This window comes from Actinopolyspora mzabensis (assembly GCF_900101095.1).
Lineage (GTDB): Bacteria > Actinomycetota > Actinomycetes > Mycobacteriales > Pseudonocardiaceae > Actinopolyspora > Actinopolyspora mzabensis.
Genome location: NZ_FNFM01000004.1, coordinates 230,445 through 288,115, shown reverse-complemented (window position 1 = coordinate 288,115; position 57,671 = coordinate 230,445). Strand labels below are relative to the sequence as shown.

The 57,671-nt window shown below is 66.3% G+C and carries 45 protein-coding genes (2 of these 45 cut by a window edge); 20 read left to right on the top strand and 25 right to left on the bottom strand.

From position 1 onward, the window contains the following. Nucleotides 1-214 carry the 5' portion of an IclR family transcriptional regulator gene (locus BLR41_RS08455; protein WP_092627434.1) on the bottom strand. Its footprint begins 587 nt before the window's first position, so only the first 214 of its 801 coding nucleotides appear in the window; the start codon lies at nucleotides 212-214; its stop codon lies off the left edge, out of view. A gap of 317 nt (nucleotides 215-531) precedes the next feature. Between BLR41_RS08455 and BLR41_RS08450 the strand changes: the two genes are divergently transcribed. From BLR41_RS08450 to BLR41_RS08440, 3 genes are all read left to right on the top strand, one after another. After that, on the top strand, nucleotides 532-1,653 hold the full coding sequence (locus BLR41_RS08450) for a 5-methyltetrahydropteroyltriglutamate--homocysteine S-methyltransferase (protein WP_092627433.1): 1,122 nt from the start codon (nucleotides 532-534) through the stop codon (nucleotides 1,651-1,653). A gap of 341 nt (nucleotides 1,654-1,994) precedes the next feature. Then, complete coding sequence (locus BLR41_RS08445; RefSeq protein WP_092627432.1) at nucleotides 1,995-3,194, top strand: hypothetical protein; 1,200 nt, start codon at nucleotides 1,995-1,997, stop codon at nucleotides 3,192-3,194. 130 nt (nucleotides 3,195-3,324) lie between these two features. Next, the gene (locus BLR41_RS08440; RefSeq protein WP_092627431.1) at nucleotides 3,325-4,161 is read left to right on the top strand and encodes a universal stress protein; all 837 of its coding nucleotides are present in this window, start codon (nucleotides 3,325-3,327) and stop codon (nucleotides 4,159-4,161) included. Between the two features lie 108 nt (nucleotides 4,162-4,269). Here the strand turns inward: BLR41_RS08440 and BLR41_RS08435 are convergent, their stop codons facing one another. From BLR41_RS08435 to BLR41_RS08415, 5 genes are all read right to left on the bottom strand, one after another. Beyond that, nucleotides 4,270-5,007 carry an IclR family transcriptional regulator gene (locus BLR41_RS08435; protein ID WP_176797896.1) on the bottom strand — a complete coding sequence of 246 codons (738 nt, stop codon included), beginning with the start codon at nucleotides 5,005-5,007 and terminating at the stop codon, nucleotides 4,270-4,272. Between the two features lie 388 nt (nucleotides 5,008-5,395). Continuing rightward, the gene (locus tag BLR41_RS08430) at nucleotides 5,396-6,031 is read right to left on the bottom strand and encodes a sarcosine oxidase subunit gamma (RefSeq protein ID WP_092627429.1); all 636 of its coding nucleotides are present in this window, start codon (nucleotides 6,029-6,031) and stop codon (nucleotides 5,396-5,398) included. Continuing rightward, a complete protein-coding gene (locus BLR41_RS08425) occupies nucleotides 6,009-8,915 on the bottom strand; it encodes a 2Fe-2S iron-sulfur cluster-binding protein (protein ID WP_092627428.1) in 2,907 nt (968 codons plus the stop codon). Before BLR41_RS08425 ends, BLR41_RS08430 begins: the two co-directional genes overlap by 23 nt. A 4-nt stretch (nucleotides 8,916-8,919) precedes the next feature. Then, nucleotides 8,920-9,189 (bottom strand): sarcosine oxidase subunit delta, encoded by a 270-nt coding sequence (locus BLR41_RS08420; RefSeq protein ID WP_092627427.1) that lies wholly within the window; start codon nucleotides 9,187-9,189, stop codon nucleotides 8,920-8,922. Nucleotides 9,190-9,348: 159 nt separating this feature from the next. Further along, nucleotides 9,349-10,569 carry a sarcosine oxidase subunit beta family protein gene (locus tag BLR41_RS08415; RefSeq protein WP_092627586.1) on the bottom strand — a complete coding sequence of 407 codons (1,221 nt, stop codon included), beginning with the start codon at nucleotides 10,567-10,569 and terminating at the stop codon, nucleotides 9,349-9,351. A gap of 174 nt (nucleotides 10,570-10,743) precedes the next feature. On the opposite strand from BLR41_RS08415, the gene BLR41_RS08410 reads away from it, so the two are divergent. The 5 genes from BLR41_RS08410 to BLR41_RS08390 all read left to right on the top strand — a co-directional run bounded on the left by BLR41_RS08410 (nucleotide 10,744) and on the right by BLR41_RS08390 (nucleotide 17,959). Beyond that, nucleotides 10,744-11,427 (top strand): GntR family transcriptional regulator, encoded by a 684-nt coding sequence (locus BLR41_RS08410; protein ID WP_092627426.1) that lies wholly within the window; start codon nucleotides 10,744-10,746, stop codon nucleotides 11,425-11,427. 193 nt (nucleotides 11,428-11,620) lie between these two features. Then, a complete protein-coding gene (locus BLR41_RS08405) occupies nucleotides 11,621-14,113 on the top strand; it encodes a GcvT family protein (RefSeq protein WP_092627425.1) in 2,493 nt (830 codons plus the stop codon). 98 nt (nucleotides 14,114-14,211) lie between these two features. Next, a complete protein-coding gene (locus BLR41_RS08400; RefSeq protein WP_092627424.1) occupies nucleotides 14,212-15,423 on the top strand; it encodes a glycine cleavage T C-terminal barrel domain-containing protein in 1,212 nt (403 codons plus the stop codon). Beyond that, complete coding sequence (locus BLR41_RS08395) at nucleotides 15,420-16,265, top strand: methylenetetrahydrofolate reductase (protein WP_092627423.1); 846 nt, start codon at nucleotides 15,420-15,422, stop codon at nucleotides 16,263-16,265. Before BLR41_RS08400 ends, BLR41_RS08395 begins: the two co-directional genes overlap by 4 nt. After that, on the top strand, nucleotides 16,262-17,959 hold the full coding sequence (locus BLR41_RS08390) for a formate--tetrahydrofolate ligase (protein ID WP_092627422.1): 1,698 nt from the start codon (nucleotides 16,262-16,264) through the stop codon (nucleotides 17,957-17,959). Before BLR41_RS08395 ends, BLR41_RS08390 begins: the two co-directional genes overlap by 4 nt. A gap of 81 nt (nucleotides 17,960-18,040) precedes the next feature. Here BLR41_RS08390 and BLR41_RS08385 read toward each other — a convergent pair whose 3' ends face one another. The 3 genes from BLR41_RS08385 to BLR41_RS08375 form a co-directional block, all read right to left on the bottom strand. After that, nucleotides 18,041-18,388 carry an ArsR/SmtB family transcription factor gene (locus BLR41_RS08385; protein ID WP_092627421.1) on the bottom strand — a complete coding sequence of 116 codons (348 nt, stop codon included), beginning with the start codon at nucleotides 18,386-18,388 and terminating at the stop codon, nucleotides 18,041-18,043. 218 nt (nucleotides 18,389-18,606) lie between these two features. Continuing rightward, the gene (locus BLR41_RS08380; protein WP_092627420.1) at nucleotides 18,607-19,026 is read right to left on the bottom strand and encodes an organic hydroperoxide resistance protein; all 420 of its coding nucleotides are present in this window, start codon (nucleotides 19,024-19,026) and stop codon (nucleotides 18,607-18,609) included. 168 nt (nucleotides 19,027-19,194) lie between these two features. After that, the gene (locus BLR41_RS08375; protein ID WP_092627585.1) at nucleotides 19,195-21,714 is read right to left on the bottom strand and encodes a DEAD/DEAH box helicase; all 2,520 of its coding nucleotides are present in this window, start codon (nucleotides 21,712-21,714) and stop codon (nucleotides 19,195-19,197) included. A 647-nt stretch (nucleotides 21,715-22,361) separates the two neighbouring features. Between BLR41_RS08375 and BLR41_RS08365 the strand changes: the two genes are divergently transcribed. The 5 genes from BLR41_RS08365 (at nucleotide 22,362) to BLR41_RS08345 (ending at nucleotide 26,373) form a co-directional block, all read left to right on the top strand. Then, nucleotides 22,362-23,123: a DeoR/GlpR family DNA-binding transcription regulator gene (locus BLR41_RS08365; protein WP_092627419.1), complete on the top strand. Its 762-nt coding sequence runs from the start codon at nucleotides 22,362-22,364 to the stop codon at nucleotides 23,121-23,123. Continuing rightward, nucleotides 23,120-24,088 (top strand): 1-phosphofructokinase, encoded by a 969-nt coding sequence (gene pfkB, locus BLR41_RS08360; protein ID WP_092627418.1) that lies wholly within the window; start codon nucleotides 23,120-23,122, stop codon nucleotides 24,086-24,088. Before BLR41_RS08365 ends, pfkB begins: the two co-directional genes overlap by 4 nt. Then, nucleotides 24,078-24,530 (top strand): PTS sugar transporter subunit IIA, encoded by a 453-nt coding sequence (locus BLR41_RS08355; RefSeq protein ID WP_092627417.1) that lies wholly within the window; start codon nucleotides 24,078-24,080, stop codon nucleotides 24,528-24,530. Before pfkB ends, BLR41_RS08355 begins: the two co-directional genes overlap by 11 nt. Then, nucleotides 24,527-25,990, top strand: a complete 1,464-nt coding sequence (locus tag BLR41_RS08350; protein WP_092627416.1) for a PTS fructose transporter subunit IIC — start codon at nucleotides 24,527-24,529, stop codon at nucleotides 25,988-25,990. The genes BLR41_RS08355 and BLR41_RS08350 overlap by 4 nt, the downstream gene beginning before the upstream one ends. Before the next feature lie 92 nt (nucleotides 25,991-26,082). Next, the gene (locus BLR41_RS08345) at nucleotides 26,083-26,373 is read left to right on the top strand and encodes an HPr family phosphocarrier protein (RefSeq protein ID WP_092627415.1); all 291 of its coding nucleotides are present in this window, start codon (nucleotides 26,083-26,085) and stop codon (nucleotides 26,371-26,373) included. Nucleotides 26,374-26,816: 443 nt separating this feature from the next. On the opposite strand, the gene BLR41_RS08340 is transcribed toward BLR41_RS08345, so the two are convergent. After that, the gene (locus BLR41_RS08340) at nucleotides 26,817-27,698 is read right to left on the bottom strand and encodes an SDR family oxidoreductase (RefSeq protein ID WP_092627414.1); all 882 of its coding nucleotides are present in this window, start codon (nucleotides 27,696-27,698) and stop codon (nucleotides 26,817-26,819) included. Nucleotides 27,699-27,746: 48 nt separating this feature from the next. Further along, entirely contained in the window at nucleotides 27,747-28,766 is a 1,020-nt protein-coding gene (locus tag BLR41_RS08335) for an EamA family transporter (RefSeq protein ID WP_092627584.1), read from the bottom strand. Between the two features lie 88 nt (nucleotides 28,767-28,854). Between BLR41_RS08335 and BLR41_RS08330 the strand changes: the two genes are divergently transcribed. Further along, complete coding sequence (locus BLR41_RS08330) at nucleotides 28,855-29,367, top strand: MarR family winged helix-turn-helix transcriptional regulator (protein ID WP_092627413.1); 513 nt, start codon at nucleotides 28,855-28,857, stop codon at nucleotides 29,365-29,367. 15 nt (nucleotides 29,368-29,382) lie between these two features. Here the strand turns inward: BLR41_RS08330 and BLR41_RS08325 are convergent, their stop codons facing one another. The 7 genes from BLR41_RS08325 to BLR41_RS08295 all read right to left on the bottom strand — a co-directional run bounded on the left by BLR41_RS08325 (nucleotide 29,383) and on the right by BLR41_RS08295 (nucleotide 39,234). Further along, complete coding sequence (locus tag BLR41_RS08325) at nucleotides 29,383-30,315, bottom strand: pseudouridine-5'-phosphate glycosidase (protein ID WP_092627412.1); 933 nt, start codon at nucleotides 30,313-30,315, stop codon at nucleotides 29,383-29,385. An 8-nt stretch (nucleotides 30,316-30,323) separates the two neighbouring features. Continuing rightward, nucleotides 30,324-30,557, bottom strand: coding sequence for a tautomerase family protein (locus BLR41_RS08320; RefSeq protein WP_092627411.1), 234 nt, complete (start codon nucleotides 30,555-30,557; stop codon nucleotides 30,324-30,326). Between the two features lie 96 nt (nucleotides 30,558-30,653). Continuing rightward, entirely contained in the window at nucleotides 30,654-34,490 is a 3,837-nt protein-coding gene (locus BLR41_RS08315; protein WP_092627410.1) for an amino acid adenylation domain-containing protein, read from the bottom strand. A gap of 52 nt (nucleotides 34,491-34,542) precedes the next feature. Next, nucleotides 34,543-35,226 (bottom strand): uracil phosphoribosyltransferase, encoded by a 684-nt coding sequence (gene upp / locus BLR41_RS08310; RefSeq protein ID WP_092627583.1) that lies wholly within the window; start codon nucleotides 35,224-35,226, stop codon nucleotides 34,543-34,545. A 67-nt stretch (nucleotides 35,227-35,293) separates the two neighbouring features. Beyond that, entirely contained in the window at nucleotides 35,294-35,968 is a 675-nt protein-coding gene (locus BLR41_RS08305; protein WP_092627582.1) for a phosphoribosylanthranilate isomerase, read from the bottom strand. A 1,374-nt stretch (nucleotides 35,969-37,342) separates the two neighbouring features. Next, nucleotides 37,343-37,750 carry an acyl carrier protein gene (locus tag BLR41_RS08300; RefSeq protein WP_092627409.1) on the bottom strand — a complete coding sequence of 136 codons (408 nt, stop codon included), beginning with the start codon at nucleotides 37,748-37,750 and terminating at the stop codon, nucleotides 37,343-37,345. Between the two features lie 755 nt (nucleotides 37,751-38,505). Beyond that, complete coding sequence (locus BLR41_RS08295) at nucleotides 38,506-39,234, bottom strand: response regulator transcription factor (protein WP_245694019.1); 729 nt, start codon at nucleotides 39,232-39,234, stop codon at nucleotides 38,506-38,508. A 518-nt stretch (nucleotides 39,235-39,752) separates the two neighbouring features. Here BLR41_RS08295 and BLR41_RS08290 point away from each other — a divergent pair. From BLR41_RS08290 to rox, 6 genes are all read left to right on the top strand, one after another. Beyond that, entirely contained in the window at nucleotides 39,753-40,433 is a 681-nt protein-coding gene (locus BLR41_RS08290) for a lytic polysaccharide monooxygenase auxiliary activity family 9 protein (protein WP_092627408.1), read from the top strand. 219 nt (nucleotides 40,434-40,652) lie between these two features. Continuing rightward, entirely contained in the window at nucleotides 40,653-41,858 is a 1,206-nt protein-coding gene (locus tag BLR41_RS08285) for a glycosyltransferase (RefSeq protein WP_092627407.1), read from the top strand. A gap of 96 nt (nucleotides 41,859-41,954) precedes the next feature. Further along, nucleotides 41,955-43,877 (top strand): methylmalonyl-CoA mutase family protein, encoded by a 1,923-nt coding sequence (locus tag BLR41_RS08280; protein ID WP_092627406.1) that lies wholly within the window; start codon nucleotides 41,955-41,957, stop codon nucleotides 43,875-43,877. Then, nucleotides 43,874-46,105 carry a methylmalonyl-CoA mutase gene (gene scpA, locus BLR41_RS08275; RefSeq protein WP_092627405.1) on the top strand — a complete coding sequence of 744 codons (2,232 nt, stop codon included), beginning with the start codon at nucleotides 43,874-43,876 and terminating at the stop codon, nucleotides 46,103-46,105. The genes BLR41_RS08280 and scpA overlap by 4 nt, the downstream gene beginning before the upstream one ends. 9 nt (nucleotides 46,106-46,114) lie before the next feature. After that, nucleotides 46,115-47,101, top strand: coding sequence for a methylmalonyl Co-A mutase-associated GTPase MeaB (gene meaB, locus BLR41_RS08270; protein WP_092627404.1), 987 nt, complete (start codon nucleotides 46,115-46,117; stop codon nucleotides 47,099-47,101). A 111-nt stretch (nucleotides 47,102-47,212) separates the two neighbouring features. After that, the gene (gene rox / locus BLR41_RS08265) at nucleotides 47,213-48,640 is read left to right on the top strand and encodes a rifampin monooxygenase (RefSeq protein WP_092627403.1); all 1,428 of its coding nucleotides are present in this window, start codon (nucleotides 47,213-47,215) and stop codon (nucleotides 48,638-48,640) included. Nucleotides 48,641-48,769: 129 nt separating this feature from the next. Here the strand turns inward: rox and BLR41_RS08260 are convergent, their stop codons facing one another. The 7 genes from BLR41_RS08260 to BLR41_RS08230 all read right to left on the bottom strand — a co-directional run. Further along, nucleotides 48,770-50,317: a glycosyltransferase family 39 protein gene (locus BLR41_RS08260; RefSeq protein WP_218120007.1), complete on the bottom strand. Its 1,548-nt coding sequence runs from the start codon at nucleotides 50,315-50,317 to the stop codon at nucleotides 48,770-48,772. 86 nt (nucleotides 50,318-50,403) lie between these two features. Next, a complete protein-coding gene (locus BLR41_RS08255) occupies nucleotides 50,404-52,590 on the bottom strand; it encodes a putative bifunctional diguanylate cyclase/phosphodiesterase (RefSeq protein WP_245694001.1) in 2,187 nt (728 codons plus the stop codon). Between the two features lie 135 nt (nucleotides 52,591-52,725). Continuing rightward, a complete protein-coding gene (locus BLR41_RS08250) occupies nucleotides 52,726-53,535 on the bottom strand; it encodes an SAM-dependent methyltransferase (protein WP_092627402.1) in 810 nt (269 codons plus the stop codon). 223 nt (nucleotides 53,536-53,758) lie between these two features. Further along, complete coding sequence (locus BLR41_RS08245) at nucleotides 53,759-54,463, bottom strand: M50 family metallopeptidase (protein ID WP_092627401.1); 705 nt, start codon at nucleotides 54,461-54,463, stop codon at nucleotides 53,759-53,761. A 42-nt stretch (nucleotides 54,464-54,505) separates the two neighbouring features. After that, entirely contained in the window at nucleotides 54,506-55,327 is an 822-nt protein-coding gene (locus tag BLR41_RS08240; protein WP_218120006.1) for an EI24 domain-containing protein, read from the bottom strand. Between the two features lie 144 nt (nucleotides 55,328-55,471). Further along, the gene (locus BLR41_RS08235) at nucleotides 55,472-56,773 is read right to left on the bottom strand and encodes a pyruvate dehydrogenase complex dihydrolipoamide acetyltransferase (protein ID WP_176797883.1); all 1,302 of its coding nucleotides are present in this window, start codon (nucleotides 56,771-56,773) and stop codon (nucleotides 55,472-55,474) included. Between the two features lie 124 nt (nucleotides 56,774-56,897). After that, a protein-coding gene (locus tag BLR41_RS08230; RefSeq protein ID WP_092627400.1) for an alpha-ketoacid dehydrogenase subunit beta crosses the window boundary here: on the bottom strand, nucleotides 56,898-57,671 show its 3' portion. Its footprint extends 219 nt past the window's final position; 774 of the gene's 993 nt are visible here — the last part of the coding sequence; its start codon lies off the right edge, out of view — the gene reads right to left on this strand; it ends in the stop codon at nucleotides 56,898-56,900.

Here is a 57,671-nt window from a genome sequence, read left to right as displayed (position 1 = left end):
GGTAGCGACGATCGGAACCGCGTTCCAGAACTCCCCGCTCGGTGAGCTCACCGACCAACCGGTGCACCGTGGTCATGGCCAGTCCGGATCGGTGTGCGATCTCGCTGAGCGTCAATTCCGCGCTGCCTGATCTGAAGGCCGACAGCAGCATGAACAGCTTCCCGGTGACGGAACGGTCGTCGCGCCCGGCGGCCCCCTCCCTGGTCGGTGCCATACCACGCTCCCTGCAGTCGGCTCCCTGCACTCGGTTCGAGTGCGACGAGACCGTCGCCCTCACGGACCCTTGGGGACCGCTGGCCGCGAGTCACCCCACCGGGCCTCTCACCTGCTCGCCACGTTCTCCGGAACCGGACATCCGTCCGAGGATGATCCGGATCACTCCTACACGAAACCGGATTTTCCGTTCAACGGAAACGAAATCACGAGCGTCCAGGGTCCCATCACGTCCGGCCGACGCGGAACCGCTGCGCAACGAGCTCCCCCTGTTTCGAAACCAACAAGTTCCACAAAGGGTGCCCTACTGTCGCGGTCATGGCACAACGTTCTTTCCCGCCCTACCGGGCCGACCACGTGGGCAGCCTGCTGCGCCCCTCGTACCTGCACTCGGCACGCGAGAAGTTCGCGGCGGGCGAGCTGTCCGCCGAGGCGCTGCGCGAAACCGAGGACCGCGCGGTACGTGAGGTGGTGGCCATGCAGGAGGACATCGGGCTTTCCACCGCGACCGACGGTGAGTTCCGCCGCTCCACGTGGCACATGGACTTCATCTACAAGCTGGACGGCATCAACGCCAGTGACTCCACGATGTCCGTGCGGTTCCACAACGAAGCGGGTGACATCGAGTTCGCCCCCTCGGCAACCCGGATCGACGGGAGGATCCGACTCGGGGAACCGATCTTCGGCGAGGACTTCGCCTACCTGGCCGCTCAGGTCAGCACGGCCACCCCCAAGCTGACGATGCCCTCGCCGAGCATGGTCCACTACCGGGGCGGCCCCGCGGCGATCAGTCCGGAGGTGTACCCGGACATCGAGCAGTTCTGGAACGACCTCTCGGCCGCCTACGCCGACCAGATCCGGGCCATGGCCGCCAGGGGCTGCAAGTACCTCCAGCTCGACGACACCAGTCTGGCCTACCTCAACGATCCGGCCCAACGCGCCCAACTGGCCGAGCGCGGCGACGACGCCGAGCACCAGCACCTGCGCAACATCAAGCAGATGAACGCGGCCCTCGCCGCTCGTCCGGCCGACATGGCGGTGACCACGCACATGTGCCGGGGCAACTTCCGCTCCTCGTGGGTGGCCGAGGGCGGCTACGAGTTCGTCGCGGAGGCGGTGTTCAACGAGCTCGACGTGGACGGATTCTTCCTGGAGTTCGACGACGAACGTTCGGGAGGGTTCGCCCCACTGCGCTTCGTCCCCGACGACAAGATGGTCGTGCTCGGGCTGGTCACCACCAAACGCGGCGAGCTGGAGTCCAAGGACGCGCTGAAACGGCGTATCGAAGAAGCCACCAAATACATCGACATCGACCAGCTCTGCCTGTCACCGCAGTGCGGATTCGCCTCCACGCAGGAGGGCAACGCGCTGGACCACGAACAGCAGGCGGCCAAGCTGCGACTGATCGTCGAAACCGCGCGTGAGGTGTGGGGCGACTGATCCGGAGACCGCTCGGAGCGGCGCCCCCGGCACGCGGCGGAGTCTCGTCGTCATTGCACCGCCGAGTCCCGGGGGCGCCTGCCGCAGCACACGACGAGGACGATCCCCCACCACGCGTATGCTCCATTCGAGCGAACTCGATCAACGGCGGTACCCCGATGCCAGGTCCAACCGGTAGGCACGGGACTTGACCGCGCGATCCGGTCACCCGGTCGGCACCGACCGCCGCCGTCACTGCCCGAGCGGTGAACCCCACGGCAGCGGCACGACGCCGGTCACCGGCGGCGCCGGAGCTCGCGCGGCCGTATCGGCGCAATCGACCTCGTCGAGGGGGCTCGGTCATGACCGGTGAGGAAAAGGCACTGCTCGGCGCGCTCGGTGTGGTGGCCGCGATCGTCCCGTTGGTGCTGGGGCTGACTGCGGGATGGCCGGCGTGGCTGTGGCTGCCGTTGGCGTTGGCGTTGGCTGCGGCCCCACAGCCGCTGGGCAGGCGGATCAGCAGGCGGCGCGAGGAACAACGTATCCGTGAGGAGATGCGGCAGCAGCAGGAACAGCGACAGCAACAACCACCCGAACAGGCTCCCTCCACTCACCCTTCGCACCAGGTCGAGGGGCTGTGGGTGCCCACCCAACATCCGGAGTACCGGCTGCTGTTGTCGGCCACGGTGCACTGGATAGCGGCTCCCGGCGCAGCGGGCCCTTCTCCGGAGCGACAGCAGGCCATCGCGGTGGACGCGGTCTACCGACGTGCCTGCGCGGTGACCGCGGAGACCGGAGCGCTGGATCACGGGATCACCACTCATCGACTGCGGGACGCACTGGGGGTGATGCGGCAGGACCCGGCGGGGCACCTGCAGGCTTGGGCGCAGGACGTATCGCTGACGATGCGGGAGACCGACGAACAGCGGCTGCGCGCACTCGGCGATGTGGCCAAGGACGAGGAGATACGACAGCGCAGGCGCGACGGGGAACGCGGTTATCGCGAGTACCTGACCAACGACGCGCTCAAGGACACCGCCAACGCGGTGGTGTGGTGGCTCGCGCAGGAGGATGTGTCCAGGCAACGGCTGGAGGAGGCGGTGGGGTTGGTCGACACACTCTCCCAACTGTCGGCGCTGGCCCACAGTCCGGAGGAAGCCACGCGGCACGGTGCGGCCTCGGCCCAGTGGGTCCCCGCCACCGGTTTCTTCACCTCGGACACCGCTGTGAGCGGCACCACGTTCGCACGCCGGACTTTCGCCTCGGGCGGGGAGACCGCGCCGCCGGAAATCTCGGGAATGGACGAAGCACAGGACCGCACGAGCATTCGGGTGCTGTTCGCCAGACACATGATCGAGGCGAGCCATCCCGAGGACGACGAACAGCGGCCACTCTTCGCGCGTCGACTGGCTGATGTGCTCGACGAGCACGAGATGTCGCGGGAGGCAACCGAGATCCGAGCGGAGTACGAGAGCGACGGCGAGCCGGAGAACTCCGAACAGAACACCACGGTGATTCCCGGGGACGAACTGGACCAACACCGGTACGGACTGGATCAGTAGCGGGGCCGTCGGGCCGCTGTTCCGGTGACGTTCGACCCTAGTCGCCCTCGGCCGGGCTACAACAGGGTTACCTGTGAGAGTTCCTCTCCCCTCGCGGGAGAGACAGGTTCTTTCCGAGCGGAGCGAAAAGATGTTGCCACCGGATCAACAACACATCGTGGTAGGCGTCGACGGGTCGATATCCGCACTGCAGGCGGCACTGTGGGCATCCGAGGAAAGTGTCCGCACCGATTCCGCGCTGTGCCTGGTGGTGGTCCACGAGGACGAAGCGCTCCAGTACTACGCGGCCCGGACGGTCGAGGAAGTGTCCGCGCGCTGCCGGACGCTGCGGCCGGAACTGTGCGTGGTGACCAGTGTGGTGCTGGGTGATCCGGTGGAGTGTCTGATCCGTGAGTCCCGCAACGCTCACGAACTGGTGCTCGGCGGGCTCGGTGGAAAACCACTCGGCTCGGTCAGCGCCGCCGTCGCCGGACGCGCCCACTGCCCCGTGGTGCTGACCAACGGCACGAGCGGCTCGTGGAACGGCCCCGTGGTGGTGGGGCTCCACGAGGACGGGGACGATGCTCCCCTGCTGCAGTACGCCTTCGAGGCGGCAGCGCTACGCGAGGATCCTCGGCTCGAAATCGTAAGATCCTGGCACGAGTCCGACTACGGGGAGACGGTACGAACACCGCTGTCACCCCACCACGGGGAACGGCTGCGACAGGCATTGGAGCACTGGCTGTCCGAACGGTCGGACGGTTGGGCCGAGAAGTATCCGGAAGTGCGAGTCAGCCGGAGCGTACGGGGCGGCCAGCCGGTTCCGGTACTCACGAGAACCAGTGAGAACGCCGCGCTGCTGATCGTTGGCCGCGGAACCGACGGAAACCTCGCCCGAAACGGGTCCGGCTCCACGCTCATCGGAGTGACTCGGCACGCGAATCGCCCCGTGGCGGTAGTGCCACTAGGATCGCCATCCGGCACGTAGACCGGTTGACCACCGGGGCGGCATCTGTCGGACCACAGCGGTTCCGGGAGAAGCGTCGAGGACGAGGCGCGTCCGCTCCGCGGAACGAGTCGGCCCGGTGCGGAATGCTCAGGTTTCGAGATACCCCAGCTGGGCCGAGAGCTCCTTGGAGGCCACCGTCATCGCGTCGACGAGTTCACGCATCCTTCTGCGGGAGAACCGGTAGGATGGTCCGGAAGCGCTCAGCGCTGCGATGACCCCACCGTTGTGGTTGTACACGGCGACCGCCGCCGCGTTCAGTCCCAGTTCGAGCTCCTCGTAGCTGGTCGCGTAACCGTCGCGTTCGATGGCCTGGAACTCCTTGCGGAGCTCTTCGGAATCGGTGATGGTTCGCGCCGTGTAGCGTTGCAGTTCCTCACCGAGCAGATCCTCCCGATCCTCGGTGGGGGCGTGCGCGAACAGCACCTTGCCGCTCGAAGTGGCATGCAGCGGTGTTCGCTGTCCCACCCAGTTGTGCGCGGTGACGGAAGCTGTGCCGCGCGCCTGGCTGATATTGATCGCCACGTCATGATCCCGGATGGCGATGTTGACGGTCTCGCCGAGTTCGGCGGCGAGCGAGTCACAGTACGGTGCGCCGAGGCGCGGCAGGTCCATCCGTTCGGTGGCTGCGCCCGCGAGGCGGACCACCCCGAATCCGATGACGTATTTGCCCCTGTCCTTGAGCTGTTCCACCAGGCCACGTGTTTCCAACACACTGACCAGCCTCGACGCGGTGGACTTGTGCACGCCCAGTTCTCCGGCGATCTCGGTTATGCCGACCTCGCCGTTGCGTGCCACGAGTTCCAGGATCGTCACGGCACGGTCCACCGACTGAACCAAGGCCCCCGATCCTCTGCCTCGTGCGTCCGCTGATTCACTCACGACTCAACCGTATCCGTCCGGGGACAATTGCCGGAACCAACCGTCCTCGTCGGTCCACCGCCCGACTTTCCCGGCAGTCGCCCAACAAACCGTGCGCGGTTCCGTTATACGCAACATAGCGCTCGCCTCGTGGCGAACCCGGCGGCACCGGCGAGTTCACCGGCTGCGACACCACCGTGCGGCCGAGCCCGGCTCCACCGCGGAATCGGGCCCACCTCACGCTTACAGTATCGCAGACGGTAACAGCCGGGAACCCGTGAGGTATCCGGACGACTACCGAGAGCCATCGAAATCGACGAGACCAGCGGGATGTGAACACTCCCGGTCACCGCCGTCAACCGTCGAGAAACTCGGCCATGGCATCCAACAGCAGGTCCGCGAGGTACTCGGCGAAGGAACAGCGCACCATGATGCGGTAGCCGGGTTCGTGGTCCAGCTGCCACAGCACCACCACTACCCGCCCCAGCAGGGTCTGTGCGCAGTCACCGGGACCGAACGCACGTGGATGAAGATCGAGCGAGCACAGCTTCTCCAGCACCTCACGGGCCATCGGACCGGAAAGACGCAGCGTGGTGCGATTGGCCGAGACATCCACCACGGAGCCGGAACCGCCCTGTTGGGCGGTCCGGACGGTGCGCAGCAGACTCTCGGCGCGCCCGTCCGGTGCCACGATCAACGACTCGTCGGGGCCCAACCACAGCACGGCGTCGTGCTCGTCCCCGCTGACCCTGTTGGCCGCGGGCAGTGGCAGCCCCAACGCATCCGCCACCGAGGCGGCGGACGAACTGCCCGGGGAGGTCCGGAGATCGAGCTGCGTGAGGAACGGCTCCTCACGCAACCGGACTCCACGAGCACCGGATGCGCTACGACGTTCGAACTCCGCGGCACGGTGTTCCAGTGGACCGTGCCGCAGCGCCGTGGCGACCTCGGCCGCGGCGGTGTCGGTTTCAACCTTGTGCGGGACCGTCACGTCGGACTCCTTCCGGGTCGTAGAACACGGGACTGGTGATCTCCACCTCGACGTCACGACCGTCGACCGGCACGCACACCACGTCTCCGAAGCGTTGCTGTCCCCGGCTGATCAGACCGAGCGCGAAGGTTCGCTCGAGAGCGGCACTGTGATAGCTCGAGGTGACGTGTCCGAGCATCGGCACGGGAGGCTGCCTCGACACGTCGGGCTCCACCAGGTGGGAACCCTCCGGCAACAGGGTCGTGGTGTCGGTGGGCAACAGTCCGACCAGCTGTTTGCGATCCTCACGCACCAGGTCGGGACGACTCAGCGAACGCTTGCCGATGAAGTCCTTCTGCTTGGAGACTGCCCAGTCCATTCCCAGGTCCACCGGAGTGACCGTTCCGTCGGTGTCCTGCCCGACGATCACGAACCCCTTCTCGGCGCGCAGTACGTGCATCGTCTCGGTGCCGTAGGGGGTGATGCCCAGATCGGAGCCGGCTGTCATGGTGGCTTCCCAGAGCGCCTCTCCGTACCAACGGGGGACGTTGACCTCGAAGGCGAGCTCTCCCGAGAACGAGACCCGGGATATCCTGGCGGGAATCCCACCGGTGAGCGACGTCTCGTGGAACCGCATGAACCCGAAGGAGTCGGCCGAGACGTCGAGGTCCGGGGCGAGCCGCCCCACCACCGTGCGGGAGTCCGGGCCGACCACCGCGACGGCCGCCCACTGCTCGGTGACCGAGGTGCAGTAGACGTCCAGGTCGGGCCACTCGGTCTGCAACCACTCCTCGAGCCAGTCCAGCACCTTCGCCGCGCCACCTGTGGTGGTGCTCATCAGGTACCGGTCCTCGGCCAACCGCATCGAGACACCGTCGTCGAGCACCATCCCGTCCGCACCGCACATCATCCCGTACCTGGCCTTGCCGACCGCCAGCTTCGCGAATCCGTTGGTGTATATCCGGTCGAGGAACACCGGCGCGTCCGGCCCCACGATCTCGATGCGCCCGAGCGTGCTGACGTCCTGGACGGCGACTCCGGTGCGGGCCGCCGCGCACTCACGCAGCACGGCCGCGTGCATGTCCTCGGCACCGCGCGGGTAGTACCTGGCACGTTTCCACTGGCCCACGTCCTCGAAGACCGCGCCCGCCTCGACGTGCAGGTGGTGCATCGGTGTGGTGCGCACCGGATCGTAGAGCTCGCCCCGGGTGCGTCCGGCGAACAGCGCGAGCGGCACCGGCGTGTAGGGCGGGCGGAAAGTGGTGGTTCCCACCTCACCGGGGGAGTTCGCCGCCAGAATCTCCGCCAGAACCCCGACCGCGTTGACACCCGAACCCTTCCCCTGGTCCAGCCCGGTCGAGATGGTGGTGTAACGCTTGACGTGCTGCACCGAACGCATCCCGGTCTCGGTGGCGCGGTACATGTCGGCCACCGTGGCGTCGCGCTGCAGGTCCACGAAGTGTTCGGTGCAACGCTCCGGAGGGCGCGACTCGTCGGGAACCAGCCATACCGGCCGTGGCCTGCTGCCCTGTCGATCGCCGTCCACCTGCGGCACCGGCGGCGGGGCGGTGCGGAACCCGCTGAGTGTGGCGGCCTCTGCCCCCGCCGCGAATCCCTGCGCGAGGCATCCCGCGAGATCGTAGGTGCCTCGTGCCGAGCCCACCACTTTCGCGGAACGCCCACCGGTCGTCCGCGGTACGAACCCGGCCACCACGGGATCCCAACGCACCGCTCCCCCGCACTGGGCGAACAGCTGAACCGCCGGATTCCAGCCACCGCTGACCGCCAACAGGTCGCAGGAGAACTCGCTGCTCCAGCCCGTGAGTGAACCGTCGTCGTCGAGCCCGCGCACCCGCACACCGGATATGCGGTGCTGCCCAGTGGTGGCGACCACCGCTGCCGATGTCACCACGTGGGCACCGGCGGCACGGACCTGTTCGACCAACCGTGCGGACGGTTCGGGCCGGGTGTCCACGATGGCCGGAACACGGGCTCCCGCGCCGAGCAGGTCGAGCGCGGTGCTGTACGCGCTGTCCGAAGTGGTGAAGACGACGGCCTCTCGACCCGGCAGCACGGCATAGCGGTTGAGATAGGACCTGACCGCCGAGGCCAGCATCACGCCGGGGCGGTCGTTGTCGGCGAACACCACGGGACGTTCGTGTGCTCCGGTGGCTAGCACCACCTGCTTCGCCCTGACGTGCCAGAGGCGCTGCCGGCTCGTCGAGGGAGGCGGAACGGCCATGTGGTCCGTACGACTCTCGGCTACGAGCAGGTAATTGTGGTCGTAGTACCCGAGGGCCGCGGAGCGGGTCAGCACCCGGACCTGTTCGTTCTCCGCGAGTTCACGCGCGGCGCGCCCGATCCATTCGGTGGCCGGATGTCCGGCGATGTCGGCCCGGCCGTCCAGCAGCATGCCGCCGAGCTCGCGGTGCTGGTCGACGAGGATCACCCGAGCACCACCTCGCGCGGCAGCCAGACTCGCCGCTATCCCGGAGGGACCGGCTCCCACTACGACGACGTCGGTGTGCACGAACTTCTTGTCGTAACCCGCGGTGTCCCGCTGTTGGCTCAACCATCCGACGCCGGAAAGCGTCTCGGCACGCAGCCCTTCCCGGAGTTCGATCTCGGTGGTGGGCAGCATGGGTTCCGGACATGCGCCGTCGAGCAGCTGGACCAGCGCGTTGGGTTCGGTGCAGTCGGCACTGAGCACCCCCCGCGGGCGTCCCAGCTGGATAGAGGGAGCCACCTCGATGTCGCCTTGTGCCAGCATGGCCGAGGCCAACGTGTCTCCGGGCCTGCCGTGGACCGGACGTCCATCCACGGTGGCATTCAACGTGCGGGTGCGGTCGATGCGCCCCGCGCGGACCGAGGCGTTCACACGGTTGGGGTTCGACGGACTCGTCATGGTGTTACCGACCTTCGCGACGTCGTGGAATGTCCGGCCTCATCTCGTTGGTCGCGGTGTCGCGAACGAGCGAGAACCAGCGGCGACAGCCCGCCGTGTGCACCCAGCGCTCGTCGAACGAGCCCGCGGGGTTCGCGCGGACGAACAGGTACTCGCCCCACGCGGCGTCGTCGAGCTGGTGGGGATCGGCCGGGTAGTCGACATCGGCCTGTCCGCCGTAGCGGAACTCGGCCTCGTCGCGGTCACCGCACCACGGGCATCGGACGAGTAGCATCTACGACCTCCTGTGCGTCTCGTCGAGCAACGGAGCGGGAATCCACGGCAGAACTCGCTCGGGTGGCCGGCTCTCGTGTGGCCGGGTACCGGCGCGTGGGTCGGTGCCTCGCCTGGTTGGACCTGCTGGTGAGCAGCGCATTCGAAGTGCACCCCCGCTTCAGTGGGCAACGGCCGCCGCGCCGTGTTCGTCGATGAGGGCTCCGCTGGTGAACCGCTCCATGCCGTAGGGCTCGTTGAGCGGATGTGGCTCGCCGGTGGCGATGGTGTGGGCGAACACCCATCCCGCCCCAGGGGTCGCCTTGAAGCCGCCCGTACCCCAGCCACAGTTGACGAAGAGGTTCTCGTAGGGCGTGGGGCCGATGATCGGCGAGGCGTCCGGTGTCACGTCCACGGTGCCCGCCCAGGTACGCAGCAGATGCGCTCTGGCGAACACGGGGAACAGTTCCACGGCCGCCGCCAGCTGGTTCTCGATCACGTGCACCGAGCCTCGCTGCGCGTACCCGTTGTGGGTGTCCACGCCCGCGCCGAGCACGAGCTCGCCCTTGTGGGCCTGGCTGGTGTAGACGTGCACGTGGTTGGACATGACCACGCAGGGATGCACGGGTTCGAGGATCTCGGTGGCCATGGCCTGCAGCGGGTGACTCTGCAACGGCAGGCGGACACCGAGGGTGTCGGTGAGCAGCGTTGTCCTTCCCGCCGCGGCGAGTCCCACCCGCCCGGCTCCGATGTCACCGCTGTCGGTTCGTACCCCGGTCACTCGGTCCCCGTCGGTGACGAAGCCGGTGACCTCACGGTTCTGGATGAAGTCCACTCCCATCTCGTCGCACTTTCGTGCCAGCCCCCACGCGACGAGGTCGTGCTTGGCAATCCCCGCCCTGCGCTGGTAAGTGGCGCCGAGCACCGGATAGCGCAGATTCGACGTGTTGAGGATGGGGCAGACCTCGGAGATCTCGTCGGGGGTGAGCCACTCGGCGTCCACCCCGTTGAGCTCATTGGCGAACGCTCTCCTACGAGCGTCTCGGACCTCCTGCTCGGTGTGGGCGAGATTGAGCACGCCGCGCTGGCTGAAGTGGAACTCGTAGTCGAGCTCCTCGTGGAGCTCTTCCCAGAGCCGCAACGCGTGGTCGTAGAGGGCGGCACTCGCGTCGAGCAGGTAGTTCGAACGGATGATCGTGGTGTTTCGGGCCATGTTGCCGCCCGCGAGCCACCCGCGCTCGACAACGGCGATGTCGGTGAGGCCGTGGTTGCGCGCCAGGTAGTAGGCGGTGGCCAGTCCGTGCCCACCGGCTCCGACGATCACCACGTCGTAGTTGCGTTTCGGCTCCGGATTGCGCCAGAGCCGCTCCGGAGGAGCTGGGGTGTTGCCGTCAGCGACCAACGGTGGCTCCTTGCTGGCAGTTTGCTGGTTACCGGCGTAGGTCGGTGGCTCGGATCGGCTGCCGGGGGACTCGCGGCCGAACCGCGCGAAGAGCGCTGGGCGACCGATGACGATCATCGTTACATATGAGTGAACAACAACTGAAATGTCAGTCTGTGAGGTAGGCTACGAGTCGTGTCGGAAGCGGTCAATTCCCCATCGGGTGACAGTTCGCCACAACGGCTCCCCCAGGAGCGCCCCTCACAGGCCGAACGTGCCTACCTGACGCTGCGGGAAGAGATCCTGTCGCTGCGACTTGCCCCCGGATCCCCCGTGCGGGAAGAAGCACTGACCCGCGAACTGAACCTCGGACGCACCCCTTTCCGCGAAGCCGTGAAACGCCTCGCCGCCGAGTCCCTGGTGGCGATCTACCCCCGCAGGGGGACCTTCGTCACCGAGGTCAACATCACCGACCACGCCCTGATCGCCGACGTGCGTCGCAGGCTGGAGGGGCACGCGGCCAGAAGGGCGGCCGAACGGGCCACCGAGGCGGAGCGGAGTGAACTCGCGGCACTGGTGGAACTGGTCGAGCACGTCCCCGAGGAGCCGGAGACGGTCATGAGCGTGGATGCCCGGGTGCACCGCACGCTGTATCGCTGCACACACAACGGCTACCTGGAAAACACTCTCGGGCAGTACTACAACCTCGCACTGCGCATCTGGGGACTCTTCTTCGATCGATTGAGTGACGTCACGAGCCATGTCACCGAACACACCGAGTTACTGAAAGCCATCATCGACGCCGATGCGGACCGGGCCGACCGCGTCGCGGTCGACCATGTCGATCACTTCGAGAACTCGATTCGGCAAGTGCTGTAGCTACTTCCTCGCCCCGTGCGAGCGAAATCGCGGATTCCCCAGCGCAACGCCGCGATCTTGAGCCGGCAACTCACTCATTTGTCGCCCGAATGTGTGTCTTGACGCACGTAGAGCATCGGGCGCACTGTTGCGAGTGACGCAGATAGTTGTTCTAGACGCAACACCGGTTCCCGATATTCGGCAGGGGGCGGCAATGGCTTCGGTGCTCGATTCGAGTGCACGCATCGTGATAATCGGCGCTGGAATCGTCGGTTGCAGTACCGCCTACCACCTCGCCCGACGCGGGGTGACGGACGTACTCGTGGTCGAGCAGGGGCCACTCTTCGCCACCGGTGGCTCGTCCTCGCACGCGCCGGGACTCGTCTTCCAGACCAGCGGTTCGCAGACGATGACCCAGCTCGCGCGCTACACGGTGGAGCGGTTCACCGCAGCGAGCGTGGACGGCCGTCCCTGCTTCCACCAGGTGGGAGGAATCGAGGTCGCCACCTCGCAAGCACGGTGGGACGAGCTGCACCGCAAACACGGGCTCGCCACCGCCTGGGGCGTGGAAGGCACGCTGCTCACGCCGGAAGAGGTTCACGAGCGGATTCCGCAGGTGGATCCGAGCCGGATCCACGGCGGGTTCCACGTGCCCACCGACGGAATCGCCAAGCCGGTGCGCGCCGCCGAGTCCATGGCTCGGGAGGCACAGCGCCTCGGCGTCCGGTTCGCCGCGCACACCGCGGTTACCGGCTTCGACACGGCCGACGGCCGAGTGAACGCGGTGCACACCGACCGGGGAACGGTCACGGCCGAGCGGGTGCTGTGCTGCGCGGGCATCTGGGGGCCGCGGATCGGCGAGCTGGCGGGCGTGTCCATCCCGGTACAGCCGGTCGCCCATCAGTACGCGGTCACCGAGCCGGTCGAAGGACTGGTCTCCGGTGACGAGGAGGTCGAACAACCCATTCTGCGCCAGCAGGACAGCTCGCTGTACTTCCGACAGATCCACGACCGCTACGGAATCGGTTCCTACCAGCACCGGGTGATCCCCGTGTCCTGCGACGAGCTGACCCCGACCAAGGCCGCGGGAGACGGCGTCGAGGCACCTCCGGAGGGCGGTGGCTGGAAGGGCATGTCCTCGGTTCACCCGTTCACACCCGAGGACTTCGCCAAGCCGTTCGCGGAAGCGCGCGACTTGATCCCCGCGTTGCGGCGTAGCGAGGTTGCCGAGGGCATGAACGGGATCTTCCTGTTCACCGCCGACGGTGCTCCGGTGCTGGGGCCGACCCGCGAGGTGGACAACTTCTGGGTGGCCGAGGCGGTGTGGATCACGCACTCCGCCGGTGTGGGACTGGCGGTGGCCGAGTGGATGACCGAGGGCGAGCCCAGCATCGACCTGCGCTCGGCGGACGTGCGGCGGTTCGAGAACTTCGCGCACAGCGACAGCTACGTCTCCGAGCGCAGCGCGCAGACCTTCCGCGAGGTCTACGACATCATCCATCCCCAGCAGCCCCCCGAACACCCCAGGCCACTGCGCACCAGTCCGTTCTATCCGCGCCAGCAGGAACTCGGGGCGGTTTTCCTGGAGGCCAGCGGATGGGAACGGCCGCACTGGTTCGAGGCCAACGAGCCTCTCGTGGCCGAACGCGAGCCGGCCACTCCCGGCCGGTGGGCCAGTCGTTACTGGTCCCCGGTAATCGCGGCCGAGCACCAGGTCACCCGGGAACGGGTCGCCATGTACGACATGACCTCGCTGTGTCGCGCGGAGGTCAGCGGCCCCGGCGCGCTGGAGCTGCTACAGCGGTTGACGACCAATCAACTGGACCGTGCTCCCGGCTACGTGACCTACACGCTGATGCTCGATCACAGGGGTGGTATCCGCTCGGACGTCACCGTGGCGCGGCTTTCGGAGGACAGCTTCCAGGTCGGCTGCAACGGACAGCGGGACATCGCGTGGATGCGCGACCACGCGGACGAGTCGACAACGGTACGTGACATCACCGGTGGCACGTGCTGCATCGGCCTGTGGGGGCCGTACGCACGTGCGGTGCTGCAGTCGCTGACCGATACCGACGTCTCGCACGAGCAGTTCCGGTTCTTCCGGGCCAAACGGTTGTTCGTGCGGGAGGTTCCGGTGACGGCGCTGCGACTGTCCTACGTCGGTGAACTCGGGTGGGAGCTCTACACCACGGCCGACTTCGGGCTACGGCTCTGGGACCTGCTGGCCGGCGCGGGCGCCGAGTACGGCGTCATCGCGGGCGGCAGGGGTGCTTTCAGCAACATGAGGCTGGAGAAGGGATACCGGGCCTGGGGCGGTGACATGTGGAGCGTGCACACCCCCGACGAGGCGGGACTGGCCTTCGCCGTGAAGCCGGAGAAGGGTCGGTTCATCGGTCGTGACGCGCTGCTTCGCCGCCGCGAGTCCCCGATACGACGAAAGTTGTGCTGCCTGTCGATCGACGACGGCACGGTAGTGATGGGTTCCGAGCCGGTCTTCGTCGGTTCCCGGGACCGACAAGCCCACGGTTTCACCACGAGTACGGGCTACGGCCACAGCCTCGGCCTCAGCCTCGCCTACGCGTGGTTGCCCTCGGAACTGTCCGAAGCGGGCACCTCCGTCGAGGTGGCCTACTTCGGAGAACGGCATCCCGCCACGGTGATGTCCGATCCGGTGTTCGACCCCGAGATGAAACGAATGCGCTGCTGAGAGCGCATCGATCTCCATCCCCCCGACAACCGGGCCGTCGACCGCAGCGCGGTGGACGGCCCGGCGAAATCGCCCCATCAACCCCATAGGAGTCCCCCATGAGCATCAACCCGACACCCGCGATCCTGCAGTACCCCCGTCTCCGCAAGTCCCCCTTCTTCTACGCTTCGCGCAGGCACGGGGTGGGGATGTACAGCGTGTACAACCACACCTATCACGCCAGGCACTACGGTGACCCGGTAGCCGAGTACTGGCACCTGCTCAACGGTGTGACGCTGTGGGACGTCGGTGTCGAGCGTCAGGTGGAGATCACCGGCCCGGACGCCTTCGAGTTCACCAACATGCTGGTCCCCCGTGATCTGAACAAGTGCCGGGTCGGGCAGTGCAAGTACGTGTTCATCACCGCGGAGGACGGCGGCATCATCAACGATCCCGTGCTGCTGCGCCTCGGGGAGAACCACTTCTGGCTGTCGTTGGCCGACAGCGACGTGCTGCTGTGGGCCAAGGGGCTCGCCTACAGCCTGGGGATGAACGTTCAGATCCGCGAACCCGACGTGGGTCCGGTCCAGGTGCAGGGACCGAAGTCCCGCGACGTCATGGTGGACCTGTTCGGGGAGTCCATCCAGGAGATCCCGTACTACTACGCCGTCGACAGGCAGCTGGACGGCATGGACGTGATCGTCTCGCGTACCGGCTACACCGCCGAGCTCGGCTACGAGATCTACCTGCACAACGCCAGCCAGGACGGTGTGCGCCTCTGGGAGAAGATCTGGGAGGCCGGTCGACCCTACGACATGCGGGTGATCGGTCCCTGCCACATCCGGCGGATCGAGGCGGGCATCCTTTCCTGGGGCTGCGACATCACCTACGACACGAATCCGTTCGAGGTCGGTTACGGGTTCGAGGCGACCTGGATGGTCGATCTCAACCAGGAGGCGGACTTCATCGGGAAATCCGCGCTGACCCGGATCTACAACGAGGGGATCACCCGCAAGCTGGTGGGTGTGGCCATGGGTGGCCCCGAAGTGGGCAGCTTCAACGACGGTTCGATGATCGACACCTTCCCGGTGCGGGATCCCAACGGACTGCGTATCGGAGACGTCACCTCCGCCTGCCACTCGCCGAGGCTGGACCGCAACATCGGTTACGCGATGGTGCCGATCAGCTACCACGAGGTGGGAACGCCCCTGGTGGTGGAGACCCAGCACGGCCCGCAGGAGGCCGAGGTGGTGGAAAAGCCGTTCCTCGACCCGAAGAAGCAGATCCCCAAGCAGTTCGAACGGCAGGAAGAAGCGGCGGTGTCGAAATGACCACGAACGCGCAACAACAGCTACAGCGTTACCTCCGCAACGCCCGTTACGAGGTTCTGCCGCTGCGGGGGGTCGTCGAGCAGGTGCGGGAACTGCCCGCCGGAACCACGGTCACCGTGACGTCCTCCCCCGCCAAGGGGACCGAAGCCACTCTGGACACCGCGGCACGGCTGCACCACGAGGGCATGCACGTGATCCCCCACCTGGCGGCACGCCTGGTCCGGGACTCGGCTCATCTGAGCGATCTGCTCGCCCGGGTGAGCGACCTCGGTCTCACCGAGGTGTTCGTGATCGCCGGGGACGCCGAACGTCCGGCGGGCAGGTTCACCGACGCCCTGTCGTTACTGCGGGGCATGGAGGAGATCGGCACCAGGCCGCATCGGCTCGGGATAACCGGGTATCCGGAGCAGCACGCCTTCATCCCGGATCGTATGACCATCCAGGCCACCGACGAGAAGGCACGTTACGCCGACTACATCGTCTCGCAGATCTGCTACGACCCGAACACGATCGCCTCCTGGGTCAAGAGCATGCGAGCCAGGGGCGTCGAACTGCCGGTCTACATCGGCGCGCCGGGATCGATCGACCCGAGCAAGCTGCTGCGGATCTCGATGAAGATCGGGCTGGGCCAGTCCATGCGTTTCCTGCGGAAACAGCACGGCGTGGTGACCAAACTGCTGACCCGTTACACCCCGGAGAACGTGTTCGACGAGTTGTCGCCCTATCTCGTGGATCCGGCCTACAACATCGCGGGTTGGCACCTGTTCACCTTCAACGAGATCGGCAAGACCCGGCAATGGGCCATCGAGATGGCCGACCGGCTGCAGGAGGTGCCCGCATGAACATGCCGTCCGATCTGGACATATCGCGGTCCTCGCCACGCAAACCGCTGGAGGAGGTCGCCGCGGATCTGGGACTGGCTCCCCACCTGCTGGAGCCCTACGGCAGGGACGTCGCCAAGGTATCCCTGAGCGCCCTCGACGAGCTCGGTGAACAGAGTCGGGCCAAGTACGTTCTGGTGTCGGCCATCACACCGACTCCGCTCGGCGAGGGCAAGACCACCACCACGGTCGGGCTCGGCCAGGCACTGCACCACTTGGGAAAGCGATCGGCGATCGCGATCCGACAACCATCCATGGGGCCCACGTTCGGCATCAAGGGCGGCGCGGCGGGTGGTGGATACAGCCAGGTGGTGCCCATGGAGGCGCTGAACCTGCACCTGACCGGCGACATGCACGCCGTCACGGCCGCCAACAACATGCTGGCGGCGATGGTGGACAACCACCTCCACAAGGGCAACGAGCTCGGGCTGGATCCCCACCGGGTCACCTGGCGGCGAGTGGTCGACATCAACGACCGGGAGTTGCGCAACGTGGTGACCGGCCTGGGCGGCAGTGCCGACGGCACTCCGCACCAGACGGGTTTCGACATCACCGCGGCCAGCGAGGTGATGGCGGTGCTGGCACTGTCCAACTCGCTGCAGGACATGCGTGAACGGTTGGGGCGCGTCGTCGTGGGCTACACCCATCAGGGGCAGCCGGTCACGGCAGAGCAACTGGGTGCCGCCGGTGCGATGACGGTGATCATGCGGGAGGCGATCAAGCCCAACCTGATGCAGACCGTCGAGAACACCCCGGTGCTGGTGCACGCGGGTCCGTTCGGCAACATCGCGCACGGCAACTCCTCGATCGTGGCCGACCGCATCGCCAGCAGGTGCGCCGACTACGTGGTCACCGAGGCCGGTTTCGGTGCCGACATGGGAGCCGAACGGTTCTTCAACATCAAGTGCCGGGCATCCGGGTTGCGTCCGGACGCGGCGGTGCTGGTGGCCACCGTTCGGGCACTGAAGGCGCACTCCGGGCGGTTCCGCGTGGTGGCGGGCAAGGATCTTCCGAAGGAGATGCTCGACGAGAATCCGGAGGACGTGCTGGCGGGGGCCGACAACCTCCGCAAGCAGATCGACAACCTGCGCATGCACGGTGTTTCACCCGTGGTGGCCGTGAACGCGTTCCCCACCGACCACCCCAGTGAGCATCAGGCGATCCGTGAGGTGGCCGAGAACGCGGGGGCCCGCGTGGCCATCAGCACCCATTTCACCGACGGGGGCAAAGGGGCGGTGGAACTGGCCGAGGCCGTCAGTGAGGCCGCCGAGGAACCCAGCCGGTTCGAACTGCTCTACCCCGACTCCGCGGAGCTGCGCACCAAGATCGAGACAGTCGCAACCAGGGTCTACGGTGCCGACGGGGTTTCGTACACCCCCGCGGCGGAACGGGCGTTGCGCAGTTACACGGCCAACGGGTTCGATTCGCTGCCGGTGTGCATCGCCAAGACGCACCTGTCGCTGAGTTCCGATCCGAGTCTGTTGGGGGCTCCAACGGGATGGACGCTGCCGGTGCGTGAGATCCGGGCCTCGGTGGGTGCCGGATTCGTCTACCCCATCTGTGGTGACATCCGCACCATGCCGGGACTGAGTTCCCGACCCGCCGCGGAACGGATCGACATCGACGACCACGGCGAGGTCGTCGGACTGAGTTGAACGGGATCCACCGGTCCCCCGTCGAGTCGTCGCCGTTCCGGCGGCGACTCGACTCTCAGCCGCTCGAGTTTCGAGGGAATCCTAGCGTTCCAGCGAGGCGGGGTGCAGGTGTTCGACCCGATTGACCGCTTCGTCGAAGAACTGCGCGACGTGCGAGTCGTAGAGCGAGTACACCACCGCCCTGCCCGCACGGTCACCCTTGACCAACCAGAGGGACCGCAACACCCGCAGCTGGTGCGACACCGCGGACTGCCCCATTCCCACCGCTTCCGCCAGTTGATTCACCGACCGCGCTCCCTGCCGCAACTCGCTCAGAATCAGCAGGCGGGACGGGGTGGCCAGCGCCTGCAACGTCTCGGCGACAGTGGCGGCCGAGTTCTGATTCAGTCTTGCGATCGGAGTGGGAACGTCGCGGAGTCCGTGACCCATGCGGGCAGTCTATCGGGGGCTCGGGTGCACGATCGGCCAACGTGGTGGAATTCCCGAGCGCCGCACCCGGCGTCCCGATATCGCGGAATCCCCGGTCACGGCGGGTACACCTCGTCCGGTCCGTCCTGATACGTCACGGGCACGGGGAACCGGGACGAACGGGCGAAATCAAAACAGCGATCTCACTCACACCGCGACCGGTTCGCGCACCGAGGTGATCACTCGACTTCGAGCTCGATTTCGACGTTGCCGCGCACCGCGTTGGAGTACGGGCAGACCCCGTCGGCCGCTTCGGCGAGTTCGAGCGCCCGCTGCCGATCGAGCCCGGGAAGCCCGACACGCAGCGAGAGGCTCAGCCCGTATCCACCGTTGCCGTCCGGTCCCATTCCGACTCGCGCGGTGACGGTGGAGTCGTCCGCACTCACTCCGGCACGCCGGGCCACCACCCGCAGCGCACTGTGGAAGCAGGCCGCGTATCCGGCCGCGAAGAGCTGTTCCGGGTTGGTTGCCTCTCCACCCGGACCGCCGAGTTCCTTGGGCACGGACAGCTCGAGGTCGAGCACACCGTCCGAGGAGCGGGTACGCCCGTCCCGTCCTTCGCCGCTGGCCGTGGCCTCTGCCGTGTACAACGCCGTCATCGTCACTCTCCCAGTCACCGATCGGTTGGCGCGGATAAGGCCGCATGCCGCGACCACCCCCAAAAAATAGCGTAAAACTAAATTGCGCACAACCTAATTGGGTATGTCGCCCGCCCCGAACCTGGACGTGGAACGGGAGGACCGGGGTGCGGCCACCCCGGAACTCGATCAGTACTGGTCGAACCGGCCCACGTCCGTGACCCGGACCACCGCGACGCCCGCCTCGTCGGAGGCGGGCAGATCGATCTCGGCGCTGATCCCCCAGTCGTTGTTGCCCTCCGGATCACTGAAGACCTGGCGAACCAACCACCGCTGGGACTCCTCGGTGACCATGAACAGGCTCGGACCACGAGCGTCGGCGTCGGTACCGAGCTCGCCGTGTTCGGCGAAGTACTCGTCCAGCGCGGCCTGCCAGTCCTCGGCCGTCCAGCCTTCCTCCCCGTCGAGTTCGCCGAGTTCGTCGAACCGCTCCCGCGCCGCCAGCTCCACACGCCGGAACATGGCGTTGCGGACCTGCACCCGAAAGGCGCGTTTGTTGTCGGTGAGCTTGGCGGGCCCCTGATCGACGGGCTCGGCACCGGAGTCGTCCTCACCCGGATTGCGCAGTCGTTCCCACTCGTCGAGCAGGCTGGAGTCCACCTGCCGCACCAGCTCGCCGAGCCACTCGATGATGTCGCCGAGCTCCTCGCTCTTGGCATCGTCTGGCACGGTGTGCCGCAGCGCCTTGTAGACGTCCGCGAGGTAGCGCAGCACCAGCCCTTCCGAACGCGCCAACCCGTAGTGGTTGACGAACTCCACGAAGTTCATCGCCCGCTCGTACATGTCCCTGGCCACGGACTTGGGCGAGAGCTCGTGCTCGGAAACCCAGGGATGCCCCTGCCGATAGGTCTCGTAAGCGGCCTCGAGCATCTCGGCCAGCGGCTGCGGATGGGTGATGTCCTCGATCATCTCCATACGCTGCTCGTACTCGATGCCCTCGGCCTTCATCCGCGCGATGGCCTCACCGCGTTCCTTGGCCTGCTGCGCCCCCAGCACCTGACGTGGATCGTCCAGAGTGGCCTCGATGATCGACAGCACGTCGACCGCGTAGCTGGGTGAGGCCGGCTCGAGGAGTTCGATGGCGGCCAACGCGAACGGCGAGAGCGGCTGGTTGAGCGCGAAGTCGAACTGCAGATCCATGGTGACCCGGACCAGCCTGCCCTGCTCGTCCGGCTCGTCCAACTGCTCGACCACCCCTGCGGCCACGAGTGCACGGTAGATGGAGATGGCCCGCAACATGTGCTTGCGCTGGGCAGGACGGTCCTCGTGGTTGTCGGTGAGCAGCTCGCGCATCGCCGCGTAGGTGTCGCCGGGACGGCTGATCACGTTGAGCAGCATGGCGTGGGTGACGTTGAAGCTCGACGTCAACGGTTCCGGCTCGGCCTCGACCAGTTTGTCGAAGGTCTTCTGCCCCCAGGAGACGAATCCCTCGGGTGCCTTCTTCTTGACGACCTTGCGGCGTTTCTTGGGATCGTCGCCGGCCTTGGCCAGAGCGCGTTCGTTCTCGATGACGTGTTCGGGAGCCTGCACCACCACATAACCGTCGGTGTCGTAGCCCGCGCGGCCCGCCCTGCCCGCGACCTGGTGGAACTCCCTGGCCTTGAGGTGGCGGGTGCGGCTGCCGTCGAACTTGGTCAACCCGGTCAGCAGCACGGTTCGGATCGGGACGTTGATCCCCACTCCGAGCGTGTCGGTACCGCAGATGACCTTGAGCAGCCCCGCCTGTGCGAGTTGTTCGACCAGACGGCGGTAACGCGGCAACATACCCGCGTGGTGCACGCCGATGCCGTGCCGAATCAACCTGGACAGCGTCTTGCCGAATCCGGCGGTGAACCGGAAGTCGCCGAGTTTTTCGGCTATGGCGTCGCGTTCGGCACGGCTGGCCACGTTCATGCTGACCAACGCCTGCGCCTGCTCCACGGCGGAAGCCTGGTTGAAGTAGACCACGTAGATCGGGGCCTGCCTGCCGTTGAGGAGCTCCTCGATGGTCTCGTGCAACGGGGTCATCGCGTACCGGAAGGTCAGTGGCACCGGACGCTCGGCGGAACTGACGACGGCGGTCTCACGACCGGTCCGACGCGTGAGGTCCTTCTTGAAACCGGTGACGTCACCGAGGGTCGCCGACATCAGCACGAACTGTGCCTGTGGCAGCTCCAGCATCGGCACCTGCCACGCCCAACCACGCTGGGGTTCGGCGTAGAAGTGGAACTCGTCCATGACCACCTGGCCGACCTCGGCGCGTTCACCGTCGCGCAGCGCGATGTTGGCCAGGATCTCGGCGGTGCAGCAGATGATCGGTGCGTCCGGGTTGACACTGCTGTCACCGGTCAGCATCCCGACGTTGTCGGCACCGAACTGGTCCACCAGCGAGAAGAACTTCTCCGATACCAGCGCCTTGATCGGGGCGGTGTAGAAACTGCGCTGCTTGTTCGCCAGGGCCGTGAAGTGCGCACCGACCGCGATCAGGCTCTTCCCCGAACCCGTCGGGGTGCTGACGATCACGTTGGATCCGGAAACGACCTCCAGCAACGCCTCTTCCTGGGCGGGATAGAGCTCGAACCCCTGTTCGGTGGTCCAGCTGGTGAACCCGTCGAGCAGGGTTTCCGGATCGGTGTCGGGAGTCGGGGGAAGCTGGTCGGTAAGCATCATCTCGGATTCCATCTTCCCGGTTCAGCTCCCGGGGACACATGTGGGGTCGAACACCGTGCCCGGAAGTCGTTCGCTCCCCTCCTCGGTGTTACTGCTCCGCACGGGAAAAAGTTCACTGTTAGCTGTACTAATGCATCGGTGCTGCCATGTGAAACCAGCGAGGAAGCGCTGCCACGCCCGGGTCGGACGTGGGCCGATCCGGGTCGCTGCCGTGTCCCGACGGCATTGCCGACGGGAACCCACCAACCAGGCCTGCCGGCCGAACACCTCGGGCCGAGCCGCTCCAAGGTTTCCAACCACCCGATCTGCCTACGGGGGCGCGGACTGGTGGTGGCCACCATCTCCTACAACGTGGCCGAGGCCGTGGGGCCGGCCACCAGCCGGGCAGAAGATCCCGGCACACGCACCGAGCCTCGGGAGCGGATCGACCTACTTCCCGCTTCGGTCGGTTCCAGGGATGCCACCGGCCGAGCGCGGTACAACGCCTTTCGGGGGCGCTCCCGATCCAAGACTTCGCTTTTGCCTCTCCTGCGCAGTACCTCCGGAAAGCTGCGGCCAATCGATCCAGAAAAGGATGTGACCTTGACAACACAACAACAACGGGCAAAATCAGTCAGCAACAAAAATCAGAACGGAGGACAACGGGCATGTACGGGGCGGAGCGTCGGCAGGTGCTGTTGCAGCGGGCACGCCACGACGGTCGTATCGACGTCGCGGAGGCCTCCGCGGAGCTCGAGGTAGCACCGGAGACCATTCGGCGCGATCTCGGCACCTTGGAGCGCCAGGGACTGCTGCGCCGCGTCTACGGTGGGGCGATCCCGCAGGAACGGCTCGACTTCGAACCCGGTGTCTCCCAGCGCGACCAGACAGCCGCCGCGGAGAAGGACCGCGTGGCCCGTGCCGCGCTGGAGGTGGTGCCGGCGAGGGGAACGCTGCTGTTGGACGCGGGAACCACGACGAGCCGAGTCGCGGGCCTGCTACCCACCGAGCACGAACTGACGGTGGTCACCAACTCCCTTCCGGTGGCCAACCAGTTGGCCAACCGGGGCAACCTCGACGTGCACCTGCTCGGCGGTCGAGTGCGAGGCACGACGCTGGCCGCGGTCGAGTCCTGGGCACTGAGCGTGCTGGACGGTCTGACCGTCGATGTCGGTCTGCTAGGCACGAACGGTTTCTCGGCCGAACGGGGCTGTACCACCCCGGACAGCGCGGAAAGCGCGGTGAAATCGGCGATGGTGCGGTCCTGCCGTGAACGAGTCCTGCTGGCCGACAACACCAAGTACGGCCGCGACCATTTCAGCCGTTTCGCCGAGATATCCGATCTCGACGTGCTGATCACCAACAGTGGTTTGCACGAGGCGGCGGTCTCCGAGCTGCGTGAGTGCGGAACGGAGGTGGTACTGACATGATCGTCACCGTCACCCCGAACCCCAGTCTGGATCGCAGCGTGCTGCTCGATCGTCTCGCTCGGGGGGAGGTGCACCGCGCCGGTGGAGTACACGTGGACCCCGGCGGCAAAGGAGTCAACGTCGCCCGCGTGTTGACCGCGGCCGAGCACAGCGCGGTGGCAGTACTGCCGACCGGAGGGGTCGAGGGAAGCAGTCTCGCCGAGCTGCTCGCACCGGAGGCCGTCTCCGTCGTCGAGGTGCCCGTGGAGGCGGCCACCCGCAGCAACCTCACCCTGGTGGAGGCCGACGGGACCACTACCAAGATCAACGAACCCGGAAACGCGTTGACCACCGGCGAGCTGGAAGCGTTGCGCACCCGGTTGGGTGAGGTGGCCACGCGAGCGCGATGGGTGGTGGCGAGCGGGAGCCTGCCGCACGGTTGCCCCGACGACTACTACGCCGGTCTGGTACGCACCGCCCGCGCGGCCGGCGCGAAGGTCGCGGTGGACTCCTCGGGTGCCGCGTTGGCCGAGGCGTGCGTGGCAGGTCCCGATCTGCTCGCACCCAACTTGGCGGAGCTGACCGAACTCACCGGCCACCGGCCCGAGAACCTCGCCGAAGTGGCCGCCACCGCACGAGCGGTTCGCTCCGAGGGAACCGGCTCCGTGCTGGTCACCCTCGGTGAGCACGGCGCGCTGCTCGTCGGGGACGAATCGGCCTGGTTCGGCACGAGCAACGCCCGAAGGGTGCGCAGCACGGTCGGCGCGGGCGATGCCGCGCTGGCCGGGTATCTACTCGCGGGCGGAGACGGACCGGAAGCCCTGCGCTCCGCCGTGGCTTACGGCTCGGCAGCCGTGGAACTGCCGGGGAGCCGAATGCCCACGCCGAAAGACCTGCGGATCGAACAGGTGCGGATCACCGAAATCGACGAATCGGGTCGGCTCGACCCCCATGTCGCCGTAACGGAGTCGAAGAATGAGCAGTGAACTGATCACCACCGAACTGGTCGATTTGGACCTGCCCGACGCGGATCGGCGCGCCGCGGTCCGCTCGTTGGCCAACCGGCTGGTCGACGCCGAACGTGTCACCGACATCGAACGTTTCCTCGAGGATGTCGAGACCCGCGAACAACAGATGGCCACCGGCATGCGGGGCGGCATCGGCATCCCGCACTGCCGCTCGGCCGCCGTGACCGCTCCGAGCCTGGCGTTCGGGCGCAGCACATCGGGGATCGATTTCGGCGCCGAGGACGGTCCGGCGAATCTGATCTTTCTGATAGCCGCGCCGGAAGGCGGGGATTCGGACCACCTGGCGGTGCTGGCCTCGCTGGCACGTCGACTGATGCGGGAAGAATTCAAACGAACCCTGCTCGACGCGGACGAGCCGGCCGTGGTCGCTTCCTACGTGCGTGAGGAGGTCAAACCTTGAAGTTCGTCGCCGTGACCGCGTGCCCCACCGGCATAGCGCACACCTACATGGCTGCCGAGGCGCTGGAACAGGCCGCCCGTAACCGGGGTGACGAGCTCAGCGTCGAGACGCAGGGAGCGGCCGGCTCCGATCCGTTGTCCGAACAGGACATAAATGCGGCCGACGCCGTGATCCTCGCTGCCGACGTCGGGGTAACCGACCGAGACAGGTTCGCGGGCAAGCCCGTAGTCGAGGCGAGTGTGAAGCAGGCCGTCGACAGCGCCGCTTCCCTGCTGGAACGCGCGGCGACGGCCGAGCCGATGCGGGTCGGCTCAGGCTCGGAAGGCCCGAGCTCGGAACCGGCCACCAAGGTCACCGCGAACGCCTCGGCGGCCGTACGGCTTCGCCAGTGGTTGATGACCGGGGTCAGTTACGTGATCCCGTTCGTCGCCGCCGGTGGACTGTTGATCGCGCTGAGCTTCGCGTTGGGCGGTTACCAGATCACCGAAGCACCGGATGTCACCGAGCGGTTCGATCCGGCGAGTCTGACCAGTTGGGCCGCGTTGGCGAACCAGATCGGCACGGCTGCTTTCGAGTTCCTCGTCCCGGTGCTCGCCGGTTTCATCGCGTTCGCGATGGCCGAACGCCCCGCACTGGTTCCCGGTTTCGTGGGCGGCGCAGCGGCCGTCGCGGTCGGAGCGGGGTTCCTCGGCGGCCTGATCGCGGGGCTGCTGGCGGGTGGAGTCGTCCTCGGGCTGCGCCGGGTCAGAGTCCCCTCGGCCGTCGCGGGCATCATGCCGGTGGTCGTGATCCCCCTGTTCGGCTCGATGGTGGTCGGCACCCTGATGTTCGTGGTGCTGGGCAAACCCATCGCTGCCGCGATGACCGCTCTCACGGCGTGGCTCAACGGGCTCAGCGGCGCGAACGCGATGCTGCTGGGCGCGGTGCTCGGCGGAATGATCGCTTTCGACCTCGGGGGCCCCGTCAACAAGGTCGCCTACACCTTCGCTGTCGGAGGGCTGACCACCGGCAGCGAGACGGCGCTGGAGATCATGGCCGCCGTGATGGCCGCGGGAATGGTGCCACCGTTGGCGATGGCGCTGGCCGCGACCGTTCACGCCAGGTCGTTCTCCCCCGGCGAGCGGGAGAGCTCACGTCCCGCCTGGCTACTGGGAGCCTCGTTCATCACCGAAGGGGCGATTCCGTTCGCCGCTTCGGACCCGTTCCGGGTTATCCCGTCGATGATCCTCGGCTCGGCGAGCGCGGGTGCGCTGTCCATGCTGTTCGGGGCGACGCTGCGTGCCCCGCACGGTGGACTGTTCGTGCTGCCGCTGGTCGGAAGTCCGTTGCTGTACTTGCTCGCGATCTTGACGGGGGTGCTGGTGGCCGCAGCCGTCGTGCTCGCCACCAAGTCGTTCGTCGGCCGCGGGCCCGCCGCGGCGGAACAGATCTCGGAGACCGAAAGGGCCGTTGCCGCCTGAAGCCGGCGGTGAAACGGACCCGGCGGGAGCGTCGGTTCAGCGCTGGTCGGAGCGACCGGACGACCAAATATCATAGGGAGAGGAGCACAGGAATGCACCAGCGTCGCGTGACGATCGTCTCGAAGGTCGGCTTACACGCCCGTCCCGCGGGACTGCTGGCGACGAACGCGGCCGCACAACCGCTGCCGGTGACCATCGCCAAGGTCACCGACGGCACTCCGGGCAGACCGGTGGATGCCGCGAGCGTGCTGGAACTCATGACGCTCGGGGCCGAGCACGGCGACGAGGTCGAACTGGCGGCCGAGGGCGACGGTGCCGAAACGGTGCTCGACGAACTGGTGGAACTGCTGACCCGCGACCTCGACGGGGAGCCCACCACCTGACAGAACTGCGTCGACTCGGTCCTTCCCGCACGCGCTCGGCGGGGCCTCCCGCGAGCTCTCGCCCGGGGAAGCCCCGACATCGCACACTCTCCCGAGAGGAGACCGAATCGCCGGTTGACCACCCACGTCTTCCCCGACCATCCGCGTCTGCGCTCGAAACGGGCTCGTCACCCACGACAGCCGCATCCCGGCACCGGCGGGAAGGTAGCGGGGTCCAATACATCAGCCAAGCGGTCTGTAGGACGGAAGGTTACCCACCGCCGCGGAACGAGCTGGTATACCGCTATCCCGATGAACCGGACACGGTGCGACCGAACCGGGCCGGACGCTGGACACGCCTCCCACTACTTCGGGCGGTCGACGCCGTCACCGGGCCCTGGCGTGTTCGTGCTCGTGCTCGCAAGAGTTCAACGGCCAGGTGACAGGTGCCGCGTCCGGCACGGTTATCGGTGTGCGGGGGCGAAGCTGTCGGCGTGGTCGTGTGCGAAGTCGGCGAGGCCTCGGGGCTCGTGGCCCACGACGTTCCGGAAATCGCTAGTCGTGAAGTCGCCCCAGCCGGTCGCGTAGGCCTGCCCGTACTCGATGAGCATCTCGGTCATCCATTCCGGCACGCCGATGTCGAGCAGAGTCTTGCGCTCGATTTCGTCGGCCGTCGGCACGTAGCGGATCTCCCGTCCGAGCGTTCGACCGAGCTGTTCGGCCACCTCCGTGAAGGAGAGCGACCGCGGTCCGGTCGGGGTGTAGGTCTTGCCGTGATGGCGCTCCGGTTCCGTGGTGAGCACCCGCGCGGCGAACTCGGCGATGTCGCGCACGTCGATCATCCCCAGCCGTCCCTGTCCCATGTTGAGCGAGAACGTTCCCTCGGCCGCGATATCACCCGCCTCGTTGAGCAGATTCTGCATGAACCAGTGGGGGCGCAGGATCGTCCAGTACATGCCGGACCGTTCGGTCTCGCGATCGGACAGTGCGTGCAACCGTCCACTGCGGGTCGGTGCGTCATGGGCCGCACCGACCGCCGACAGGCGAACCACCCGTTCCACGCCCGCTCGACGTGCGGCCCAGACGGCGTTCATGTTGTTCTCGGGCGCCCGGGGACTGTTCGGAGTCAGCAGCCACAGGTCCTGCACGCCCTCGAAGGCCGAGGGCAGCGACCGGGCGTCGTCGAGGTCGCCGACAACGGCCCGTACGCCCCGTGCCTCGAACCGCTCGGCCTTCGCCTTGTCACGGACCAACGCCCGTGGTTCGAGATCGGAATCCCGCAGGGCCTGCAACAGGGCACTGGACACAGTTCCGGTGGCTCCGGTGATCAACAGGGTTCGACTCAACGTTTTCTTCCTTTCCCGAGAATGATTTCGTGTCGTTTTGGGCCGCCACTACCGGTGGGCTGTCGCCGCAGGTGCGGGTCGGGAACCTTCGGACTCCTCCACCACGGCGGCTTGCGGTGCCGGTTCTCCCGACGGGGACGGCGATTTCGATCGGTTCGACTTGCCGAAGGCGGGCGGACTGAGCTGTGCTGCCGCGATCGAGAGCAGGGCGAGCACGAAACCGATGGTCTGGACGGCGGTCAGGGTTTCGTTCAGGACCAACCACCCCAGGATCGTGGCCACGGCCGGGGAGAGCAGCCCGAGGAATGACACGGCCGCGACGGGCAGCCGAGCCACCCCCTGAAACCACAGCATGTAGGCCAGCAGGGTGCCGACACCGCCGAGCCAGAGGTATCCGGCGACCGCGGAAAGATCGAGTGGTGGGGGCATCCCCTCGAAAGCCAGAGCCAGCGGCGCGAGCAGGAGACCACCCGCGGTCAACTGCCAGCCGGTGAACGTCAACAGGCTCACTCCCTCGGGACGGCCCCACCGCTTGGTCAGCACAACCCCGGCCGACATCGCCCCGGCACCGGCGAGTCCTGCCACGAGCCCGATCGGATCGAAGCCGAGCTCGCCCTGAAGCACCATCATGGCCACCCCGACCACTCCGGCCACTCCCCAGCCCAGCCGCCAACGCGTCGGCCGCTCCCCGAGCAACCCGAACGCCAACCCCGCCACCAACAACGGCTGCACCGCGCTGAGGGTGGCCGCGACACCCCCGGGCAATCGGTAAGCGGCGACGAACAACAGCGCGAAGAAGGCTCCGATGTTGAGAGTGCCCAACAAAGCCGCACGCCACCACCAGCTTCCCCGCGGCAGTGTCCGGGTCATCGCGAGCACGATCAGCCCAGCGGGCAGCGCCCGGATCGCACCGGAAAGTATCGGGCGGTCCGGCGGTAGGAACTCGGTGGTCACCAGGTAAGTGGTGCCCCACGTCGCCGGTGCCAGCGCGGCGAGACCGGTCAGACTCCAGGTTCGTGCCGGGGATCCGCCCGCGGCGGAACTTCCGGCTGCAGAGATCCAGGTCATCATTTCACCTCAACGTTAAACTAATCAACGTTCAATAGAGTAACTCGTCTGATAGTATGGGTCAAATACTTCAACATTAAGGAGATCAGTGAGGGACAGCGTGGACCGACTGCTGGAACAGTGGAGTACCGAACGACCGGACATCGATCCCGCACCGATGGGCGTGGTGGGACGCGTCAAGCGAGCTTCCCAACTGCTCGAACGCACCCTGCGCGAGAACTACGCCGCCCACGACCTGCAATCCTGGGAATTCGACATCCTGGCCACACTCCGCCGCTCCGGCTCCCCGTATCAACTGACCGCGAGCGCCCTCGTCGAAGCCTCCATGGTCACCTCCGGAGCCATCACCAACCGCATCGACCGGCTGGCGGCCAAGGAACTGGTGACCCGCGAAACGGACCCCGGTAACCGGCGCAGCGTGCTGATCACACTCACCGAACACGGTTACCGAGTTGTGGACGCGGCAGTGGGCGACCACGTCGAGCACGAGACACGAGCGCTAGCCGGACTCGATCCGCACGAGCAGGGAGACCTCACCGAACTGCTGCGCAAACTCCTCATCAGCCTCGGCGACACCGCCCCGAACGAGACGGGCCACTGAGGTCGCACCGACGGATCATCGGACAACCTCGCCGGCATGAACCGCGGCCAGCCGCCCCGCCACCTCGGCGCAGGAAACGAGCACTGCCGTGTTCGCCCGTGCCGAGCGTCCCTCGGTCGCCGCATCAACGGCCCGCATCAGGTACTTCGTGATCGCTTGGCCACTCACCCCGTCCTTCTCGGCCGCTACCGTGGCCTCCCGAATCGTCCGGTCGACCTCACCGCTGTCGATGGCTTCCCGTTCCGGGACGGGAGTGGTGATCAGGAACGAGGAACGGTTCCCGAGTGCCCAGTGGTTCTCGACGGCTCTGGCCAAGAGCCGCTCGTCGTCCATCCGGTGTGGACTGGCAAATCCCGAAGTGACGCAGTAGAAGGCTGGAAAGTCGTCCGAGCGGTAGGAAACCACCGGCACACAGTGCGTCTCCAAGTGCTCCATCGTCAGACCGAGATCCAGGATCATCTTCGCCCCGGCGCAGACCACGGCGACCCGGGAGCGGGTGAACTGGATCAGATCCGAAGAGATGTCCATCGTCTCCTGGGCTCCCCGATGCACCCCGCCGATGCCTGCCGAGGAGAAGAACGGTATGCCCGCCAAGTCCGCGGCCACCACCGAGGAGGCAACGGTGGTGGCCCCGCTGTACCCCTGGGCCAGCACCACCGACATGTCCCGACTGCTCACTTTCGGGATTCCCGGCGTGACGGCGAAACGCTCGATGTCCGACTCGGTCATACCGACCCGGATGGCACCGTCCTCGATACAGATCGTCGCGGGGGTGGCTCCCCCGGACCGGACGGCCTGCTCCACCTTCCGAGCGGTAGCCGCGTTGTCCGGGTAGGGCAAGCCGTGTGTGATGACGTTCGACTCCAGCGCCACGACCGGATCGCCGGAGGCGAGGGCGTCGGAGACTTCTTCGCTGACAATCAGCGGAACACTGTTGTACGCGTGCACGGTTCACCTCACTGTTTCCGGTAGTTCGGCGCTTTGATCAACAGTTCCGCGCGTTCCGTGACTTCGGGGACGACGACCTTCTCGTGCCACTCGGGCTTTTCCACCGGCTCCAGCGCGATCGATACGGCGTCTCCGTGGGTGTCGAAGTTCTCCAGGACCAGTGCGGTGATCTCCGCGGCCAACCGCTGCTGCTCTTGGTGCGTGAAGTTCCGTGGGAAGTGCTTGATGGTGACGTGTGGCATGGAAAACTCCTTCGTCTGCTCTCCGGGAAAGGCGGACCGGCAGCGGAAGGGCCGGTCCGCCCGCGGGTATCTCGGTGCCCCGTCGAGGTGCGGGGTTCAGCTCCGTTCCGTGCCGACGCTGGAACGGATCGCCGAGACGAGCTCGTGAACACCCCGCTCCTGCAGCACGCCGTAGTGATCGCTCTCCAGTTCGACCACGGTGGGTGGAGCGGCGGAGTACCCGGAACTGCCCTCGATGAACGAGTAGTCGTCCCCCGAGGCCTTGAACAGGGTCACCGGCGCGTCGAGCCGTCGCTCGTTCAGCTCGCGGAAGCTGTACTCGAACTCATACGTCTCTCCCACGATCCGGGTGATCCTCCTGATCAATTGCTTGTCCAGCGCCGGATACAACTCGTGGACGAACGTTACGAAGCTCTCCTCGTCGTGAGTCGCCTCGAGACACCTATCGAGCTCGAAGCCACTGATGGCTCCCGCGAAGACGGAGAAAAGGATCGTCACGTACGCCGGATTGTCGTAGGACGCGGTACGCCCGTGACGCTCTCCGTCGATCTCACGGACCTTCGGATTCCCGGGGCAGATCAGCAGCAGGTTCTCCACCCGCTCGCCGGAGCTCTCCAGCTGCCAGGCTGCCTCGAACGCCACCCTGGCACCGAAGGAGTATCCCCACAGGTTGTACGGACCCTCCGGCTGCGCGCGCCGGATCTCGGCCACATCGGCGGCGGCCATCTCACGGATGGTGTGGTACGGCTCCTCCCCGGCGTTGATGCCGTGGGCCTGCATCCCGTAGAACGGGCCCGCCACTCCCGCCTCACGAGCGAGGACGCGGAGGTTCATCGGATAACCACCCAGACCCGGCCAGCAGAACACGGGATCGTCATCGCCCCCGTGGTGCAGCGGCACCAGACGCGAGGACTCCTGTGGGGAATCGTCGTCGATCCTGGCCGCCAGGTCGGCGAGCTTCGGGTACTCGAACACGATCTGGAACGGCAGTCGCGTTCCGAATTCCCGATTGATCTTGTTGACGAGTGTGACGGCGATCAGCGAGTTACCTCGGCAGACGAAGAAATCGTCCGCCATCGACACGTCCTCGTACTTCAGTACCTTGCCCCACTCCGTGGCCAACCATCGTTCGGTGGACGTCTCGGGGGCCACGTAGCCGTCGGGAGTTTCCGCGGGCTTCAAGTCGTCGGAAGCCGCCAGCGTCTTGCAGTCGACCTTGCCGTTCGCGGTCAACGGCATCTCGTCGAGCAGCACGATCCGGTTCGGAATCATGTAGTCGGGCAGGAAATGAGCCAGATCGTCCTTGATGATCTCCGCGGGCCCCCTCATGTGGACCATGTCCTCGTACATGCCCTCGCTGCGGATCTGTTCCGGACTGACCCGCCCACCCAGGAAGAAGTACGAGGGCCCGGGGGCGATGTCGCAGGAGGTGAGGATATCGTCCATGCGCTGCGCGGATGGCAACGGAAAGCCGGTCTTCGAGCTGTATCCCGAGGACATGAACCCCAGTGACAGGTCGTTGCGCTGCAAGTGGTGCAGTTTGCTCCCCAGGCTGATGTACTCCAGCCACTCTTCGGCGGCACGGCTGACTGCCGTGATCGCGAAGCTCGCCCGCTCGTAGACCTGCTGATTGATCGCTATCACGTGCTTGCCCAGCACGAGCTCATGGGAGATGAGTTCCAGTTCACCGTTCCGGTACCGGTACTGGCCCGCCTGCAGGTCGGCCATACGTCCGGGATGGGCCTGCACGTAGATCTCGGTGGCCTCCGGCTGGGGCACACCGTCGTTCGGGCGAATCTCGAAGGTGCCCAGATAGTGGTCCTCCGCTGCAGCGCCCAGTTCTTCCCTGACCGCTTCCCGGTACTCCAGCGGGCGAATGGACAGCCCGTACTCGGGCAGCACTTCCTCGAACACTCCGAGCATGTGGCCGGTCTCGAACTCCAGCACTTCCCGGATGTTGTTCTTGTACACCGGCTCGACGGCCTGCTGCTTGCCCAGGAAGTGAACCTTCAGCCGCACTTCGCGGGAGTCCGTGACCCGACCGAACCGCACCAGCCGGTGCTCGGCCGGGTGGTAGTAGTACACACCTGGTTCCAGACCCGAGATCCCGGAGATCTCCAGATACATCCGTGTCGCGTAGAGCGCCCCCGGAGAGGCGTAGGCGTACTTCGGCAGCAGTCGTTCGTCACTGTGGAACTGACCGAACCAACGCAGCAGCTCCCCCAGCTCGGCGAACGACAACTCATCCAGGTTCCTGGAAAAGTCACTGATCGACCGCGGCCGCAACAGCTCGTGGATGTCTGCCGCGCTGACCTCGCCGCCCTCGTAGAAGCGGTAGGTCTTGCGAGCGAAGACCTCCTGCTGCTGCCTCGTCGTGGGTTGCTCGTTGAGCAGGTCCACAGCGGGCAGCCCGGCCAGCTCGTCCGGTTCGGGAAGCCCCGGGTTGGACAGTTGCGCCTTGACCTGGAGCTTGTTGGCCTTGGACTGATGGTGGGAACCGTGGTTGCCCTGATCCATCAGAGCCGCTTCCTTGGCGTTCAGCTGAACGCAGCCCACCAGGTCCTGAAAGCCTGTCCTGGGGTCCTCGGTACAGATGGCTGCGGCTCGTCGAACCCAGGTGTGCTCCTCGATCCCCAGTGCGATCTCGTCAAGCTCCACGCGGTAGCCGCGTAGCTTGACCTGGTTGTCGGCCCGCCCGGAGAACTGGATCGTGCCGTCGGAGTTCCAGTACGCCAGATCACCGGTTCTGTACAGCCGCTCCATCGGCACGAACGGGGACGGGACGAAAAGCTGTTCGGTCATCTCCGGCTGATGCAGATAACCGCGTGCCAGCTGCTTCCCGCCGATGTAGAGCTCACCGGTCTCACCAATGGGGACCGGGGCCATTTCCGCGTCCAGGATGAAGCACTGGGTGTTGTCGACCGGCGTGCCGATCGGGACCGTCCCCCCGCCCTCTCCGACCGTGGCGGGGTCGACCGAGTAAGCGGTCGCGTTGATCGTGCACTCGGTTGGTCCGTAGAGATTCACCAGGGAAACCGAGGGCAAGTCGTCGACGAGCTGGCGCGCCAGCTGCTTCGACAGCGCCTCACCGCCGGAGAAAACCCAGCGCAGCGAGACGCATTTGCGGAACTCCTCGGTCTCCAGCAGTGCTTGGAGGAGGGTGGGGACGCACTGCAGCGTGGTGATGTCGTGTTCGATGATCGTCTCGTTGAGCAGTTCGGGATCCCGGTAGCTACCGGGCGGCCCCATGACGACCCGAGCACCGCAGGCCGGAGCCAGAATCTCCCACTGCGCCGCGTCGAAACTCATCGGCGTCTTCTGCAGCACCGTGGTGTGCTTGCCCAGGTAACCACGGGAGAACATCCACCGCAGCTGAGAAGCAAGACTACGATGCTCGATCATCACGCCCTTCGGCCTGCCGGTACTGCCGGAGGTGTAGATGACATACGCCAAGTTGTCGGAACTCGGAACCTGGTCCGGAGTGGAAACGCACTCTTCCGCGTCGTCCAACGTGACGATCTTCGTGCCCTGCGGCGCCAGTTGCGCCAGGCGCTCGACGAGATGCCCCTGGGTGACGATGACCTTCGTACCGCTGTCCTCGATCATGTACCGCAGCCGGTCTTCGGGGTACTCCGGAGACAGCGGCAGGTAGGCACCTCCGGAGAACAGCACGCCCCACGCCCCCGTCATCAGTTCCAGGGACGGTTCGACGTACAAGCCGACGCGGGTCTCGGTGGTCACCCCCAGGTGATTCAGATGTGCGGCCAGCCGCGTGCTGGCCTCGGTCAGCTCCCGATAGCTCAGCTGCCGATCGTTGTCAGCGACCGCCACGGCTTCGGGCTGCGCAGCCGCCTGCTGCTTCAACAGCTCGGGTAAGCAGGATCCCAGCAGAGTGTCCTGTCTTCGTTCGATGAACTGTGCGGTTTCCAACATGTTCCCCTAACTTGCTGGTACGCGGTTTCGCGTTTACAACTGTTTCGCTCTCTCAACGCCCTGCCCGAGCGGCTTCCCGCGCCCCCGAGTCGGCGGTCCCGAAATAGCGATCCCCGAAGTCACCGATTCCGGGAATCATGAAGGAGTTCTCGTTCAGGCGCTCCTCGATCGAGGAAGTGACGATCTTCAACTTCGGGTGAGTCCGGCAGACGGTGTCGATCCCGGACGGGGAGGCGAGGAAGTTGACGAAAACGATGTTTTCCTCCGGCACGCCCGCGCCGAGCAGAACTTCGATCGCCGCGAGTGCCGAACCGCCCGTGGCCAGCATCGGTTCCAGCAGCAGCACTTGCCGCTCGGCGATGTCGTCCGGCAGGTGGGAGTAATACAGGTGCGGAAGCTTGGTCTCCTTGTCCCGCTGGACGAGGATCTTGCCGATGCGAATGCTCGGATGTATCTCCCGCAGTTCGGCTTCCATGCTCTCTCCGGCCCGGATGACCGGCACCGCGCAGAGTTTCGAACTGAACTTCAATCCGTGGTAGGTCTCGCCCACCGACGTGGTGACCTCGTGTTTGTCGAACGGCAGTAAATCCATGCTCGCCTCCAGCAGGAGGCGGATTATTCTGCGCGAGTAGAAGACGAAGTCTGCTCGGGACGCGTGCTTGTCGCGGATGATGGTGTGCATCGCCCGCAGCTGATTGGTCTGTGGCAGCGGATGGACATTGTCGATGCTCGTCATGACGTGACGCTCCTGGTGGATGAGGTGAGCACGAACGATCACATGGCCGACCGGTCTGCTTCCGGTGTCAGCCGAGTTGAGCGAAGGCGCGGCGGGACTCGGAAACGAACTTGCGAACCTTGGCCACGTCCTTGCGCCCGTCCGGCCCCTCCAGGCCGGTGTGAGCGTCCACCGCGGCTGGCCGCACCTGTCGAATCGCCTCGGCCACGTTGTCCGGATTCAGTCCGCCTGCCATCATCAGCGGCTTCGGGGAACGGCGAACCAGCTCGGCACTGACCTCCCAGTCGTGCGTCAAGCCCGTCGCACCTTTCCCTCCGGTGGCCGGGTTGTAGGTATCGGTGATGAACATGTCCACCGAGTCCGCCACCGCGTCGACCAGCGCCAGCAGCTCCTCGGCATTGTCCTCGCGCACCACCAGGCTCTTGAGGACGTACAGGTCGGGGCGATCGGATTTCAGCTTGCGCAACTGGTCGTCGGCCACATCGCCGTGCAGTTGCACGGCGGTCACACCCAGTTGAGTGCAGAACTCGCTGACTTCATCCGCGTCGGTCAGATAGCTGATCAGCACCCCGGCACGGGGGGACTCGAGACCGGAAACGATCTTCGTAGCGTCTTCCTCGGAGATGTCGTCCTTGCCCGAGGGCAGCCGTAGTGGGAACCCCAGCCAATCGACCCCCTCGGCACAAAGCAGCGCCGCCTCGTCGGCATCGATAATCCCGGCAACCTGGACGAGTCGATTCATCTTCACTTCCTCCTGAAAAGGTCGTTCGCAAAAATAAACAGTTTCACTCGAAACCACGGAAAACTCGCGCTTCTCCGTGCTCCGTCCTTCGATGCGAATGCGCGAAACCGAAAACAGTGTCGCACACCAAAACCTCGATGTTAATCATCGTCGCGGGTAATTTTGTTAAATCTTTGCAAGTCGTTGTCGGACTCGACCTCAGAGGTAAACCCCAGTAAATACCCGAAACCACGGGCCCCCACGGCATCCTCGTCCTCGGAAGCCACGAGTAGGCCGCACATGTTGCCCGACACGATACAACCCATACTCAAGCCGTACCGGAAATACCGGCCCGGGCTCGCTCCAGCCCCTCGCCCCCTGTTCCCGCCGGCCTCCGGATTCGCCGCCTTCCCCGAACTCGTCCCACCGGTTGTGAAAACTGCTCACCTCTCGAAACCTCACCGCATGAACCTCGGCACAAAACGGCAAGGGGTACTTCGCAAGGTCGACTAGTCCGGAAAGCACACCTCTCGGATCCGGGACCGGCCAAAAAACCAGTTGGCGACGGTCGGGCCGAAACGGCCGTTTCGTACGCTACCGATGACGGCAGCGAGGTTGATGGGTCTGTAAGACATGGAAATCTCCTGAAGAGACAGGAAGTGCCCGCCAGCGTGTTCCGAAAGACACCGTTCACCAGGACAAATTCAATTGTGTCGACCAACCGGCGCTCACAACAACAAGTTTGACAAAGAATTTTATTCGGCAATCGCGGCAACGTGATTGACGTGATCGGAAACGCGGGCAAAGCTGCGCACGGTCCATCTCCTCAGCGCGGACGACACCGCGTCATCGGTGAGCTCACCAGGAGAGTCGGCTGCCGGATCACGATCGAGTCCGGTACCGAGCCCACTTCAGCCAGGCCTCGCTGTGCGGCCACAGCCGCCCGAATGACCATCGGCACTGCGAGTCCGTCAGGGCCCCAACTCCGCTTGTTCGGTAGGGTGCAGCGCGGAAACTGCACAAATCCACGGTCTCCGGGGACGGCTACACCTCCCCCTCCACTCCGCCTGGCTCCGTTGCCACTCCGAGGAGTGCGAGGCCGCTGGTATGTGACGACGAATAGTGCAACGGAACGCCGACCAAACCGGGCGACCGTGGGGTGCGCCGCAATTCGGACGGGTTTCCCCGGTGAAGCGCGCCTCGGGCACGATATCCGGATAGGAACCCAGTGGACGACGCAGGCCGATATGGACTGCAAGGGACAACAGCCGGTCATGCGTCCGGTTGAACGTTGCCGCCCGCATCCGTTCGTACTCGTCGAGTTCGGCGGTGCTCAACCGATCTCCGGGCTGTTCGATCCACGGCTGTCGGAGCAACCACAGATCCTGCTGACCATCACTCACCCGAGGGCCGCTCATCGCTGCACACCGAAGAACCACAGGACCGACTCACCGTCTTGGGAGAGTCCTTGCCGGAGAGCGTGGGGTCCTCGATCCGCAGCGCGCACAGCGCTGCCAGCTCGGCCGGACTCTGTGAGCGCAGGAGCTGCACGATTTCGATCTCGATGCACAGCACCGACTCGAGTTGCTTTTTGAGTCGCAGTGCCGTCATGGAACCCACCCCCTGGGCATGAAACGGCCTACGGGGGTCGCAACGAGAATCGGGGGGTAGGTCCAACGCCCGATCCAGCTCATGACAGAGGAACTCCTCGATGCTGTCGATGCGCTCGTCGATACTGGCGGTACGCAGTGTCTCCGGATCGAGATCAGGAGCCTCGTGAGCCAGTGGGTCTGATGTGGCCATCGGGTCGAGTCCTTTCTTGTCGTGTTTAACCCGAACGGAGTGGGGGCCGGTCTCCGTGACTGATACGCCGAGAACTCCGATCAAGACGATGAACAGCGGTACGGACGAAGACTGTCGGATACGACGAAGGAGACGAGGTCAGCACGAGCAGAGCGTTAATCGGAAAACAAATTCGACGAAATTATTCGATTCACGCACGCAAGTGTCAATCGATTCGAAAAAATATTGACAAATCTTTGCGGGGACGGTCCCGGAACATCTCGTGCGCCCGCACCGGAACCAGGCGTTCGACACGAACAGCATGCGAACACGCCGAATCACGGAGCGACAGTCGTCGCCCTCGCAGGCACGTGGGAATCGAAGGTGGTTCCGCCGGGGGAGACGAACAAATCCGTGTCAACCACACGTAGCGGCGGCAGCCGGCCAATCAGCTCGCCCGTCGGAAGCACACGAGATTTCTTCTTCTCCCTTGCCACACCCGTCCACGCCCCAACCATCAGCTCACCGAACCGGGGGTCGCGGAGGGTATACGAAGATTGCGCTTGACCCACTCCGCACGGATCGGGACCACCGGTTCAACGTGGACACACGTACCGAACAGCTGCGGATAACCGGCATCGCCTCGACCGCGACGAGGAACGGATCCAGCTGAGCCCCTACCCCCATGAGATCACCAGTACCTACGGCAGCTGGAGCATTCGTCCGCCCGCCAACGATGGGGCGGTGTTGGTGCGTCACCTTCCACCTCGAATCACTCACACCACTTCGGGTTGCGGCGCCTGTTTCGTATCGAAGCGGAAGCCAACTCCGCGCACGGTGCGGATCCAATCGTTGGATCCCAGCTTGCCTCGGAGGGTACTCACGTGCGTGTCGATGGTGCGACTGATCCTCGTCCCCGCCGATTCGACAATCGGGTCCCCCCATATCTCGGCCATCAGCTGCTGCCGCGAGATCACGGCGCTGGGCCGACTTGCCAGATAGTACAACAGGTCGAATTCCTTGCGGGTCAGCTCGATAAGCTCTTTGTTGAGTCGAACTTCCCTAGTGGCGAGATCGATCTCCAGCGGACCGCTGACCACGAATGGTTTGCCCGACCGCGAACGCACTCGTCGCATAACGGCATCGATGCGGGCCATCAGCTCCCGGAACCCGTACGGTTTGCCCAAGCAGTCGTCCGAACCTGCCTGCAGCACCATGACCTTCTCCGACTCCGTACTTCGCTCGGTAAACGCGATGATCGGAATATTGCAGGCCATTCGGATATTACGGCACACCTCCAGTCCGTCCATGTCCTGCAAGTCCAGATCGAGCAACACGAGATCCACGCCGTGGTAGGCATCCAGCGCGTGATTGCCCGTGTTGACCGCCACAGCCGCGTGACCGTGTCGTCGAAGACCGTTGGTTAAGGCCACGGCTACGTCCTTCTCGTCCTCCACCACAAGAAGATGCATCGCCAGCTCCCAGTTTCGTTGCCCTGAGTCCATCAGCGCCACGAGGACTCCGCATGCCCGAGCCCCGCATGCCAGAACGACCTCAATATACAAACCACCTGTGCGGTTTGTAAACACAAAAGCCGACTAGCCGGTTTTCGACGAATCCAGGGATACCCACTACTCCGAATGGGCCAGACATGTCATTGACCTTGCCGGCCCGAGCAGCACCCCCGAGATCGCGCGCAGTGCTCTGAGCCGGAAACTGGGGGCGAGCTCGCCAGCAGAAGGCCGGATCACCTCGTGTCGACGAGCGCAAGAGCGTGGTCTCGCTCCGACTCTCCCCTGTGGCGGCAAGTGCCAAGGCCTACGGAGCCGACTCTCCGAGAAGCACCTCCCCCTGCTCGGCCGAGAAGCGATGGGCGACGGAACCTCACGGAGGAGGGCTCATTCCCCATGCGACCTCAAGGAAGACAATGCCTACTGTGAGAGGGTTCACAACTTCCGGCGCACTCGCTAGAGTTTTTTTGGGAGCGCTCCCATGCACCATGTTCCTCTCTCTAGGAGACGAAATGTCCAAGCGTTCCGTTCGTCGACGCACCGGCGTACTGACGCGAGTGGTGGCCCTGTCCGCCGCCGCCACCGCGATGTTCGCCGGAATGCAGATGGGCCAGCCGGAAGAGGCCAGCGCCCACGGGTCCGCGACCAACCCACCCACCCGCAACTACGGCTGCTGGGACCGTTGGGCCGACAACTTCCAGTCCCCCGCGATGGAAGAAGAGGACCCGATGTGTTGGCAGGCGTGGCAGGCCAACCCGAACGCGATGTGGAACTGGAACGGCCTGTACGTCAACGGCGTCAACGGCAATCACGAGTCCGCCATCCCGGACGGCCAGCTGTGCAGCGCGGGTAGGGACCGCTACGCCGCGCTCGACGAGCCGGGCCCGTGGAAGACCGTCACCAAGGACAACCAGTTCTCGGTGACCGTCACCGATCAGGCCCAGCACGGTGCGGACTACTACAAGGTCTACATCACCAAGCAGGGCTTCGATCCCACGACCCAGCGACTCGGTTGGGACAATCTCGAACTGGTTACCGAGACCGGTTCACGCCCGCCGGCGACGACCACGACGATCGACAACATCGACGCGGGTGACCGCACCGGCCGCCACATCGTCTACACGGTCTGGCAGGCCTCGCACATGGATCAGTCCTACTACTTCTGCAGCGACGTGAAGTTCAACGGGAACTGACGGGACGACTGTTGGTGATCCGGTTCGTCGCACACTCGATGCCCGGGGCCCCGCCCCGGGCATCGACACGTTCCCGCACCGGAGGATGAGCTCGGTCGCCCGTTTCGAGGAGCTGCCGCACCCGCATACCGCACCGCGACCGTGGCAGCACGAGTTCGGCAACCGTGATTCATAATGTCGGGGACCGAGAACTCCTCACCGGCAGTTTCAGGAGCAAGCGTGCGCATCGCGTTCAGCAGTCAACCGGTCTACTCCCACCTCGTACCCGCCTTGTTGCCCCTCGCGGGACTCGCGGCCGAGGCCGGGCACGAGGTCGGGGTGTTGACCTCGCCGGAGCTCACCGAGGAGGTACGTGCCTTCGGACTCACCCCGCTGGTGCTTCCGAACGCGCTGGGGCCCCGGGAGATCTTCCAACGGCCGGAGACCGTCGAACGTCTCGGCATCGACCCCTCCGTGATGGCGGATCTCGGTCGCCGCACGATCCGTGCCGAGCCCGACTACTTCACACGCGTCTTCGCCGGGGCGATCGCGGGCGACACCGCAGAGGAGTCGATCGAGGCGCTGCGTTCGTTCGGACCGGACCTGCTGGTACGCGAGGCGGCCGACTACCCGGCCTACTACGCGGCCGAATACCTCGACGTCCCGCACGCGGTGCTGGACACCGGACCGCTGGGACCGCACGGCCACGAGGATCTGCTGACCAGGATCAACGAGCAACGCGAGCGGCTCGGCCTGCCCGACGTCACCGATCCGCTGCATCCGTTCCGGTATCGCAGGCTCAGTATGGTCCCCGAGAGTTTCTACCCGGAGCACCTGCGGCTGGAATCGGCGGTTCACTACCGGGCACCGCGCGCGGCGGAGCAGCGACTCGATCCCGCGATCGCGGAGCTCCCGGGCGACCGCCCGCTGGTGCTGGCCACGCTGGGCTCCAACGCGGCGGCGCTGCACGACGCCGGAACCAGGGGACTGCTGGACACGATCGTCGAGGCCCTCGGCGATCTGCGGGTGACCGGGGTGGTCGCACTGGGCACGGGAGTTAACCCGGAGGACTGGCAGGGGACGCGTCCGGACAACGTGTACCTGACCTCCTTCGTCCAGCAACAGCTGTTGCTGCCCACCTGCGACGCGTTCATCACCCACGGCGGGTTCGGCGGGATTCGGGAAGCACTCAGCAGCGGAGTACCGATGGTCGTGCTGCCGACCTTCGCCGAACAGCCCGCCAACGCCGACCGGGTGGAACAGCTCGGCGCGGGGAAACGGCTCGATCTGGAGAACGTCTCGCACGATTCGCTACGCACGACGGTGGGAACCGTGCTCGCCGACTCCGCCCATCGACACCGGGCCAGGGCGATCGCTCGGGAGTTCCTGGCGCTGCCGCCGTTCACCGAAATGGTCACCGAGTTGGAGAAGCTGTTCGGGCAGTGAGCCCGCACTCGGTTAACGCCGACTAACAATTTTGGGACACGCATCACACCGCGCGTATGTCTCGATCAGTGGACCACCGGAATACCATCGGCTCCCATGACGGCGTCGGAACGCTCAGCGGCGAGCGAACACGGAGACCGGCGGGACCTGATGGCGGGCTTCGAACTGCCCACCCACCGCCAGTGGCAGGAACAGGTCGAACAGGTACTGCGCAGGTCCGGTCTGTTGCAGCAGGAGGCGCCCGCCCCTGAGGCGCCGGAGGAAGTACTGGACACCCAGCTGCACGACGGTTTCGACGTTCACCCGCTCTACACCGCCCGCACCGGACATTCGCGAACGGGTGTCCCCGGCTCCGCACCTTTCACCAGGAGCAGTCTGACCGCGGGCGGCGTCGAGAACGGGTGGGACATACGCCAGTACCACGACGATCCCGACGTGACCACCACCAACCGCGAGGTCCTCGCCGACTTGGTGGGCGGGGCGCGCTCGGTGTGGCTGCGGGTGGGTGCGGGCGGCATCGCGGTGGAGGAACTCGGCGACGCGCTGCACGGGGTGCGGTTGAACATGGCCGGTGTGGTGTTGCGAGCGGGCGAGCACTACGAGGCGGCGGCGGACGAGCTGCTGCGCTCGGCCGAACGATCGAACGTGCCGTACGAGTCGCTGCGCGGCAATCTCGGCGCCGACCCCCTGGGGCTGCGGGCACGAACCGGGCGGCCGCACGAGACGGCTCCGGCGATCGAGTTGGCACGGCGCTGGGCGCACACCTGCCCCGGTATGGGGGTGCTCAGCGTGGACGGGCTGCCCTATCACGACGCGGGTGGTTCGGATGCCGAGGAACTGGGCTGCGCCCTGGCCGCGGGGGTGGAGTACCTGCGCTCGCTGTCCGAGACCGATTTGGATCTCGACACCGCGGCCGGGCTGCTGGAGTTCCGGTTCGCCGCCACCGTGGACCAGTTCAGCACCATGGCCAAGCTCCGCGCGGCGCGGCGGATGTGGGAACGGGTGCTGCGGGCCTGCGGAGTCACCCCTCGTTCCCGGGGGCAGCACCAGCACGCCGTGACTTCCTCGGCAATGCTCACCCGGCGAGATCCCTGGGTGAACATGCTGCGTTCGACCATCGCCGCGTTCGCCGCGGCAACGGGCGGTGCGGAGGCGATCACGGTCCAGCCGTTCGACGCCGCGCTCGGACTACCGGATGCGTTCTCCCGCCGGATGGCCCGCAACGTCCAGGCACTGCTGCTGCACGAGGCGCACCTGGGACAGGTGATCGACCCGGCTGGTGGTTCGTACTACGTGGAGTCGCTGACTGACGAACTCGCCGGGGCGGGCTGGAGCTGGTTCCGGCGTATCGAGGCCGAGGGAGGGTTGACCGCCGCACTGGACTCCGGTCTGGTCTCCGATCGACTGGCCGAGACGTGGCGGGAACGTGAACGGGCCATCGCCTGCCGGACCGACCCGATAACCGGAGTCAGCGAATTCCCCGATCCGCACGAACAGCCAATCGTGCGCGAGCCCCGTCCTGCGGATCCGGAGACCGGCGGGTTGCCCCGACATCGCTACGCCGAGGAGTACGAACGGCTGCGGGACGAGGCCGATCGAGCGGCCGAACAGTCGAGGGGACGACCGCGGGTGTTCCTGGCGACGCTGGGGCCGTTGGCTTCCTACACCGCACGTGCCTCCTTCGTGCGGAACCTGCTCGCGGCAGGCGGTGTGGAAACGATCGAGGCGGGCGAGACCGAGGACTCGGCGGCGGTGGTAGCCGCGTTCGAACGGGCTGGAACACCGTTGGTTTGCCTGTGCTCGACGGACCGGCTCTACGACGAGCGTGCCGAGGAGACCGCGCTGGCGCTCCGGGCGGCGGGCGCGGAACTGGTACTACTCGCGGGCAAGTCCCGCGGTTCGGCCGCGGCGAGCGTGGACGGATTCGTGCACGCGGGCGGCGACGCACCGGCAGTACTGAACGACATCCACCAGCGCTGGGGCGCGTCGACCCCGGCCGTAGCGAAGGCGACACCATGAGCAGCCACGGCAGGATTCCGGATTTCGCCGACGTCGAGCTGGACGATCCACCGGTCGAGGCCGACACGGCGGAATGGCACCGACAGCTACGGGGCACCACCGACCGGGACGCTGAGTCGCTGAGCTGGCACGCCCCGGAAGGAATCGACATCAAGCCGCTCTACACCGAGGAGGACACCTCGGGGCTGCGCTTTCCGCACGGTTATCCGGGAGTCGCACCGTACCTGCGCGGTCCGTACTCCACGATGTACGTCAACAAACCGTGGACGATCCGGCAGTACGCCGGGTTCTCCACCGCCGCCGAGTCCAACGCGTTCTACCGACGCAACCTCGCCGCGGGACAGAAAGGCCTGTCGGTGGCGTTCGACCTCGCCACGCACCGCGGTTACGACTCAGATCACCCCCGCGTGGCCGGCGACGTGGGGATGGCGGGGGTGGCCATCGACTCGATCCTGGACATGCGGCAGTTGTTCGACGGGATACCGCTGGACAACATGAGCGTGTCCATGACCATGAACGGCGCGGTGCTCCCGGTGCTGGCGCTGTTCATCGTCGCGGCCGAGGAGCAGGGTGTGCCGCCGGAGAAACTGGCGGGGACCATCCAGAACGACATCCTCAAGGAGTTCATGGTCCGCAACACCTACATCTACCCACCGCGAGCGTCGATGCGGATCATCTCCGACATCTTCGCCTACACCTCGGCGCGGATGCCGAAGTTCAACTCGATCTCCATTTCCGGGTACCACATCCAGGAGGCAGGGGCCACCGCCGACCTGGAGCTGGCCTACACCCTGGCTGACGGGCTCGACTACATCCGGGCGGGGAGGGACGCCGGACTGGACATCGACTCCTTCGCGCCCAGGCTGTCGTTCTTCTGGGGCATCGGGATGCACTTCGGCATGGAGGTGGCCAAGCTGCGTGCCGCCAGGCTGCTGTGGGCGCAGCTGGTCTCACGGTTCGAGCCGACCGACTCCAAGTCGCTGTCGCTGCGCACCCACTCGCAGACCTCCGGCTGGTCGCTGACCGCACAGGACGCGTTCAACAACGTGGCACGCACCTGCGTGGAGGCCATGGCCGCCACACAGGGGCACACCCAGTCGCTGCACACCAACGCCCTGGACGAGGCACTGGCGCTGCCCACCGACTTCTCGGCCCGCATCGCGCGCAACACCCAGCTGCTGCTGCAACAGGAGTCCGGCACCACGCGAACCATCGACCCGTGGGGCGGCAGCCACTACGTCGAGAGCCTCACGAGAGATCTCGCGGAGCGGGCCGAGGTGCACCTCGACGAGATCGAGCAGGCCGGGGGGATGGCCGCCGCGATCGAGGCCGGTATCCCCAAGATGCGCATCGAGGAAGCCGCGGCACGCACCCAGGCGCGAATCGACTCCGGCCGCCAACCAGTGATCGGCGTCAACCTGTACCAACCGGACGGCACCGAGCGGGACGGCGGCCCCGAGGTACGCAAGGTCGACAACAGCGCGGTCCGCACCGAACAGCTCGACAAGCTGCGCAGGCTGCGCGAGGAGCGCGACGAGCAGGTGTGCTCCGATGCGCTGCGCAGGCTCACCGCCGTCGCGCAGGCCACCGTGGACGGTGAGCGCCCCGACGATCTGGAGCACAACCTGCTAACGCTGGCCGTCGACGCGGCGCGCGCCCACGCCACGGTGGGCGAGATCTCGGACGCTCTCGAAGCCGCGTTCGGTCGCCACTCCGGGCAGATCCGTACCATCTCCGGGGTGTACAGCGAGGAGGCAGGTCACGACAGTGCGATCGAGCGGGTCGGGACCACCGTTTCGGAGTTCGCGGAGGTGGAGGGGCGCAGGCCCCGCATCCTGGTCGCGAAGATGGGCCAGGACGGGCACGACCGGGGACAGAAGGTCATCGCCACCGCCTTCGCCGACCTGGGCTTCGACGTCGACGTCGGTCCGCTGTTCCAGACACCGGCCGAGGTCGCCCAACAGGCCGCCGAATCCGACGTGCACCTCGTCGGGGTTTCCTCGCTGGCCGCTGGGCACCTGACACTGGTCCCCGCGCTGCGCGCCGAGCTGGACGCACTGGACCGCGAGGACATCATGATCGTGGTCGGCGGGGTCATCCCGCCTGCCGATCACGAAACGCTGCACGAGGCGGGGGCCTCCGCCGTGTTCGGACCGGGCACCGTGATCGCCGAAGCAGCGGAGCGGCTGTTGCGACAGCTACGCGTCGAGCTCGGCCACGACGAGTGAGAGCGGATCATGCCGCGAACCATCGACGTGGACAAACTCGCCGAGGGCGTACTGGCAGGCTCCCGCACCACGCTGGCGCGGGCGATCACCCTGGTCGAGTCGACCCGTTCGGATCATCGGGACAAGGCCCAACGACTGCTGGCCGAGTTGCTGCCCCATTCAGGAGGCGCGCGTCGCATCGGGGTCACCGGCGTGCCGGGCGTCGGGAAGTCCACCTTCATCGAATCGCTGGGAACCAAACTCACCGGTGAGGGACACCGGGTGGCGGTACTGGCAGTGGACCCCTCCTCGAACCGCAGCGGCGGAAGCATCCTGGGCGACAAGACCAGGATGGGTGCGCTGGCGGCCGATCCCGCCGCATTCGTGCGTCCCTCCCCCAGCGCCGGAACGCTCGGGGGTGTCGCCAGGGCCACCAGGGAGACCATCGTGCTCATGGAGGCCGCCGGCTTCGACGTGGTCCTGGTGGAGACCGTCGGGGTCGGACAGTCCGAGGTGACCGTGGCGGGGATGGTGGACTGCTTTCTGCTGCTGACCATCGCGCGAACCGGTGACCAACTACAGGGCATCAAGCGTGGCGTACTGGAACTGGCCGATATCGTGGCCGTGAACAAGGCCGACGGACCGCACGAGGACGAGGCCAGACAGTCCGCCCGCGAACTGCGGGGGGCGCTGCGGCTGCTGACCCCGCCGAACAACTCGTGGAATCCGCGGATCACCACCTGCAGCGGACTCGACGGGACCGGGCTGGACCAGCTCTGGCAACAGGTGCTGGAGCACCACGCCGCACTGTCCGAGGCCGGTGAGCTGGCGGAGAAGCGCAGCGAACAGCGGTTGGAGTGGACCTGGGAGCTGGTTCGGGACCAACTGATGAGCGAACTCCTCGCCGATACCGGGGTGAAGCGGACCCGCGAGGAAATCGAACAACGGGTACGCGACGGCGAGGTGACCGCGGGGATGGCGGCCGAGCGGATCCTGCGGGCCTTCCGGGAGCGGTGAAAGGAGTCTTCTCCCCGCCACTTTCAACGTATAGCGCACCCGGGGACTTGTGGCAAGGCCCGGGTCGTGGCGCAGGCTTGTCCGCTGAACCTACGGAGACGGGGGATTTCGATGATCGACGTGATCATTGTGGGCGGCGGACCGACCGGTCTGATGCTGGCCGGTGAGCTGCGGCTGCACGGCCTGCGCGTGCTCGTGCTGGAACGGGATGCGGAGCCGAGCCCGGTGGTCCGCGCGCTCGGGCTGCACGCACGCAGCGTCGAGGTGATGGACCAGCGCGGTCTGCTGGGGCGGTTCCTGACGCACGGCAGGCAGTACCCGCTCGGCGGGTTCTTCGCGGGCATCAGCAAGCCTGCACCAGAACAGTTGGACACCGCACATCCGTACGTCCTCGGCATCCCGCAGCCGATCACCGACCGCCTGCTCGCAGAGCACGCCACCGAGGTGGGCGCCGAGCTAGCGCGCGGTCACGAACTGGTAGATGCGGAGCAGGACGAAACCGGGGTGACAGCAGAACTGGCCGACGGCACCCGGCTGCGCTCGCGCTACCTCGTCGGCTGCGACGGTGGACGGAGCACGGTACGCAAACTGCTCGGCGTCGGTTTCCCCGGTGAACCCGCCAGCACCGAGACACTGCTGGGCGAGATGGAGGTGACAGAGGACGCTGCGACTGTGACCGCAACTGTCGCGGAAGTCCGCGAGACCCAACCACGGTTCGGCCTCGGGCCCTTCGAGAACGGGGTGTATCGCGTTGTCGTACCCGCGGCCGGGATCTCCCAGGACCGCACGGTCCCGCCGACCCTCGAGGAGTTCAAGCAACGGTTGCGGACCTTCGCGGGCACCGACTTCGGCGTGCACTCGCCGCGCTGGCTGTCCCGCTTCGGCGACGCCACCCGGCTGGCCGAGCACTACCGGGTCGGCAGGGTGCTGCTGGCGGGCGACGCGGCGCACGTGCACCCGCCCACCGGTGGGCAGGGACTGAACCTCGGTATTCAGGACGCGTTCAACCTCGGCTGGAAACTCGCGGCCGAGATCAACGGCTGGGCGCCGGAAGGACTGTTGGACAGCTATCAAACCGAGCGCCGCCCCGTGGCCGCGGACGTGCTGGACAACACTCGTGCGCAGATGGAACTGCTGTCCACCGCTCCGGGGCCTCGCGCGGTACGGCGGCTGGTGTCGGAACTGATGGGCTTCGAAGAGGTCAACCGTCACCTGATCGAGAAGATCATCGCGACCGGGATCCGCTACGACTTCGGCGAGGGGGACCAACTGCTCGGCAGGCGACTGCGGGACGTGGGGCTGGGGCGGGGACGGCTCTACGAGCTGATGCACCACGGTCGTGGCCTGCTGCTCGACCAGACCGGTCTGCTCTCGGTACAGGGTTGGCAGAACCGGGTCGACCATGTCGTGGACGTCAGCGAGGAAATGGACGTACCCGCTGTGCTGCTGCGGCCGGACGGGCACGTGGCGTGGGCCGGTGACGATCAGGGTGAGCTGCTCGAACAGCTGCCGAAGTGGTTCGGCGCCGCCGGAGGCTGATCCCCCGGTGAATGCGCCCCGCCTCGCGGACCGCTGGGCGCCCCGGCGATTCCGCGCGGAATCGCCGGGGCGCGGGAGGGGCGCGGCCACGCCGGTTTCTCGCGAGTGGCGCAGCGGGAACGGGCCCACTCAAAGCGAGAGCGTCATGTCCCTGAACTCCGGCCACGCACGCTCCCAATCGACACCGGTGACGTCGGCAAGTTGGATCGGCTGCCCCTGCACCACGTTGTCGACTCCCAGACCGTTGTCCACTGTGCCCACCCGTCGAATCCGGTCGAAATGCTCACGTGCTCCGGGGGCGATCTCACCGATGTGGATCACGGTGGTGGTTTCGGCGGGCGGGTGCCCGAAGAACCAGAATCCCCGCGAGCCGCTGTAGGCCTCGGGGAGATCGGCTCGCCTCCCGTGGAACTCCACCGCCGAGGCGGTCCAGTAGTGGGAACCGAGCACCACGGTGTGCTCGCGTTGCCGCCGAGGCAGTTCGTGGTAGATCTCCTCCACATCGGCGGCCAGCTTCGGCCACCCGATCTCGCTGCCGCGAAAGTCGACCGGAGCGGTGTCACGCTCGGCGAACGACTCCACCGAGGCGAGGGGCAACGACTGCACCGTCACCACCACCGACACGGCCAGCGCGGGCCAGGCCAACCACCCCCACCTACGCCGGTTCTCGGCCGCCCCGGCCTCGCGGCGACGCTGAAACCCCAGCGCGCCCGCCGCCCACAGCACCGGGAATACCCCCGCCACGTAGTACGGTTTGCCGCCCACCGCCAGGAACACCGCGATCACCCCGACCGCGCTCCATCCCAGGAACCGGTAGGGACGCGTCTCCTCGGCGCGCAACAATCGCCACAGGCCGTATCCGCCGAGCACCACACCGAACACCAGCCCCAGCAGGGCGAGCATGCCGACGAAGCTGAACAGTCGCCCTCCGACCGAAGTCATCTCGGCCGAGGAGGAACGGGCCACGGCCAGCTGTGGCCAGCCGTGCGTGAACTGCCACACCACAGTCGGAACGGTCACCACTGCCACGATCAGCGCACCCACCCACAACAGTGGACGCCGAAAGATCGCACGAGGGCCGAGGACGGTCAGCGTCAGTAGGATAACCACCACGAACACGGCGACATGGATCTTGACCTGCACGCTCAGGGCCACCACCACACCGGACAACAGCAGCAACCGATCGTCGTGCTCGCCAGCGCGGTGGGTGCGTAACCACCGCAGCAGCAACAACGTCAGCAGGCTCCAGCCCAGGATGTCGAGCCCTATGGTGTTGAGGTTGCGGTACATCGACGCTAAGGAGAGCACGAAAGCCGTCGTGGTGAATGCCTGCGCACGACGGTCGCCTCCCAGTTCGCGGGCCACGAGCGCGGCCACCACGGCCCCCAGCCCGAAGGCGAGGATCGAGGGGGCGCGCAGCGCGACCAACGACCCGGGGAACAACCACTCCATGGTTACGGCGAGAAACGGAACGAGCGGCTGCTGATCGGCGTATCCCCAGGCCGGATTCGCACCGGCGATCACGAAGTACAGTTCGTCCCCGAAATAGCCGTACCGCCCGGCGAAGGCGAACATCACCGCCACGGCCACCACGGTGACGACCGCGACCGGAACGAGCGCGAACGGACGCCGGGCGGGGAACGGACCGCTCCCCGCCTCCCACGCGGTGATCTCCACGTCTTTTCCTCTCCGTACCGGGAAACCGTGTAACCAGCCGGCGCGAGGGAACCTCGATTCACACCCGCTCCGAGCGGAGACCTCGACTACGAGGCGTCCGGTGCGGGAGCCCGTGTCCGTAGCAACTCCGTCATCTCCGCCGCCGACAGTGCCTCGGAGCAGAACGGGCCGGAGCCGATGTCACAGCCCTGCTCCCGCCACAACCGGGCCGCTCCCGCCGTACGCACTTCCGGCACCGCCAACGGGATACCGCAGGAACGCACCAGTGGGATCGTACCGCCGAGCGCCTTGAGCTCCGGGGACTCGAAGGTCTCGTCCTCCTCGACGAGTCGGACGAGGTCGGGTGCCAGCAGTACGGTATGGGTGGGGAATTTCCGCAGGAAACGCAGTTCTGCGGGAGCGGCGCGGAACTCGTGGGCCGCGGTACGCACCCCCATGTCCGCCAAAGTCGCGACGTTGTCGGCGGCTTCCCCGCCGGTTCCCATCAGCGCCGTCATCGACATGCACAGCAGCAACCGGCTCGGATCCGGTGATTCCTCCTCGATGACGCGCCGCACGCAGGACACCAGATCAGGATCGCGCGACTGGTTAGGGCTGAGTCCCACCACGAGCTGGTGATCGAATCCGGCCGCGTGCCACTCGGACAGCTGTCGCCATGCGGTGCGCAGCGCCCAGTCGCGCAGGGCGAGGGTGATACCGGAACGCTCGGCCAGCCGGAGGCACGCGTCGTGCTCCAACCGTTCGTGGTCCTGTGGCTGCCACGCCAGTCGTGCCTCGACTGCCACGATCTCTCCGTCGGTCAGCGAAACCAGCGGCCGGTAACCGACCTCGAACTCCCCCAACTCCAGAGCGCCGGGCATGACTGCGGCCAGTTTGGCATCGGTCAGTTCGACGGGAGCCCGGTGCGGATCGAACACGGCCCACTGTCGTTTTCCGGCCTTCTCCGCACTGCGCAGCGCCACTTCCGCTGCCCACAACATGTCGGTGGGCTCGGCATCGCCGACCGAACGCTGTACGACACCGATGCTGGCCGTGGGCGCCAGCCCGTTGCCGTTGATGTAGATCGGCTCGTCGAGTTCGGTGTTGATCAGCTCGGCGAACTCGGCGATCCCCGGAGTGTGGGGCCCCTGCCGGAGCAGCACCGCGAACTCGGTTCCACCGATCCGGGCTACCAGCCCGTCCTCGTTCCGGACGAGTCCGGAGAGCCGGTTGGCGACCGACTGCACGATGCTGTCGCCGACCTCGTAACCGAGTCCGTTGTTGATGAGCCCGAAACCGTCGAGCCGTAGCTGGTAGAGCGTGAGCCGCTCGTCGGGTGCGAAGGAGCCGAGGGCTCCTTCCAGCCTCGTCCGGAACTGCTGGCGGTTCGCCAGTCCGGTGATCGGGTCGTGCAGTGTCTGGAAGTAGAGCTGTTCCTGCAGGTCGTTGAGTTCGCGCAGATCCTCGACCATCAGCACGATCCGGTAGGCCTCGCCGTCCGCGTCACGTAGCACCGAGACAGCGATGTAGGTCCAAGCCTTCGTGCCGTCGGATCGCACCAGATTGCGGCGTTCCCGCAGCCCGTCGCGCCTGCCTCGCAACAGCTCGGCGTAATTGGTCGAGACGATCTCCGCTTCCGCGGGGTCGAACAGTTCGGTGACGGCGGTGGAGACCAGCTCCGGTGCGCTGTAGCCGAGAGTTCGCTCCAGCGCCGGGTTTACCTCCCGGAACGTACCGTCGAGGTCACACAGGCCCATACCTATCGGAGTGGTGTCGAAGACCTCCCGGAAGCGGTCCTCGCTGACGCGCAGCTTGCGCTCGGTATCCAGTTTGGACAACAGCAGTGCGCGCTGGAGGGTTTCCTGCTGCGCGATAGCGCTCCCCCGATCGGCCTCGGCGTAGCCGGAGGCGACGGAGGCCAGCAGGGTCAGCACTCGCCGCGCGGATTCGTTCGAGGGTTCGGGCAACAGGGTGCGGCACAGTAGTTCCAGACTGCGGCTGAGGCTGTCCTCCCCGGTCGCGTGCAGCCTGACCAGCCGGTTGCCCACCGAGTGACCGGTCGTCTCGATCCGCTCCGGCTGCCGAAGTCCTTCGAGGATCTGCTCGCTCAGTTCGCGGAGTTCGGATTCCAGCGAACCGCGAGCCATCGGTATGTAGGCGGTGTGGCTCAGCCATCGGGCCCACTGAGTGGCGAGCTCGGCGCACCATCGTCCACTCTCCCAGGTGGCCACCCCTTCGTCCTGGCCTGCCCCATCGTCGATCGGGAGCTCCCTGTCCGAACTCGCGTGGCTCATCTCATCAATCCCACGTTCAGGGTATTTACTTCCGAGAGAAAGCAGATTATCGCAACGGTGTGTATCTCGGCAGTCCGGTTGGGCAACATGCCTCACTCCTCGGAAAGAACAATTACGCGACGTAAACCACAGAAATCACGCTTTGTAACCAACTCCGGCGTAGATCTGCTCCGCGCCCGGAGTCTCGGCGTGCAGGCCCTCGTCGTCCGGACGCCACAGCGCCGTACCCACCACCCCGGGGTCGAGCAGTTCGAAACCGTCGAACAGTTCGGTGATCTCGGCGTGGGAGCGCGGATGGATCGGGTCGGCGCTCTGCCGCATCACCTCGGCGACCTCGAACATCTCCCGGGGCCTGACATCGGCGGTGAAATGCGAGAGCGCCAGGTAGCTGCCCGAGGGCAGCGCTTCACGGTAACGACGCACGACATCGGCCGGATCGTTCTCGGGGGTGGCGAAGTGCAGCACACCGACCATCAGCAACCCGATGGGTCGGGACAGATCCAGCAGGCCCGTGGTTCGAGGATGACCGAATACGCCCTCCGGATCGAGGAGGTCGGCCTGCAACATCGTCGCGTTCGGATCGTCACGCAGCAACAACTCGCTGTGGGCGACCGCGAGGGGCTCGTTGTCCACGTAGACGACCCTGGAGTCCTCATCCACGTCCCGCGCGATCTCGTGCACGTTCCCGACGGTGGGAATGCCCGATCCGATGTCGAGGAACTGCCTGATGCCGGCACCTTCGAGAGTCAGCACCGCACGTCGCAGGAAAGCACGGTTGAGACGGGCGACGTGTCGGGCACTCGGTAATGCGGCCAGGAACTTCTCGCCCAGTCTGCGATCGGCGGCGAAATTGTGGGCACCACCCAGCAGATAGTCGTATATCCGCGCCGCGCTGGGAACCTCCTCGTCCACACCACGCGGCAACCAATCCGTCTGTTCCGTCACCGAGCCCCCTTGCCGGTTCGTTCGCGTACCCACGAGATTACTGGGCGCTCCGGACACCGCTGACCTCGTACCGACACGTCGGGACAACCGACGGTTGCCACCGTCGTCCGGCCCGCTCACCGGGTTCGCGGAGCAGGGACGGTCCTCTCACCACGAGCAGAACATCGCCGCGCGGAGGATACTCCCCCGATCGGGCCCCACTGGACCACCGGAAGCGGGAAGATCACCAAAACGGAATCAGGTCCGTCAACAGCCAGTTCGCTCCCACTGCCAGCGCTCCGAAAGCGATCAACAACCACAGCGACAACCAGAGCATCGCGGGCGCCGCCGTCAGGCGCGCCAGCTGATCCGCATCGGAATTGCCCGCCCCTCCCCGGCGACGCTTGCCGGACAACTCGAACAGGGGGCGGATGCCTCCCAACAGCAGGAACCATCCCAACAACTGGGCGAACAGCAGTTGCACACCGGGACCGGCCCACCAGGAAACCGCGAACAACGCGGTGCCGGTCAGCAGCACCGAGAGCACACCGTAGAGATTGCGCAGCGCGACCAGCAGCAACGCCAGCGCCACCACAGCGGCGCGAAGCAGCAGCGAGACCCGATCCGCCGAAACCAACCACGCCGCCACCAGCCCCAGCAACGAGACCGCCGGGTATCCCGCGAACAGCGTAAGGACCATCCCCGGACCGTGAGCCGGCCCGGTGGAGACGGTCAGACCCGAGGTGTCCGAGTGCAGTCTGATGCCGTTGAGCCTGCGCCCGCTGAGCAGTGCCACGACCGCGTGACCACCTTCGTGAGCGATGGTGACCACGTTGCGCAGTACTGTCCAACTCGCCCGGTAGGTGACCAGCACCAGGGCGAGCAGGGCGACCACCGAAGCCGGCAGTGTCCCGGAGAAGTCGGGCAGCAACCGAACGACGTCTTCCAAAGTGGATCCTTCTGCGACGGGGACTCATCTACGGTGCCGACATCAGTGGACCGTCCCCGTACCGTTGGTTCGGTTTCCGTCCGCCGTTGACTCGCCCGACCAGCGGGTACCCAGCACTCGATGCGCCAGCAGGGTACCTCCGACGACGGCGGAGGGAATCACCACGAGCTGAGCCACCGGTACCAGGCAGAGCAGGTATGCGGGCAACGCGAATCCGAGCACCGTGCGTCGATGACGCCACAGTATCCGATGTCGGGTGCCGACCGTCATGCCGAGCCGCTGGAACACCGGCCCGGTCAGTTCGAGCGCGATCAACCAACCGCCGAAGAGCACACCGAGCACCGGCACCACCGTCTGCCCCAGTACCGGCACGAAGCCGAGCGGGAACAGCAGCATGGTGCCGAGCACGCCGATGAGCACCAGTCGTAACGCGTCGGCCAGTCCCCGCGAGAGCAGGCGTAACCAGCCGGGGTCCTCACCGCCGCCGAGGCCGCGCTCCCGTTCGGTGCGCTCGGCGAGGTGGTCGTAGAACGGCCCCCCGAGCAACAGGGTCAGTGCTATGAACGACACCGAACCGAGCAGCACCGCTCCGGCGAGCAGCGCGAGGGCCAGCAGTCCCCGGAACGAACGACGCCACCATTCCGACCAGCCGTCGGCGAAGGGGGTCAACCACTCCGCGAGATCACCGCTGTAGAAGGCGAGCACTACGATTCCGGCCAGCAGCAGCAAACTGCTCAGCAGCGGGGGCACTCCGCCCAACAACAACATCCGCGGCGAACGCACGATGCTGGTGAATCCGGTTCCGAGATCACGGGCGCCGGCGGACATGTGGTTCATCAGGGTGAGCCTCGTGGTGGGAAGCATTGTCCCCACGATCCTATGAGAGGCCACCCGCTCGGCCGTGGCGACGGTTACTCGGCGCAGCCACGGCGCTCGCGGCCAAGCTCCGGCAGCACCCGCGAGCGGGTTGTCCGCCGATCGTGCCGATGATCGGCGGACAACCAGGTATCAGGCGATGATCCGGATGGGATCCTGCAGCAGCGAGGTGAGCTGCTGCATGAACACGGCCCCCACGGCACCGTCGACCGCACGGTGATCGGCGGACAGGGTCATGCGCATCATCTTGCGCACCGCGAACTCCCCGTCGCGGACCTGCACCTCCTCGCGGGTCGCGCCCACGGCGAGGATGGCCGCCTCGGGTGGATTGATGACCGCCGAGAACTCCTCGATACCGAACATGCCCAGGTTGGACACGCTGAAGGTGCTTCCGGACATCTCGTCGGGCTTGAGCTTGCCGTCCCTGGCGCGTTCGACCTTCTCCTTGCCCTCGGCAGCGATCTCGGAGACACTCTTGCGGTCGGCGTCGGGGATGACCGGTACGACCAGGCCCGAATCCAGCGCCACCGCGACCCCGAGATGAACCCGCTTGTGCTGGAACAGCTTCTCGTCCCGGAACGAGACATTGACCGAGGGATTCGCGCGCAGCGCGGTGGCACAGGCCTTGACCACCAGGTCGTTCACGCTGACCTTCGGCCCACCGGAGGCCTGCAGCCGTTCGTTGAGGTCGGAGCGGAACGAGACCAGGTCGGTGACGTCCACGGCACTGGTCAGGTAGAAGTGCGGTGCCTGCTGTTTGCTCTCGGTAAGCCGCCGAGCCGTGACCTTGCGGATATTGCTCAACGGGATCTCTTCGAGATCCTCGTTCTGCTGTTGGGGCTCCGAGCGCTCGGCCCGGTGGGACTCCGCGGCCGACTGCTGGGGCGACTCGGTGGCGGTCTTCGCCTCGGCGGCGGCCTCGATGTCGACCCGGATGATGCGTCCGCCGGGGCCCGTGCCGGTCACGGTGGACAGGTCGACGCCCTTCTCCCTCGCGACGGCTCGGGCGAGCGGTGAGGCCTTCGGGCGTTCGCGCGGACCCGCATCGGATTCCGCCGACCCGGCGGACCGTGGCGCGGCGGGCTCGGTAGCGGCACTGCCGGGGGAATCGGACTCGGGGTTCGAGCCCGTGGTGGCGGAACCGGCGGCGGACCCATCGGAGTCGCCCCCGGAAGCACCGGCGGCAGCGGCGGCGCCCGATCCGTCGCCCATGATCCCGATGGGAACGCCGATCGGAACGGTCTCGCCCGCGCCGATGAGGATCTTCTCCAGCACCCCGTCGTCGTAGGCCTCCATCTCCATGACGGCCTTGTCCGTCTCGATATCGGCCACGACGTCGCCGCGGTTGATCTGGTCACCCACCTGCTTGCGCCAGGTGGAGATAACGCCTTCCTCCATGGTGTCGGACAGGCGCGGCATGTGAATCTCGGTCATGGTCTTCCTCGGATCCTGGTGGTCCGGCTCACCCCGTGGCTCGGTCCGAACCGAACGCGGTCGTCGCCCGGGGGCCCGGTCCACCGGGCCGACGCGGTGAGCCTGCGCCTTGCTGCGGAATGTGTCAGCGACGATGTCCGACGGCGTCGAGCGTCTGCCGTACCGCCGTGTGGAGCGACTCGGCGGAGGGCAGCGCCGCCCGCTCCAGGGGCTTGGCGTAGGGCAGCGGAACCTCGGCCGCGGCGACACGACGCACCGGGGCATCGAGGTAGTCGAAGGCCCCGTCGGAGATGGAGGCCGCGATCTCGGCACCGATGCCGTAGGTCAACCAGTCGTCCTCGGCGATCACGGCGCACCCGGTCTTGCGGACGGAATCCACCAGCGTCTCCCGATCCAGCGGACGCAGGCTGCGCAGGTCGATCACCTCGGCCGAGATCCCCTCCTCACCCAGCTGGTCGGCGACCTGGGTGGCCACGGTTGCCATGCGCGAGTAGCCGATGATGGTGATGTCGCTGCCTGGGCGGGTAACGCCGGCCTTGCCGATCTCCGCAGGCGGCAGCTCGTCGGGTACCTCGCCCTTGGTGTTGTAGAGCGCGAGGTTCTCCAGGAACAACACCGGGTCGTTGTCGGCCAACGAAGCCTTCAGCAGTGCCCTGGCGTCCGCCGGAGTACTCGGTGCGACGACCTTCAGTCCGGGGACGAACGCGTAGTACAGCTCGATGTTCTGCGAATGCGTCGCGCCCAGCTGCTGGCCACCACCGCCCGGGGTGCGCAGCACCATCGGGGCGTTGGACTGGCCCCCGAACATGCCGTAGATCTTCGCGGCGTGGTTGACGATCTGGTCGAGCGCCAGCAGCGAGAAGTTGATCGTCATCAGCTCCACGACCGGACGCAGGCC

Excerpts from the sequence above, each read along its gene's own strand:
- BLR41_RS08450 (WP_092627433.1), top strand. The coding sequence starts at position 532 with ATGGCACAACGTTCTTTCCCGCCCTACCGGGCCGACCACGTGGGCAGC.
- BLR41_RS08445 (WP_092627432.1), top strand. The coding sequence starts at position 1,995 with ATGACCGGTGAGGAAAAGGCACTGCTCGGCGCGCTCGGTGTGGTGGCC.
- BLR41_RS08440 (WP_092627431.1), top strand. The coding sequence starts at position 3,325 with ATGTTGCCACCGGATCAACAACACATCGTGGTAGGCGTCGACGGGTCG.
- BLR41_RS08425 (WP_092627428.1), bottom strand. The coding sequence starts at position 8,915 with ATGACGAGTCCGTCGAACCCCAACCGTGTGAACGCCTCGGTCCGCGCG.
- BLR41_RS08420 (WP_092627427.1), bottom strand. The coding sequence starts at position 9,189 with ATGCTACTCGTCCGATGCCCGTGGTGCGGTGACCGCGACGAGGCCGAG.
- BLR41_RS08405 (WP_092627425.1), top strand. The coding sequence starts at position 11,621 with ATGGCTTCGGTGCTCGATTCGAGTGCACGCATCGTGATAATCGGCGCT.
- BLR41_RS08400 (WP_092627424.1), top strand. The coding sequence starts at position 14,212 with ATGAGCATCAACCCGACACCCGCGATCCTGCAGTACCCCCGTCTCCGC.
- BLR41_RS08395 (WP_092627423.1), top strand. The coding sequence starts at position 15,420 with ATGACCACGAACGCGCAACAACAGCTACAGCGTTACCTCCGCAACGCC.
- BLR41_RS08390 (WP_092627422.1), top strand. The coding sequence starts at position 16,262 with ATGAACATGCCGTCCGATCTGGACATATCGCGGTCCTCGCCACGCAAA.
- BLR41_RS08385 (WP_092627421.1), bottom strand. The coding sequence starts at position 18,388 with ATGGGTCACGGACTCCGCGACGTTCCCACTCCGATCGCAAGACTGAAT.
- BLR41_RS08380 (WP_092627420.1), bottom strand. The coding sequence starts at position 19,026 with ATGACGGCGTTGTACACGGCAGAGGCCACGGCCAGCGGCGAAGGACGG.
- BLR41_RS08375 (WP_092627585.1), bottom strand. The coding sequence starts at position 21,714 with ATGATGCTTACCGACCAGCTTCCCCCGACTCCCGACACCGATCCGGAA.
- BLR41_RS08365 (WP_092627419.1), top strand. The coding sequence starts at position 22,362 with ATGTACGGGGCGGAGCGTCGGCAGGTGCTGTTGCAGCGGGCACGCCAC.
- pfkB (WP_092627418.1), top strand. The coding sequence starts at position 23,120 with ATGATCGTCACCGTCACCCCGAACCCCAGTCTGGATCGCAGCGTGCTG.
- BLR41_RS08355 (WP_092627417.1), top strand. The coding sequence starts at position 24,078 with ATGAGCAGTGAACTGATCACCACCGAACTGGTCGATTTGGACCTGCCC.
- BLR41_RS08345 (WP_092627415.1), top strand. The coding sequence starts at position 26,083 with ATGCACCAGCGTCGCGTGACGATCGTCTCGAAGGTCGGCTTACACGCC.
- BLR41_RS08335 (WP_092627584.1), bottom strand. The coding sequence starts at position 28,766 with ATGACCTGGATCTCTGCAGCCGGAAGTTCCGCCGCGGGCGGATCCCCG.
- BLR41_RS08320 (WP_092627411.1), bottom strand. The coding sequence starts at position 30,557 with ATGCCACACGTCACCATCAAGCACTTCCCACGGAACTTCACGCACCAA.
- BLR41_RS08315 (WP_092627410.1), bottom strand. The coding sequence starts at position 34,490 with ATGTTGGAAACCGCACAGTTCATCGAACGAAGACAGGACACTCTGCTG.
- upp (WP_092627583.1), bottom strand. The coding sequence starts at position 35,226 with ATGACGAGCATCGACAATGTCCATCCGCTGCCACAGACCAATCAGCTG.
- BLR41_RS08305 (WP_092627582.1), bottom strand. The coding sequence starts at position 35,968 with ATGAATCGACTCGTCCAGGTTGCCGGGATTATCGATGCCGACGAGGCG.
- BLR41_RS08300 (WP_092627409.1), bottom strand. The coding sequence starts at position 37,750 with ATGGCCACATCAGACCCACTGGCTCACGAGGCTCCTGATCTCGATCCG.
- BLR41_RS08295 (WP_245694019.1), bottom strand. The coding sequence starts at position 39,234 with ATGGACTCAGGGCAACGAAACTGGGAGCTGGCGATGCATCTTCTTGTG.
- BLR41_RS08290 (WP_092627408.1), top strand. The coding sequence starts at position 39,753 with ATGTCCAAGCGTTCCGTTCGTCGACGCACCGGCGTACTGACGCGAGTG.
- BLR41_RS08280 (WP_092627406.1), top strand. The coding sequence starts at position 41,955 with ATGACGGCGTCGGAACGCTCAGCGGCGAGCGAACACGGAGACCGGCGG.
- scpA (WP_092627405.1), top strand. The coding sequence starts at position 43,874 with ATGAGCAGCCACGGCAGGATTCCGGATTTCGCCGACGTCGAGCTGGAC.
- meaB (WP_092627404.1), top strand. The coding sequence starts at position 46,115 with ATGCCGCGAACCATCGACGTGGACAAACTCGCCGAGGGCGTACTGGCA.
- rox (WP_092627403.1), top strand. The coding sequence starts at position 47,213 with ATGATCGACGTGATCATTGTGGGCGGCGGACCGACCGGTCTGATGCTG.
- BLR41_RS08255 (WP_245694001.1), bottom strand. The coding sequence starts at position 52,590 with ATGAGCCACGCGAGTTCGGACAGGGAGCTCCCGATCGACGATGGGGCA.
- BLR41_RS08240 (WP_218120006.1), bottom strand. The coding sequence starts at position 55,327 with ATGCTTCCCACCACGAGGCTCACCCTGATGAACCACATGTCCGCCGGC.
- BLR41_RS08235 (WP_176797883.1), bottom strand. The coding sequence starts at position 56,773 with ATGACCGAGATTCACATGCCGCGCCTGTCCGACACCATGGAGGAAGGC.